General features: G+C 66.0%; 50 protein-coding genes (2 of these 50 cut by a window edge). 26 read left to right on the top strand and 24 right to left on the bottom strand.

Annotated features, from left to right (window positions below; translation table 11 throughout):
* Nucleotides 1-1,361, top strand: partial view of a sacsin N-terminal ATP-binding-like domain-containing protein gene (locus ACQP1T_RS35925; RefSeq protein WP_433757425.1) — the 3' end only. The gene continues 1,591 nt to the left of window position 1, outside the view; 1,361 of the gene's 2,952 nt are visible here — the last part of the coding sequence; its start codon lies beyond the left edge, outside the window; the stop codon is at nucleotides 1,359-1,361.
* A gap of 110 nt (nucleotides 1,362-1,471) precedes the next feature.
* Here the strand turns inward: ACQP1T_RS35925 and ACQP1T_RS35920 are convergent, their stop codons facing one another.
* Nucleotides 1,472-2,086, bottom strand: a complete 615-nt coding sequence (locus ACQP1T_RS35920) for a TetR/AcrR family transcriptional regulator (protein ID WP_433757423.1) — start codon at nucleotides 2,084-2,086, stop codon at nucleotides 1,472-1,474.
* A gap of 78 nt (nucleotides 2,087-2,164) precedes the next feature.
* On the opposite strand from ACQP1T_RS35920, the gene ACQP1T_RS35915 reads away from it, so the two are divergent.
* Nucleotides 2,165-3,589 (top strand): neutral/alkaline non-lysosomal ceramidase N-terminal domain-containing protein, encoded by a 1,425-nt coding sequence (locus ACQP1T_RS35915; protein ID WP_433757422.1) that lies wholly within the window; start codon nucleotides 2,165-2,167, stop codon nucleotides 3,587-3,589.
* A 4-nt stretch (nucleotides 3,590-3,593) separates the two neighbouring features.
* Here the strand turns inward: ACQP1T_RS35915 and ACQP1T_RS35910 are convergent, their stop codons facing one another.
* Complete coding sequence (locus tag ACQP1T_RS35910) at nucleotides 3,594-3,830, bottom strand: DUF2530 domain-containing protein (protein ID WP_433757421.1); 237 nt, start codon at nucleotides 3,828-3,830, stop codon at nucleotides 3,594-3,596.
* 140 nt (nucleotides 3,831-3,970) lie between these two features.
* Between ACQP1T_RS35910 and ACQP1T_RS35905 the strand changes: the two genes are divergently transcribed.
* Nucleotides 3,971-4,408, top strand: a complete 438-nt coding sequence (locus ACQP1T_RS35905; protein ID WP_433757420.1) for a MarR family winged helix-turn-helix transcriptional regulator — start codon at nucleotides 3,971-3,973, stop codon at nucleotides 4,406-4,408.
* 16 nt (nucleotides 4,409-4,424) lie between these two features.
* Here ACQP1T_RS35905 and ACQP1T_RS35900 read toward each other — a convergent pair whose 3' ends face one another.
* The 3 genes from ACQP1T_RS35900 to ACQP1T_RS35890 all read right to left on the bottom strand — a co-directional run bounded on the left by ACQP1T_RS35900 (nucleotide 4,425) and on the right by ACQP1T_RS35890 (nucleotide 6,766).
* On the bottom strand, nucleotides 4,425-4,838 hold the full coding sequence (locus ACQP1T_RS35900; protein ID WP_433757419.1) for a YccF domain-containing protein: 414 nt from the start codon (nucleotides 4,836-4,838) through the stop codon (nucleotides 4,425-4,427).
* 117 nt (nucleotides 4,839-4,955) lie between these two features.
* A complete protein-coding gene (locus ACQP1T_RS35895; RefSeq protein ID WP_433757418.1) occupies nucleotides 4,956-5,366 on the bottom strand; it encodes a nuclear transport factor 2 family protein in 411 nt (136 codons plus the stop codon).
* A gap of 194 nt (nucleotides 5,367-5,560) precedes the next feature.
* A complete protein-coding gene (locus tag ACQP1T_RS35890; protein ID WP_433757417.1) occupies nucleotides 5,561-6,766 on the bottom strand; it encodes a GNAT family N-acetyltransferase in 1,206 nt (401 codons plus the stop codon).
* A 451-nt stretch (nucleotides 6,767-7,217) separates the two neighbouring features.
* Here ACQP1T_RS35890 and ACQP1T_RS35885 point away from each other — a divergent pair, with 451 nt between their 5' ends.
* Both ACQP1T_RS35885 and ACQP1T_RS35880 read left to right on the top strand, forming a co-directional pair.
* A complete protein-coding gene (locus ACQP1T_RS35885) occupies nucleotides 7,218-8,021 on the top strand; it encodes a TrmH family RNA methyltransferase (RefSeq protein WP_433757416.1) in 804 nt (267 codons plus the stop codon).
* A gap of 13 nt (nucleotides 8,022-8,034) precedes the next feature.
* Entirely contained in the window at nucleotides 8,035-8,346 is a 312-nt protein-coding gene (locus tag ACQP1T_RS35880) for a DUF2537 domain-containing protein (protein ID WP_433757415.1), read from the top strand.
* 159 nt (nucleotides 8,347-8,505) lie between these two features.
* On the opposite strand, the gene ACQP1T_RS35875 is transcribed toward ACQP1T_RS35880, so the two are convergent.
* The 3 genes from ACQP1T_RS35875 to serC all read right to left on the bottom strand — a co-directional run bounded on the left by ACQP1T_RS35875 (nucleotide 8,506) and on the right by serC (nucleotide 12,562).
* On the bottom strand, nucleotides 8,506-9,249 hold the full coding sequence (locus tag ACQP1T_RS35875; protein ID WP_433757414.1) for a DUF6928 family protein: 744 nt from the start codon (nucleotides 9,247-9,249) through the stop codon (nucleotides 8,506-8,508).
* A gap of 691 nt (nucleotides 9,250-9,940) precedes the next feature.
* On the bottom strand, nucleotides 9,941-11,068 hold the full coding sequence (gene sepH, locus ACQP1T_RS35870; protein WP_433757413.1) for a septation protein SepH: 1,128 nt from the start codon (nucleotides 11,066-11,068) through the stop codon (nucleotides 9,941-9,943).
* Between the two features lie 369 nt (nucleotides 11,069-11,437).
* Entirely contained in the window at nucleotides 11,438-12,562 is a 1,125-nt protein-coding gene (gene serC / locus ACQP1T_RS35865) for a phosphoserine transaminase (protein WP_433757412.1), read from the bottom strand.
* Nucleotides 12,563-12,689: 127 nt separating this feature from the next.
* Between serC and ACQP1T_RS35860 the strand changes: the two genes are divergently transcribed.
* Entirely contained in the window at nucleotides 12,690-13,271 is a 582-nt protein-coding gene (locus ACQP1T_RS35860) for a hypothetical protein (RefSeq protein ID WP_433757411.1), read from the top strand.
* Between the two features lie 32 nt (nucleotides 13,272-13,303).
* Here ACQP1T_RS35860 and ACQP1T_RS35855 read toward each other — a convergent pair whose 3' ends face one another.
* The 4 genes from ACQP1T_RS35855 to ACQP1T_RS35840 form a co-directional block, all read right to left on the bottom strand.
* On the bottom strand, nucleotides 13,304-13,894 hold the full coding sequence (locus tag ACQP1T_RS35855) for a GTP-binding protein (protein ID WP_433757410.1): 591 nt from the start codon (nucleotides 13,892-13,894) through the stop codon (nucleotides 13,304-13,306).
* Nucleotides 13,891-16,752, bottom strand: a complete 2,862-nt coding sequence (locus ACQP1T_RS35850) for a HAMP domain-containing sensor histidine kinase (protein ID WP_433757409.1) — start codon at nucleotides 16,750-16,752, stop codon at nucleotides 13,891-13,893. Before ACQP1T_RS35850 ends, ACQP1T_RS35855 begins: the two co-directional genes overlap by 4 nt.
* Nucleotides 16,753-16,902: 150 nt before the next feature.
* Nucleotides 16,903-17,763, bottom strand: a complete 861-nt coding sequence (locus ACQP1T_RS35845) for a polysaccharide deacetylase family protein (protein ID WP_433757407.1) — start codon at nucleotides 17,761-17,763, stop codon at nucleotides 16,903-16,905.
* A gap of 514 nt (nucleotides 17,764-18,277) precedes the next feature.
* Nucleotides 18,278-19,426 (bottom strand): citrate synthase 2, encoded by a 1,149-nt coding sequence (locus ACQP1T_RS35840; protein ID WP_433757406.1) that lies wholly within the window; start codon nucleotides 19,424-19,426, stop codon nucleotides 18,278-18,280.
* A 191-nt stretch (nucleotides 19,427-19,617) separates the two neighbouring features.
* On the opposite strand from ACQP1T_RS35840, the gene pdxH reads away from it, so the two are divergent.
* From pdxH to ACQP1T_RS35820, 4 genes are all read left to right on the top strand, one after another.
* Nucleotides 19,618-20,322 (top strand): pyridoxamine 5'-phosphate oxidase, encoded by a 705-nt coding sequence (gene pdxH, locus ACQP1T_RS35835; RefSeq protein ID WP_433762491.1) that lies wholly within the window; start codon nucleotides 19,618-19,620, stop codon nucleotides 20,320-20,322.
* Nucleotides 20,323-20,430: 108 nt separating this feature from the next.
* On the top strand, nucleotides 20,431-21,732 hold the full coding sequence (locus ACQP1T_RS35830; protein ID WP_433757405.1) for an MFS transporter: 1,302 nt from the start codon (nucleotides 20,431-20,433) through the stop codon (nucleotides 21,730-21,732).
* 138 nt (nucleotides 21,733-21,870) lie between these two features.
* Nucleotides 21,871-23,175, top strand: coding sequence for a citrate synthase (locus tag ACQP1T_RS35825; RefSeq protein ID WP_433757404.1), 1,305 nt, complete (start codon nucleotides 21,871-21,873; stop codon nucleotides 23,173-23,175).
* Nucleotides 23,176-23,217: 42 nt separating this feature from the next.
* Nucleotides 23,218-23,580: an FKBP-type peptidyl-prolyl cis-trans isomerase gene (locus tag ACQP1T_RS35820; protein ID WP_433757403.1), complete on the top strand. Its 363-nt coding sequence runs from the start codon at nucleotides 23,218-23,220 to the stop codon at nucleotides 23,578-23,580.
* A gap of 248 nt (nucleotides 23,581-23,828) precedes the next feature.
* Here the strand turns inward: ACQP1T_RS35820 and ACQP1T_RS35815 are convergent, their stop codons facing one another.
* Nucleotides 23,829-24,659: an LppX_LprAFG lipoprotein gene (locus tag ACQP1T_RS35815; protein ID WP_433757402.1), complete on the bottom strand. Its 831-nt coding sequence runs from the start codon at nucleotides 24,657-24,659 to the stop codon at nucleotides 23,829-23,831.
* A gap of 431 nt (nucleotides 24,660-25,090) precedes the next feature.
* Between ACQP1T_RS35815 and ACQP1T_RS35810 the strand changes: the two genes are divergently transcribed.
* From ACQP1T_RS35810 to ACQP1T_RS35795, 4 genes are all read left to right on the top strand, one after another.
* A complete protein-coding gene (locus ACQP1T_RS35810; RefSeq protein ID WP_433757401.1) occupies nucleotides 25,091-26,563 on the top strand; it encodes a cytochrome b5 domain-containing protein in 1,473 nt (490 codons plus the stop codon).
* A gap of 88 nt (nucleotides 26,564-26,651) precedes the next feature.
* Nucleotides 26,652-27,833 carry a type III polyketide synthase gene (locus ACQP1T_RS35805; protein WP_433762490.1) on the top strand — a complete coding sequence of 394 codons (1,182 nt, stop codon included), beginning with the start codon at nucleotides 26,652-26,654 and terminating at the stop codon, nucleotides 27,831-27,833.
* Nucleotides 27,834-27,863: 30 nt separating this feature from the next.
* A complete protein-coding gene (locus tag ACQP1T_RS35800; protein ID WP_433757400.1) occupies nucleotides 27,864-29,696 on the top strand; it encodes an ATP-binding cassette domain-containing protein in 1,833 nt (610 codons plus the stop codon).
* Between the two features lie 63 nt (nucleotides 29,697-29,759).
* Nucleotides 29,760-30,932 carry a hypothetical protein gene (locus ACQP1T_RS35795; RefSeq protein WP_433757399.1) on the top strand — a complete coding sequence of 391 codons (1,173 nt, stop codon included), beginning with the start codon at nucleotides 29,760-29,762 and terminating at the stop codon, nucleotides 30,930-30,932.
* A 163-nt stretch (nucleotides 30,933-31,095) separates the two neighbouring features.
* Here the strand turns inward: ACQP1T_RS35795 and ACQP1T_RS35790 are convergent, their stop codons facing one another.
* From ACQP1T_RS35790 to ACQP1T_RS35775, 4 genes are all read right to left on the bottom strand, one after another.
* Complete coding sequence (locus ACQP1T_RS35790; RefSeq protein ID WP_433757398.1) at nucleotides 31,096-32,451, bottom strand: sensor histidine kinase; 1,356 nt, start codon at nucleotides 32,449-32,451, stop codon at nucleotides 31,096-31,098.
* Nucleotides 32,452-32,462: 11 nt separating this feature from the next.
* Nucleotides 32,463-33,179, bottom strand: coding sequence for a response regulator transcription factor (locus ACQP1T_RS35785; protein WP_433757397.1), 717 nt, complete (start codon nucleotides 33,177-33,179; stop codon nucleotides 32,463-32,465).
* Nucleotides 33,180-33,338: 159 nt separating this feature from the next.
* Nucleotides 33,339-33,725, bottom strand: a complete 387-nt coding sequence (locus tag ACQP1T_RS35780; protein ID WP_433757396.1) for a hemophore-related protein — start codon at nucleotides 33,723-33,725, stop codon at nucleotides 33,339-33,341.
* A gap of 148 nt (nucleotides 33,726-33,873) precedes the next feature.
* Nucleotides 33,874-35,937 (bottom strand): AMP-binding protein, encoded by a 2,064-nt coding sequence (locus ACQP1T_RS35775; RefSeq protein WP_433762489.1) that lies wholly within the window; start codon nucleotides 35,935-35,937, stop codon nucleotides 33,874-33,876.
* Between the two features lie 346 nt (nucleotides 35,938-36,283).
* On the opposite strand from ACQP1T_RS35775, the gene ACQP1T_RS35770 reads away from it, so the two are divergent.
* The 6 genes from ACQP1T_RS35770 to ACQP1T_RS35745 all read left to right on the top strand — a co-directional run bounded on the left by ACQP1T_RS35770 (nucleotide 36,284) and on the right by ACQP1T_RS35745 (nucleotide 44,286).
* Complete coding sequence (locus ACQP1T_RS35770) at nucleotides 36,284-40,366, top strand: ATP-binding protein (RefSeq protein WP_433757395.1); 4,083 nt, start codon at nucleotides 36,284-36,286, stop codon at nucleotides 40,364-40,366.
* A complete protein-coding gene (locus ACQP1T_RS35765) occupies nucleotides 40,363-40,776 on the top strand; it encodes a roadblock/LC7 domain-containing protein (protein ID WP_011207200.1) in 414 nt (137 codons plus the stop codon). The genes ACQP1T_RS35770 and ACQP1T_RS35765 overlap by 4 nt, the downstream gene beginning before the upstream one ends.
* A gap of 7 nt (nucleotides 40,777-40,783) precedes the next feature.
* The gene (locus ACQP1T_RS35760; protein WP_040686485.1) at nucleotides 40,784-41,158 is read left to right on the top strand and encodes a DUF742 domain-containing protein; all 375 of its coding nucleotides are present in this window, start codon (nucleotides 40,784-40,786) and stop codon (nucleotides 41,156-41,158) included.
* Nucleotides 41,139-41,741, top strand: a complete 603-nt coding sequence (locus ACQP1T_RS35755) for a GTP-binding protein (RefSeq protein ID WP_174414979.1) — start codon at nucleotides 41,139-41,141, stop codon at nucleotides 41,739-41,741. The genes ACQP1T_RS35760 and ACQP1T_RS35755 overlap by 20 nt, the downstream gene beginning before the upstream one ends.
* Nucleotides 41,742-41,824: 83 nt before the next feature.
* The gene (locus ACQP1T_RS35750) at nucleotides 41,825-43,339 is read left to right on the top strand and encodes a carboxyl transferase domain-containing protein (RefSeq protein ID WP_433757394.1); all 1,515 of its coding nucleotides are present in this window, start codon (nucleotides 41,825-41,827) and stop codon (nucleotides 43,337-43,339) included.
* 92 nt (nucleotides 43,340-43,431) lie between these two features.
* Nucleotides 43,432-44,286 (top strand): aldo/keto reductase, encoded by an 855-nt coding sequence (locus ACQP1T_RS35745; protein ID WP_433757393.1) that lies wholly within the window; start codon nucleotides 43,432-43,434, stop codon nucleotides 44,284-44,286.
* On the opposite strand, the gene ACQP1T_RS35740 is transcribed toward ACQP1T_RS35745, so the two are convergent.
* A complete protein-coding gene (locus ACQP1T_RS35740) occupies nucleotides 44,283-45,410 on the bottom strand; it encodes an NAD(P)-binding domain-containing protein (protein ID WP_433757392.1) in 1,128 nt (375 codons plus the stop codon). The two genes, ACQP1T_RS35745 and ACQP1T_RS35740, sit on opposite strands and share 4 nt — an antisense overlap.
* Before the next feature lie 90 nt (nucleotides 45,411-45,500).
* On the opposite strand from ACQP1T_RS35740, the gene ACQP1T_RS35735 reads away from it, so the two are divergent.
* From ACQP1T_RS35735 to ACQP1T_RS35715, 5 genes are all read left to right on the top strand, one after another.
* Nucleotides 45,501-46,226 (top strand): enoyl-CoA hydratase, encoded by a 726-nt coding sequence (locus ACQP1T_RS35735; protein WP_433757391.1) that lies wholly within the window; start codon nucleotides 45,501-45,503, stop codon nucleotides 46,224-46,226.
* Complete coding sequence (locus ACQP1T_RS35730) at nucleotides 46,227-47,369, top strand: MBL fold metallo-hydrolase (protein WP_433757390.1); 1,143 nt, start codon at nucleotides 46,227-46,229, stop codon at nucleotides 47,367-47,369.
* 34 nt (nucleotides 47,370-47,403) lie between these two features.
* Nucleotides 47,404-47,691, top strand: coding sequence for an antitoxin (locus tag ACQP1T_RS35725; protein ID WP_433757389.1), 288 nt, complete (start codon nucleotides 47,404-47,406; stop codon nucleotides 47,689-47,691).
* A 49-nt stretch (nucleotides 47,692-47,740) separates the two neighbouring features.
* Nucleotides 47,741-50,050 carry an ATP-dependent DNA ligase gene (locus ACQP1T_RS35720; protein WP_433757388.1) on the top strand — a complete coding sequence of 770 codons (2,310 nt, stop codon included), beginning with the start codon at nucleotides 47,741-47,743 and terminating at the stop codon, nucleotides 50,048-50,050.
* 91 nt (nucleotides 50,051-50,141) lie between these two features.
* Complete coding sequence (locus ACQP1T_RS35715) at nucleotides 50,142-50,321, top strand: antitoxin (RefSeq protein WP_357467083.1); 180 nt, start codon at nucleotides 50,142-50,144, stop codon at nucleotides 50,319-50,321.
* 80 nt (nucleotides 50,322-50,401) lie between these two features.
* Here the strand turns inward: ACQP1T_RS35715 and ACQP1T_RS35710 are convergent, their stop codons facing one another.
* Nucleotides 50,402-51,049, bottom strand: a complete 648-nt coding sequence (locus ACQP1T_RS35710; RefSeq protein WP_433757387.1) for a cysteine hydrolase family protein — start codon at nucleotides 51,047-51,049, stop codon at nucleotides 50,402-50,404.
* 282 nt (nucleotides 51,050-51,331) lie between these two features.
* On the opposite strand from ACQP1T_RS35710, the gene ACQP1T_RS35705 reads away from it, so the two are divergent.
* Entirely contained in the window at nucleotides 51,332-52,570 is a 1,239-nt protein-coding gene (locus ACQP1T_RS35705; protein ID WP_433757386.1) for a lipase family protein, read from the top strand.
* A gap of 66 nt (nucleotides 52,571-52,636) precedes the next feature.
* On the opposite strand, the gene ACQP1T_RS35700 is transcribed toward ACQP1T_RS35705, so the two are convergent.
* The 5 genes from ACQP1T_RS35700 to ACQP1T_RS35680 all read right to left on the bottom strand — a co-directional run.
* The gene (locus ACQP1T_RS35700; RefSeq protein WP_433757385.1) at nucleotides 52,637-53,281 is read right to left on the bottom strand and encodes an ammonium transporter; all 645 of its coding nucleotides are present in this window, start codon (nucleotides 53,279-53,281) and stop codon (nucleotides 52,637-52,639) included.
* Nucleotides 53,282-53,506: 225 nt separating this feature from the next.
* Nucleotides 53,507-54,178, bottom strand: coding sequence for a hypothetical protein (locus tag ACQP1T_RS35695; protein WP_433757384.1), 672 nt, complete (start codon nucleotides 54,176-54,178; stop codon nucleotides 53,507-53,509).
* An 18-nt stretch (nucleotides 54,179-54,196) separates the two neighbouring features.
* The gene (locus tag ACQP1T_RS35690) at nucleotides 54,197-54,934 is read right to left on the bottom strand and encodes an energy-coupling factor transporter transmembrane component T family protein (RefSeq protein ID WP_433757383.1); all 738 of its coding nucleotides are present in this window, start codon (nucleotides 54,932-54,934) and stop codon (nucleotides 54,197-54,199) included.
* On the bottom strand, nucleotides 54,934-57,048 hold the full coding sequence (locus ACQP1T_RS35685) for an ABC transporter ATP-binding protein (protein WP_433757382.1): 2,115 nt from the start codon (nucleotides 57,046-57,048) through the stop codon (nucleotides 54,934-54,936). The genes ACQP1T_RS35690 and ACQP1T_RS35685 overlap by 1 nt, the downstream gene beginning before the upstream one ends.
* Nucleotides 57,049-57,110: 62 nt before the next feature.
* A protein-coding gene (locus ACQP1T_RS35680) for a flavin-containing monooxygenase (protein WP_433757381.1) crosses the window boundary here: on the bottom strand, nucleotides 57,111-57,671 show its final stretch. 906 nt of this gene lie beyond the right edge of the window; the window shows 561 of its 1,467 coding nt (coding positions 907-1,467); its start codon lies beyond the right edge, outside the window; it ends in the stop codon at nucleotides 57,111-57,113.

Here is a 57,671-nt window from a genome sequence, read left to right as displayed (position 1 = left end):
GCCGACTGGTAACCGGCCCGCGCACAGTGGTTTTGGATGATCAGCTCGATGTCGCCATTCCGGTGCACTGGGCGCGTTTGGTGCATCCCGAGGCAGTTCATCCGCTCCTCGCGCGACTCGGTGCGCGTTCGGCCACCGCCGAGGATCTATTGAGCGATCCCGGATTACGCGCTGAACTGCAGGATCAGCCTGGCGATCCGGATACCACCGACGCGGTGCTGCGGCTCGCCGCGCATGCCGATCCGTCGGCACTCCCATCCTGGCTCGGCCTGCTCGAATTACCCGACACGACCGGAGAATTGCTCCCCGCCGACGAATTGCTGCTCCCCGACGCGCCGCTCAGCGCATTACTGGTGCCGGATTCACCGTTCGGCACCGTCGCACCGGATCTAGTGGAACGCCACGGTGTCGAGGCGCTGCGTGCGGTTGGCGTCGGCTGGGATTTCAGCATCGTCGTCGAAACCGATCCCACCGGCCCCGACCATCATCTGGACGATGAGGAGCGCTGGTGGTCGGGCCTGCCCGAGGATCCGCCGGAGCTGGCTGCCGTCCGCGACCTGGATCTCGTCGATGAATCATCCTGGCCAGAGGCGTTGCGGCAGTTGGCATCCAGTCCGCGCACCCGCAAACTGCTCACCGATCCGGACGGCTACACCCCTTGGTGGTTGCGCAGACATGCGCGCGTCGACGGCACCCCCCTCGGCCTGCTCCGCCACCCCGCCGATACCGAATTCGCTGGTCTACTCCCCGAATTCGAGCTGTCCGGCCTGGATTCCGAACTCTTACCCGCGGTCCTGGCAAATCCGAATGCCATTACCCAGGAACTGGCCGCCGCACTATTGGACGCCCTCGCCGACCCATCGAAAACCCCTACACCCGAGATCGTTTCCCGAACCCACGCCCGCCTCGCCGCCGCCGTGGACCACCTCGACCTGACCGAACTCGAACCCCCCGAGCGCGTGCGCGCCCTGTCCTCGGCAGTCGTCGACCCCGCCGATGCCTGGGTACTCGACCAGCCCTGGTTCGGCTTGGCCGTTCCCGCGGATCACCTGGTCGTAGGCGATACCGCCACGGCATCCGCCCTCGCGACCTTGCTCGATCTCCCCATGGTCTCCGACGTGATCACCGCCGAGGTAATAAGCGAGGGCCGGCACACCACATGGTCCGCCGATCCGCTGGGAGTCGTTCTCCGCCAACTGTTCACCCTGCCCGACGAAGGCGACCTGGTCCTCCACGACACCCTCCAGATCCGACTGAACGGCGCCCTGGAAGCCACCATCTCCGTCCCCTGGTGGCACGACAACACAACCACCCACGTCCAAACCCCCCACCCTGAACCCCCTGGGTTCCGGCTGGACTAATGATCACGTGGAAACCATGGCGGCAAACCGCGAGTAGCCACGCCGCCAGTTCCACCTGATCTCGAGCGCTCACGCTTCGAGGGGTGGGATGGGGTGTTCCGTCGAGGTTGCTAGGTCGCGTAGTTGGCGACCATCTCGCTGAGGAGATCCAGTTGGGCGCGGACACTTTCGCTGTCGTTGTCGACCAACCAGCGCAGCACGACACCGTCGATCACATTCAAGGTGAAGCGGCTCAGTGTCGGCACCGGCACGGACCACCGGCAACCGGTGGCGTCGCGGGCATGGTCGAGGATGTCGGCGACGGTGGTGTCGTTGAATGCGTACTGTTCGCGCGCGATCGCGAGTTTCGCGGGAGTCGATTCTCCTTCGCGTAGCGCATATGTCGTGGTTTCGTAGGTGAGCAGTTGTCGTTCCGGTGTGGCTTCAATGTTGAGCCACATCAGTTCTAGTCCGGCGCGCACCAATTTTTGAAGCGCTTCTTTTCCACTTCCGACGTCTTGCCAAACTGTTTCGTTGGCGTCGACAGAATCGCGTAATTCCATCGACAACGCCTTGACCAGCTCGGTCATCAGCGCGTCCTTGTTTTCGAAACAGTAATGCACCACACCGAGCGAAACACCAGCTGCCTGAGCGACATCGCGCGTGGTCACGCCCGCGACGCCCTTTTTCTCGGCAAGGCCGATGGCTGCCTCGATAAGGTGGGCCCGTCGTTCTTCGACGCTCAATCGGGAGGACACCCAAGGGAGTTAAGTCCGCAACACCGCCACAGTCAATTCGCAGGGCCGAAAATCTCGACTGGACGATTGTCCAGTTATGTGGTTCGCTTCAGCACGGGATCGAAGGGAGACGCGTATGTCGGTGTCACGCAGAACGGCGCTGGCCCGAACCGCGGTGGCCTCGGCCGCGTTGCGGCGGCCACGGTGCCAGGTCTGACAGCGGCGCTCGGCGCACCGGCCGCCGAAACAGGTGGCTACCTCATCGGACTCGGACTTTCCGATATCACCGGCCCGGCCGCCGAATGCGGAATGATGGGCTATTCACAGTTCGAGCAGCAGACGGCGGGCATCCATCTGCGCCCGCGTGCTCGTGCATTCATCATCGACAGTGGTGCGCGCCGAATCGTGTTCGCGGTAGCCGAGAACGGCATGATTTTCCAGTCCGTGCATCGCGGCGTCATGCTCGAACTCGCCCGCCGCTTCGGTGATCTGTACACCGAACAGAACGTCGTGCTCACCTCGACGCATTCGCATGCGACCTGTGGCGGCTCCAGCAACGATTACGCGTACAACCTATCGATTCTGGGTTTTCAACAGCAGGTATACGACGCCGAGGTGAACGGCATTGTGGAGGCGATCGCCGCCGCGCATGCCGATCTCGGACCGGGCGCGCTTTCGCTCGGTCGCGCCGAACTACACGACGCGAGCGTCAACCACTCGCGAGTTGCCTTCGAACGCAATCCGGATGTGGATAAACAGCACTTCCCGAATGCCATCGACCCGGCGGTCACGGCGCTGTCATTCGTCAAGGGCGGCAAGCAAGTCGGCGCCATCACCTGGTTCGCCACGCACAACACCTCGATGACCAACCAGAACCGACTGATCAGCGCGGATAACAAGGGCTACGCCTCGTTCTCCTATGAACACACCGAGCATGGCGTTCGCTATCTCGATGGTCCCGCGCAGCAGTACGAGGGCGGCTCGACTCTCTTCGGCCGCTACACATTGTCCGCCTATCAGCAGGAGTTCACCCGTCTGGCAACGGCTTTCGCCGCCCGTCAGCAGGTCCCGCGCGGACCGGCGCCGCGCGACATATCCAACCGGCAGCCGAACTTCCAGCCCGCGCCCGGACCTGATGCCACACCGATAGGCTATGGCTTCGGCGATATCCTGACCCAGCCCGCCGCCTCCTACGCGCCCGGCACCCAGGCAGCCGCCGAATTCGTCTCCGCCCACCCGAAACACAACCCGCGCCGCGACGGCACCTTCCTGGAAGTGCAGCGCCGCAACGCATCCGGCGACTGGGTCCGCGTTGCCAACGAGGGCGAATGGGCCGTCCGGTTCTACTGGAGCAAGCGCGGATTTCCCGAATCCGTAGCCCGCTTCACCTGGGACATCCCCACCGACGCCACCCCCGGCACCTACCGCATGCAACACTTCGCCGACAGCCTGAGCCCCGATGGCACCCTGCACCCCTTCACTGGTACCACCAACGAGTTCGAAGTGAGCTGAGCGGTCAAAGTCCGGTTTGCGCGCCTTTGTCTCCGCGGCGGGCGCCCCGGCGCTGGATCGCGAAGATCGTATAGCCGAGCAGGCCAACGGCCAGACCCATCAGACACACCGGGCGGGCGGATTCCCAGCGGTCGCTGGTCCACACGACGACGGTGGCAATCAGCCAGAGCGTGCTGCCGAGCGCGAGGACCGGCCGTGGATCGGTGAAGCGCGGCGGGATCTGCGGGACATTCTCGGTCACAGCTGCGCCTCGCTGGCGCTCGGCTCCGCTGCGACCAAGGGTGCTGTGTCTTTGGTTCTCTCGCTACGCTCGATCACGATCACAGCGTAGCCGCGGGAACAGGCGGTCACCGGCCAGCGTGTCCCGTATCGTTCTGCTCTGTGACAACGCCATCGGATGTTCGAGCTCTCGCTGGTGAGCTGTCGCTCGCGGTGGTGCGCTTGACGCGACATCTGCGGGGGCGGCGCGCCGACGCGCAGATTTCGCTGACGCAGCTCTCCGCGCTCGCCACCCTGCACCGCGAAGGGGCGATGACGCCGGGCGCGTTGGCCGCCAAGGAGCGCGTGCAGCCACCGTCGATGACGCGCGTGATCGCCTCGCTCAGCGATCTGGAATTGGTGGAGCGCAAACCGCATCCGACCGATGGCCGCCAGATCATCGTCTCGCTCTCGGATGCTGGCCGCGCACTGATCGCCGACGAAGCCAGCGCCCGCGAAGCCTGGATGACCGAACAGCTCTCCACTCTCACCGATGAGCAACTGGTCGTGCTGACCCGCGCCGTCGGCATCATGAAGCAGCTCGTCGACGACTCGGAGTGAACCCGGGCACTGGCCGCTAGCGAGGGGCGTATCGAGCGCCGAATGGTTGGTCGCTGTCTACGATTTCGCGGCCGAGGGGGAACAGGGAGACCGGGATGAGTTTCAGGTTCGCCCAGCCGAACGGGATGCCGATGATCGAGATGAACAGGGGAATACTGGTGAACAGGTGGCCCAGCGCCAGCCACCAACCGGCGACGATGAACCAGATGATGTTGCCGATCATTGAACCGACACCCGCGGAGGGCTTTTCGACCGTGGTGCGTCCGAATGGCCAGAGCACATAGGTCGCGATCCGGAACGAGGCGATGCCCCAGGGAATCGTGATGATCAGAATGCAGCAGATGATGCCCGCGACGATGTAGCCGAGCGCCATCCAGAACCCGACGAATACGAGCCACAGGATATTGAGCACCAGCTGAATCGGCTTCATGAATCAAGCATGCCAGCCCACCTCGCATCCGGACATCACTCCGGAGTACGAGGTGGACTCAGGGATATCCCCGACCAGCGTGCACGCAATCTGGCCACGTCGGCATATACGGCGAGTTCAATCCTTGCGCATCCAGGCGAGCATGATCCGCACCTCGCGTAGCCGCCAGCCCATCGGGGTTCGCGCCACGGTGCCGGCCAGGCGCAGGCCGCCGGTTTGGTGCGGCGGTCGGCCGTCGCGGTAGTAGTACACGAGCGAGTTCGCCGTGGCCACGGCCTGGTCGCCGTCGACGTGCACCAGCAGATCGGTGGTCGTGTGCTGAGTGAGCTCGCCCTCGACCGGGGACTGTCGAATGAAGTCGGCGACCTTGTCGATACCTCGGACTTGGATTCGCGGCGAGTGGACCGCGACATCCTCGGTGAAGACGGTGTCGAGATCCTCAGATCGCACCTCGTCGAGTAGGCGGGCGAAGCGAGTGAACAGGTCGGCGATCTCGATACGGTCGGCGATCAGAGTCTGCGTGGACATGACATCCTCTTTCGTTGGTAGCGCCAATATTGGCACTGCCAACTTTACAAGTATTCGTTGGTTGCGCCAACGAAAGCGGTGGTGTCGTGGATCACAAAGCCGAGTTGGCTGCTCACCGTGGACAGTCGGCGTCCGATCGCTTCGTGCCGCTGCTCTCGTGGTCGCGTTGGATGAGTGCAGGCGGCCGGTCCGGCTCAGAAGAACCAGCCGAGCACCGCATCTCGCTCCGCGCCGAACGCCTCGTCGAGGGCGCGCAATTGCACGGCGTCCTTGGCTTGCAGACGGTTGGCTGCTGCGAAGACTCTGGCCGGGTAAGCCCCGAGATACATCGAGGCCAGGACGTCGATGCCGAGTTCGAAGTCGGGTGGGCGGGTGCTCGGTGTGCATTCGGCGATGCCGTCGCGCACCGTGAGTGCGAAGGTGCCGCCTGCGTTGCGGAACGGATCCTGCACTGCGAGAACGACATCGAGGTCGCGCAGGTATGAGCGAGCCGTCAACGCGGCGGGAACGTCCATGAGCCGCAGCCACAGTCCGTCGTAGCGCGCCGTCGTGCGCACCAGCCGCAGATCGGTGAGCAGATAGGGCAGCGGATCGTTGTCGGTGATCGCCGCCTCCACGTGAGTGCACAGCTCCAACCCGAACAGCGCCCGCCACAACGCGATATGCGCCTCCGGGGTCACCGCGCGCATCTCCTCGACCACTGCGGACTTGCCTTGTTCACGACGGTGATAGCGATACAGCACATAACCGTCCGGGTGCAGGAATGCGAAGAGCTCGGTGCCGCCGTCGCGGAACGCGGGCGAATCACTGAGGTCCATCTGCCAGCGGGCCTCGGGACGCGCCTGCGCACCGGGCACCAGGCGCCGCCATCGGTGGTAGATCGCGCGCACCGCCTCGCCCGCATCGGCCATGGTGCTGAGCACCACGCCACCCGGATCCGGTGTGGACGGCAGGAATTCGACGAACCGCCGATCGATCGAGACCGCGTTCTCCCGAATCGTCGGCCCGTACCCGAACCGGCCGTAGATGGCCCCCTGACTCGCGGTGAAGATGGTCAACGCGAGCCCGGCCGCCTCGGTCCGCCGATGCTGTTCGGTGTAGATGGCCCGCAGAATCCCGCGCCGCCGGTGCGTCGGAGCGACTCCGACCCCGGCGATTCCGCAGGCCTCGACCGTGCGCTCCCCGGGCACGGTCAGCGTCATCCGAGTGGACCTGGCATGTCCGACGACACGTCCGTCATCGATCGCGACGATCGCCTCCTCGGTGGGAAAGACCTGCGCCCGCAACTCCGCGTACTCCGGTTCGCTGCGCATCCCGAACGAGGTGTCGCCGAGCAACTGGATGTCCGCCACGTCGTTCTCGGTGGCCGACCGAATGGTGATGCCGGGTATCAGCGTCATCCCTCGACGATGGCACGCCACCCGACCCGCCCGCACCCGAATTACCGCCGCCACTTCGCACGGATCGACGCTCCGACGGACCGGACCGCAGTTATCCGGTCCGTACACCCCATCGATGACGATGACCAGTGTTCTTACCGAGTTGGACGCCGACAGAGAGCCGGGTGCGGGATGTTTTCGGCCGCGCCGCCGGGGGTGCGAGCGACGAGCCGCGCTCGCCGAGGATCCCGCGCTGGTGATCGCGGTGGTGTCGGCGAAGTTCATTTCGCTCGGCGGCTTTGTCCGCGCAGTCCAGCCGGTACTCGCTTCCAGTTCATGCCGCTGACGACGCGCCCGCAGCCGGAGATGTCGATACGGCAGGTCGTTCTGGTCTCGGAAATCTCGGCGACGGGTGTCTGCCGATGATGGATCCGATTGTGGTCGGGCGGGGTCGGCGCGGCAGGATGATGTCGTGGGTGATGTGATCGATATCGACGATCCCGCTGATCCGCGGGTCGATGACTTTCGCGATCTGAAGTCGGCGGATCGGCGGCCGGATCTGCCGGGGCGCAAGGGGTTGGTGATCGCGGAGGGGGTGGTGGTCGTGCAGCGGATGTTGGGTTCGCGGTTTCGGCCGAGTGCGCTGCTCGGGGTGGAGAAGCGGCGGGTGGAACTCGCGGAGGACCTGGCGCGGATCGACGTGCCGTATTACCGGGCGAGCGCCGAGGTGATGGCGGAGGTGGTCGGGTTCCACCTCAATCGCGGGGTGCTCGCGGTGGCGCGCAGGCCCGCGGAGTTGAGCGTGGACGATGTCATCGAGCGGGCCCGCACGGTCGCGGTGTTGGAGGGCGTAAACGACCACGAGAATCTCGGCTCGATGTTCCGGAATGCGGCCGGACTCGGCGTCGAGGCGATTCTGTTCGGCGATCGGTGCGCCGATCCGCTGTATCGACGTGCGGTGCGGGTGTCTATGGGGCATGTGCTGCGGGTACCGTTCGCGCAACTGCCGAAGTGGCCGGAAGGGCTGGATATGTTGCGGAGCAAGGGATTCCAGATCATCGCGCTCACTCCGAACCCGGCGGCGGCGAATTTGGCGACGGCGATGACCGGGGAACGGGTGGCGCTGCTGCTCGGCGCGGAAGGCCCCGGATTGACCGAGGACGCCATGCGAGCCACCGATATTCGTGCCCGCATCCCGATGGCACCCGGCACCGATTCGCTCAATGTGGCGACCGCGGCCGCCATGGCGTTCTATGAACGAGTGAGGACGTCATGAGGGGGAGGATGTCGTGAGTTACTTCCCGAACGGTGCGTACCGGCCTTACCAGCCGTACCAGGATCCGACCCCGTGGGCAGCCGGCCTCACCGTCGCGACCATGGTCGCGCTGCTGACTGCCGTCGCGGTGTACGCGTTCGGATCGGCACTGGCGGATGTCCATCCGCTGCTCGCGATCCTGGTCAACCTCGTCGCGGTCGGCGGCGCCGCTCCCACAGCCTGGCGCTGGCGCCTCGCCCCGGTGACCCGCTGGGTCATCGGTGGCGGCGCGGCCGGTGTGGTGCTCGGCTGGCTGGTCCTGATCATCGGCGGTCTGTCGAGCTAGCAGACGGCTTCGGTTCGGCGCGGGACCGCGACCGCTATGAGTCCGGGCAGCGCGCGAGTCGGGGTGGCGGCCAGTCAGGCCGGAGCCAGTTGGGTGCTCCTCGTCGATCTGGCGTGGTCTTCGATCTAGCCGGCTAGGTGACACAAAGCATCCACCCGCTCACGAGACGCGATCCTTGCCGCGCAGCCAGTCGAGCAGACCGCGTCGCTGTTTCGTGTCGCCGTTCCGCTGCTCCAGTGGAATCAGATCGGCGGGGTTGGGGGCTTGTCCCTTGGGATAAAGGGTGAATCCGCAGACCGCGATATCGCCTGGCCCCAAGGCGCCTTCGGGAGCCGGGGCACGGTAGTGGAATCCGAGCCATTCGTTATTGGCGGCGTCGGCGAAATCGGGTGGGTCGAAGGGGAGGGTCTGCGGGTCGGGCAGTTCTCCGGCCCGCCAACGCACCGGATGATCACCGGCCCAATACGAACGCTCCCACACCAGCGGAAGGCCCTCGTCTTCCAGGATATTCACCCGCGTCGAGCTGAACGCGCGCCGGAATTCGCCACGCTCCCAATGGGCGAACGCGCCCCAGCCGTGCTGCGCGTCGAACGAGATCAGATAGGTGTGCTCCGAGGCGAGCGGGCGAACCAGCAACTCCGGCAGCGCCGTCGGATGCGCCCGCGCGGCCTGTGCCGAGCACACCACCGTGACTCCGGGATAGCAGCCGATGTACACCTCGTCGGCATCCGGTCCGGCGCAACCGCCCAGCGTGCCGACCATTATCGGCATGACATCGCGGTCCGTGTGCAGCTGTTTCGCCAGTGCGAGCGCGGCTTCGGGATCCGGATCGTGATTCGCGCGGAGTACCGCCAACGGATCCTGTGCGTCGACGTACCAGAGAGACGAAGCCTTGGACAGCATTTCCGGCACCTCCCGATGGTTGCACCAAACAGCTCCGCGAACTTCGAGCAACCCACAGCGCCCTCTAGCAACTCCCGCAACCGTGAACCGCCCGACGTCGACTTATCAAGTCGTCGACACCACCGAAAATCTACCCGCACTGCCGCGCCAACGTCGCACCTTCCGCATTCGAACACGCCAGCACCCCCCAGAAATTCCCAGCAAACAATTAGCTGAGCGATCGGAATCAAGATCAGGTGGAATCCATGGCGGCATCGCCCGAGAAGCCCCACCACCATGTCCACCTGATCTTGATCTGCGGCCGGAGCCGCGCCGGATGCGCTGCGCGCGGAGGGATCGGCCGTTACGGAAGACCCGGCTGCGCATTGTGATTGCGCTGCGTCTTGTGTCTGGGCTCTCGCGCTTGGGCCCTACCTGTTCGACGCAGCCGACGTCCTCGCGTTTTGGACCTACCTGCTCTCGACGCAGCCGACGGCCTAGGCGTTGGGGCTTACCTGTTCTCGACGCAGCCCACGCCCTCGCGTTTGGACCTGCCTGCTCTCGACGCAGCCGACGCCCTAGCACTGGGATCTACCTGTTCGACGCAGCCGACGCCCTAGGCGTTTGGACCTGCCTGTGCTCCCGACGCCCTACAACTCCAGCGCCCCAAGGCCCGCACCCCGCCCCGGAACTCACAGCCCAGGAACGAAACTCAGTGCCCCGAGCTACGCACCCCGAGCAACACGTCCTCCCAGGACGGCATCGGCGCCTTCCCGCGCTTGTTCCGAGCGGCCTTCGCAGGCGCCTTCTTCGCCGCTTCCTCGGATGCGGCAGGCTTAGCGGCAGCAGACTTCGGAGCCTTGGCGGGTGCAGCTGGCGCGGCGGGGGTGGTACCCGCACCGGCCGGTGCGCCACCGGCGGCAGGTGTCGTATTCGTCCCGGCGGTCACCGGAGCGGAACCATTCGCGGCCGGAATGGCATTCGTGCTCGCGGCGGCCGGGATCGCGGCCGCCGCACCACCCGCGTTGACCGGCGTGCTGCTACCACCGGCCGCGACGGAACGCTGCTCGTAGTACTCGTCCAATGTCGGCTGAGTCCGCGCGGCTGGACGCGCCGGTGCCGTCGCGGCCTCGCGCGCCGGACGGCTCTCGGCCGGACGGGTTTCCACCGGCCGGGTCTCTACCGGCGGTTCGGGCGCCGCGGGCGCCTCGATCTCCGCCTGCGGCGGCAGAATGGTGGCGAGCCCGCGTAGGGCACGGCCGAAGTCGGGATCGATCAGATCCGAGGCCGGATCGTCGAGCGGGGAAACCGAGCCGCCGTGCGCGTCGGGCTGGTAGCGCCAATGCGCCGCGATCTCGGAACGGCCGTTCTGCCATTGCAATTGCGCGACCCAGAAGCCCTTTTCGTCCTTCCAGGCATCCCACTCGGCGTTCTCGAGTGTGTGCCCGCGCTCGGTGAACGCGGCGGTGACGATATCGATCAGGGTTTCCACGGCCGGACCGTCGGCGCGCACCGGATGCGCCTTCTGCGCGAGTTCGGCGGCGCGTGCCCGCTCCAGCAGCACCGGATAGGCGAATCGCTCCACGCGACTCAGCGGCATACCGGATTCTTCGGTGACCTGTTCTACGGATGCCCCGGCACGGATACGAGCTTGAATATCGCGGGGACGCATAGTTGCTTCCATCTCGATCTCAATCTGGCCGAATCGGGCAAGGTCTCCGCGTGCGGCGGCTCGAAGCTTGTCGTCGGCGGGCAGCCGGTACTTGGTGCCGGTCTCGGTGTCGATGCACACGATGTGCGTGGAGTCGGGCGTCACCCCGATCACTCGAAGTTCACGCACCGTTACCTCCTTATCGCGTCGGCTCGCGACACCGCCCACTTTCCGAAACAGTAGTGCACTACTGATAATCTCGAGGCAAGACACGCGGGGCGGAAATCTGCGAAAGACCCTCCGCGCCCCGCTAATCTGCTCTATTCGTATCTTCGGCCGCGCGGGCGCGGCGTGTTCGCGGCCCCCCGGTGTCTCGCGGCCGAGCCGTCGAGACTCGCGCCTGCGGCGCATGCGCTTCGACGACTCGGCCGCGAGACGGGCCGCGAACGGTCGCTCGTAAGACTCGCTCCGTGGTGGTCGGTAGTGCGGGTCACTTGCGTCGAGTTCAGTGTTCGCGGCCCGTTGGTTGGGCCATGGTGGTTTGAGCCGAGTGGTTTGTCAGCCGAGTTTTTCGACAACCCAGTCGATGCTACGCGTCAGCTGCGAAACATCCTCGGGGTCGATGGCCGGGAACATGCCGACGCGCAGCTGGTTGCGGCCGAGCTTGCGGTAGGGCTCGGTGTCCACGATTCCATTGGCGCGCAGCACCTTGGCGACGGCGGCCGCATCGACCGAGTCGGCGAAGTCGATGGTGCCGACGACCTGTGAGCGGTGCGCCGGATCCGCGACGTACGGGGTGGCGAAGGAGCTCGACTCGGCCCAGGAGTACAGCCGCGACGAGGAATCCAGCGTCCGCTTGACCGCCCAGTCCAGCCCGCCGTTGCCATTGATCCACTCGATCTGGTCGGCGAACAGCAGCAGGGTGCCCAGGGCGGGAGTGTTGTAGGTCTGGTCCTTGGTGCTGTTGTCGATCGCGATCGGCAGCGAAAGGAAGTCGGGGGTCCAGCGACCCGAGGCCTTGATCTCCTCGACCCGGGCCAGCGCGGCCGGGCTCATCAGCGCGACCCACAGGCCACCGTCGGAGGCGAAGCACTTCTGCGGCGCGAAGTAGTACACATCGGCATCGGTGATGTTGACCGGCAGACCACCCGCACCGGAGGTGGCGTCGATGGCGATCAGCGCGTTCTCCGAACCCGCCGGACGCTGCACCGGGATCGAAACACCGGTGGAGGTTTCGTTGTGCGCCCAGCCGATGAGGTCGGCCGACGGGTCCGAAACCGGTTCGGGCGCACTGCCCGGCTCCGCCGAGACCACGATCGGATCGCCGATGAACGGGTTGCCCTTGGCCACCGCGGCGAACTTCGAGCTGAACTCGCCATTGGTGAGGTGCAGCGAACGCTCGCGGATCAGGCCGAAGGCGGCGGCATCCCAGAACGCCGTGGTGCCGCCGTTACCGAGCACCACTTCGTAGTCGGCGGGCAGTGCGAAAAGTTCACGCAGGCCGCTGCGCACGCGCGCGACCACATCCTTGACCGGCTTCTGCCGGTGACTGGTTCCGAATACCGAGGCGCCGACGGAGACCAGAGACTGCAACTGCTCCGGGCGCACCTTGGAGGGGCCACAGCCGAACCGTCCGTCGGCGGGCTTGAGATCGTCGGGAATAGTCGGGAACTCAGCGGTCATGGCCAACAGGGTAGACGGTGGTAACGCTGTGACTCTGACCACACTCCAGCTAACGTTGTCGCCCATGAACCTTGCGTCGGCTAACACGGGGTGGCGAGCGCGTAGCAGGGGGCCGCGGAACTTCGGATTGCGCGCGGGGGCGCTATCGGATTCGCAGCGGCGCGAATTGCTCATTCACGGCGTGATGGGCTCGGCGACCATCCTCGGTGTGCGGCCGCGACGCAGCGAACCCGGACACGTTTTCTGGGTTCGAGTGCAGGTAGAAGGCGTGCTGCCATACGAAACCCGGGTGCGGCAGCGGATGCGGCCCGACGACCTGGAGTGGATGCAGGCCGGTGATGTGGTCGGCTGCCGGGTCGATCCGGGCGATCGCGACCGCCTGGTGCTCTACGTGCCCGATATCGCCGAGACCGGCCGGGCGAGCATTTCGAAGATCCTCGCCGACGGCCGCCGTGCCGATGCCACGGTGCTCGCCGCCGCACCGGTCGCCGCCGACTACGCCGGTCGCGATGACCCGGTACTGCGCCTGGACCTCGAACTGCGTGCCTGGGACGAGGCGAAACCGTGGCGGGTGCGCCTGATCCAACCGGTACCGCTGGCCGCGATCGGCCTCGTCGATCTGGGTCAGCACCTCGAGGTGGCCTTCTTCACAGTCGACCGCGGCGAATCCGTCGCGGTCGACTGGCTCGCCTCCCTCGGCGACGACTAGCGAGGCGGCTCGATGCTCGAGCCGCCATGTCGCTAACTCTTGGCTTTCACCCGGGCCAGCGCATGTCCGGTGAGCGCGATCAGCGCGGTCTTGGCGGATTCTCGATCCCGCGCGTCGATCATCATCACCGGAACATCGTCGGATAGCGAGAGGGCATCGCGGATGGCCTCCTCGGGAAACTTGGGGGCGCCTTCGAATTCGTTGACCGCGACCAGGAACGGTAGGCCGAGTTCCTCGAAATAGTCGACCGCCGCGAAACTTTCGTCCACTCGACGAGTGTCGACCAGCAGGATCGCCCCGATCGCGCCGAGGCTGAGGTCGTCCCACATGAACCAGAACCGGTGCTGGCCAGGGGTGCCGAACAGGTACAGCACCAGATCGTCGTTCAGGGTGATCCGGCCGAAATCCATGGCCACCGTGGTGGTGGTCTTATCCGGGACCGCCGAGGTGTCGTCGATTTCGGAGCTCAGATCCGTCATCAGCGCTTCGGTTTTCAGCGGAACGATATCCGAAACCGCGCCGACCAGCGTGGTCTTGCCGACCCCCATCTCGCCGGCTATCACGATTTTCGCCGAGACCGCGCGGGACGTGGTCTCGGGTGGTGCTTGTTCAGGTGCGGTCATCGAACATCCTCGGCTGCAAGGGGTTTCAACTTACCAGTGGCTCTTCCGTCACGTACCCCCCGCTGATACCGGTTCAATCCTGTGCGGATCGCTTCCGGGTCGCGGCGCGTGCTCGCCGCAGATTCCGTTGCCGCCGACCCCGACTCGGCCCCACCCGGCACCAACTGATTCCCTGGATCTCGTTTCGGTAGCCCGGACGTTGTCCTTTCCGTGATCGTGGCATCCGCCGCCCGCTGCGCCGCGGACCAGCCTTCATCCGCCGCCGAATGCCAATTGGTCAAAACCGGTAGCTCCCCTGTAGTCGGATCAGCCAACCACGCCGACATCATGCCCGCGAAAATCGGCGTCGCCGCTTCCCCCTTGGTGGGCTGCGCGGATCCGTCCGACGTGGATTCGACGGACTCCGCCGAATCCACGTCCTCGGATTGGAAGAACGAGGTCGTCTTGGTCACCCGCTCCTGCGGACCGGTCGGGGGACCCGAATCGGCCACGCTAGCGGAAGGGGGAGGCGCGCTAGCTGCCGCGGTGGTGCTGGACGGCTTCGTGGCAGCCCCGCCCGCTTTGCGACGTCCCTTGCGGTTGACTCCCGGAACCCGTTTCGGCAGACCATAACTGGTGATCACCGGCGGCGCCGCGGGGGCGTCGGGCTCCGGTTCCGCAGGCTTGGGTGCTGCCGACGGCGGGGCACCGATCCGCCGCGCCGCAGGTTCGGCCTTGGTAGCAGGCGTGACCGCCTTGGTCGCGCCCTTGGCAATCCCCACGCCCGCCTCGGCAACACCCGCGCCCGCCGCCGCCGTCGCCTTGGTACCGAGCGTGTCCCGATGCACCGGAATCACCGGCTTCAGCGTCGCCGGATCATCCGAATCCTGCGACGGCACCTCGATCAGTGCGGGCGGAATGTGCAGGCTCGCGGTGATTCCCGGACTGAGCGCACGATCGTGCGTCCGGCGCAGCCGAACCGTGATGCCGTGTCGCTCGGCGAGTTTGCCGACCACGAACATGCCCATCTGCCGCGTCGTCGCGACGGTGACCGCGGTCGGCGTCGCCAACCGCTGGTTGATCTCGTTCAGTTCGTTCGCCATGATGCCGATGCCCTCATCGACGACCTCGATGAGCAGGCCGCCCTCGGAGGTCCGGCTGTAGGCGAAGGTGACATCGCTATCGGGCGGTGAGGCCCGCAGCGCGTTCTCCAGCATCTCGGCGATCAGATGCACCACATCGGTGGCCGCGATGCCCGCGACCCAACCGTCCGGTGTGGCACCGGATTTGACCCGCTGATAGTCCTCGACCTCGGAAACCGCGGCGCGCAGGATATCGCGCACCTCGACCGGTCCGGACCGATCGTGCCGCGACCGCGTTCCGGCCAGCACCAGCAAATTGGCGCTATTGCGCCGCATACGCGCGGCCAGGTGGTCGAGTCGGAAGAGGTGGCCGAGCCGCTCGGGATCCTTCTCCTCGAATTCCAGCGCCTCGATCATGCTGAGCTGGCGATCCACCAGCGTCTGGTTGCGCCGGGCCATGGTCTCGAACATGTCGTTGACCTGATCGCGCAGCAGTTGCTGCTGTGCGGCGAGTTTGAGTGCCTGGGTGTGCAAACCGTCCACGGTGCGGGCGATTTCGCCGATCTCCTCACCGGTGTGCACCGGCACCGGTTTCACCTCGATGTCCTCGAGTTGAGCGCCGCGCATGATCCGCTCGACCTCGCTCGGCAGATCCTTCTCGGCGAGTTCGTTGGCGCCTGCCCGCAGCCTGCGTAGTGGCTGCAGCAGCGAGTGCGCCACCCACAGTGCGAGCGCGAGTGCCGCGATTACGGTCCCGAGGACGACCAGGGAGGCCTGTACGGCCGCGGAACGGGCCTCGGCGACCTTGTCGTCGACATCGCGGATGACGCCCTGCACGATCTGGCGGGTCAATCCGGTGAAGACATCGCGGGATTCGATGGCCAGCCGCCGCAACTCCACCAGGTCGACGACGTGCGTGCGCATCGCGACCTCGATCATGTCCTTGAGCACGGCGTTATTCGGCTGCACCACCCGATCGAGGTCGGGCTTGGCCGCGGGCATTACCCGTTCGATGGCATCGCCCATGGCCAGGATGCGCCCCTGCGCGGTATGGAAATTCTCGGCCTGAGACGGCTGTTGGATCGCCGTCATGGCCGCCATCAGCCAGTTGAAGCCCTCGACCTTGCCGGCCAGCACATCGGAGAGCTGTGCCTTCGCGGCCACGACCGAGGCGATGCCGATCGGGGTGAGCAATTTGTCCACGGTGCCGATGGCATCGGCGACGATCGCGTTGTTGAGCTCCACGGCCTTCACCGGATCGCCGCCGCCCTTACCTCCGGAGCGGATGACTTCGCTGGTCGCGGTCATCTGCCGCAGCGCCCTGGCGACTGTCGCATCGATGCCCTTGCGGCCCGCGCGCAGCGTGGCTTCGGTGATAGCCGTTGACAATTCGACCAGGTCCTGGTCGGTGGTGGTGCCGTAGACCTGCCCACCGGCGACGGTCGAGGCCGCCGATTCGAGTGCGGTGATCGCCGGAATATCGGAGATGCGGTCGGCCGCACTGTCGTATTCGGAGTAATCACGGAAGAAGACCGTCAGGCGCAGACCACCGAGCAGAATGGCCGCGGCCAGCGGAAGTGCAACGGCCGCGCCGACTTTCCAGCGGACTCGCCATTGCTCGAGATTCCGCCATCGAGTGTGCGCGAAGATTCCCTGCGCCACCCTACATACCGCCTTCCGCTCGGATCGCGCCGATCCGGTCACCTCGCGCTGGCGAAATGCCCGGTGCACGGCCGCAATCCGTCTCACCTTTGTTTTTTCGAGCGACCGGCAGGCGGTCGGCTGACGTCGGGACACCGGTCAGCACCGGTACCATACTGGCTCGCCGCCGAGGGTTGCGCGTTATTGGCGCGATCCCAGGGGCGTGCACGCCATACCGTAATAATTGCACCCCGCGGCTCACCGGCACGATGGCGTGCCGAGCCCGACTACGGGTGGCAACGATACTCAGAGATGGACAAAGGTGAACCCCGCAGATCGCAGCGCGGACAGCGCCGCCGTCATCCCGGCGGCCGTTCCGGAATTCGGCCGGTGCATATGCGCCAGCGAGATCGCACCGGGCGCGGCGGCTTTCATCGCATTCTGTACCTGCGCGGCGCTCGCGGTGGCGCCGTAGTCGGCATTGATGCTGAAACCGACCGGCCGCTCACCCAATTCGTTGACGATCGCGACCGCGACATCGTCGTAGTGTGCGGTACCCGCACGGAAAAACCGCGGCGGTTTGCCGAGCAGCGTCGTCAGCCGCTGGTGATTGGCCCAGACCTCGTCGACGGCCTCCTGCGGCGAGCCGGTGCCCGGGATTTCGTAGGCGGCCCGGCCGGTCACCGAGAGCGGTTTATGTGCCACACCATGATTGGCCAGCTCGAACAGCGGATTGGCGGCCAATTGGGCGGCGCGGCCGGGATTCGCATCGATCCAGCGTTTATTGAGGAAGAGCGTGGCCGGAATCTGCTGGGAGATGAGCAGATTCAGCAACGTCTCATCGATATCGTTATTGCCGGGCCCGCCGCACGCGTCGAAGGTGACCGCCATCTGTTTTCCGGTCGCCGCGAAAGTGCTGGTGATGCCGTCCATCGCCATGCCCCACCTGGTCGGCTGCGCACCCGCGTGTCGTGCGGCCACCGCCACGGGGGAGCTCGCCGCGGGCGCCTGCGGCACCGGGGATCTCGGAATGGCCTGCACGTCAACGGCATTCGCGGCGGTGGTCGTTCTCGATTGCGCGCCGGTCGTATTGCCCTTATCGGTACTGCAACCAGCGACGAAAGCCGCAGCCGCGGCACCGAATCCGATCAGCCGCCGCCGCGACACATTCCTATCCAGCATTCCCCGTTAACTCTCTCTCACAGCGTCCCCCGAGATGCTACGCGGAATGTCGACAGCGAGTTTGCTCACTCACGCAACAGCCACGGAGCGAGTCTTACGAGCGACGTCTCGCGGCCGAATGGCCGAAGAGCACGCGCTATCGGCGCAGGACTCGACTGTCCGGTGCGTGTGCATCAAGTGCAGTGCCGATCGATCGGCTATCCGCAACCCCGACGGAGCGAGTCTTACGAGCGACCCGTTCGCGGCCCGTCTCGTGTCCGAGTCGTCGAAGCGCATGCGCCGTAGTGCGCGTGCCTCGCCCATCCAGCAGGCGTGCACTAGGTGCTGAGCGTCCCGCCGTCACCGACCACCACGGAGCGAGTCTTACGAGCGACCCGTTCGCGGCCCGTCTCGTGTCCGAGTCGTCGAAGCGCATGCGCCGCAGGCGCGAGTCTCGACGGCTCGGACACGAGACACCAGGGGCCGCGAACACGCCGCGGCCACGCGGCCAACAACACAGCTACACGTGCGCGACGGCGGACCAGCCGGTGACGTCCTGCGGCTGGCGCGGGGCGGGGCCGGTGTAGATGGCGGCCGGGCGGACCAGCTTGCCCAGCTGCTTCTGCTCCAGGATGTGGGCACACCAACCGGCGGTGCGGCCACAGGTGAACATCGCGGGCATCATGTGCGCGGGGACCTCGGCGAAGTCCAGGATGACCGCCGCCCAGAATTCGACATTGGTCTCGATGGCGCGGTCCGGACGACGCTCGCGCAGTTCGGCGAGCGCGGCCTGCTCCAGCGCGGCGGCGACCTCGAAGCGCGGGGCGTTCAGGCGCTGCGCGGTCGCGCGCAGTACCCGGGCGCGCGGGTCCTCGGCCCGGTAGACCCGGTGGCCGAACCCCATCAGCTTTTCTTTGCGGTCCAGGATGCCCTTGACCAAAGCGCGTGCGTCACCGGACTTTTCGACGGCCTCGATCATCGGAAGCACGCGCGCGGGCGCGCCGCCGTGCAGCGGACCCGACATCGCGCCGATCGCGCCGGACAGCGCCGCGGCGACATCGGCGCCGGTCGAGGCGATCACCCGGGCGGTGAAGGTGGAGGCGTTCATGCCGTGCTCGGCCGCGGAAACCCAGTAGGCGTCGATGGCCTCGGTGTGCCGCGGATCCGGATCGCCCTTCCAGCGGGTCATGAACCGCTCGGTCACCGTGGTGCACTCGTCGATCTTCTTCTGCGGCACGGCGGGCTGGTAGATGCCGCGTGCGGACTGCGCGACATAGGACAGCGCCATCACCGAGGCGCGCGCCAGATTCTCCCTGGCGGTCTCGTCATCGATATCGAGCAGCGGTTGGTAGCCCCAGATCGGGGCGAGCATGGCGAGTCCGGCCTGCACGTCGACGCGCACGTCACCGGTGTGCACCGGCAGCGGGAACGGCTCGGCGGGCGGCAGGCCGCGACCGAATTCGCCGTCTACCAGTAGTGCCCATACGTCGCCGAAGGTCACCCGCGAGCCGACCAGGTCCTGGATGTCGACGCCGCGATAGCGCAGCGCGCCGCCGTCCTTATCGGGTTCGGCGATATCGGTGGTGAATGCCACCACGCCTTCCAGACCGCTGACGAAATCAGGGGGTACGGCGGTTTGCCCGCTGGGCACCGCATGGCTGGTAGTCATTCTGTGACTCTCCCTTGCACTTCGGTTCGTTCCTCAGCGACTGTTTGCGGGTCGCTGGAAAAGGCCTGTTCTCGTCGATGAGGGGTGTGGCTCGCCGAGCACATGCCGATCAACAAAACCTTAGCTCCCTGCTACCGCGGAGTAACGTCTGGCCCATGCGTGACCTGGACAATTCATCTCTCGGTCAGGAAATGGCCGCAAACGATCGGGTTCTTTTCCCGGCGACCGATTTGGCCGCCATGCGAGTCGACTACGGCGGCATGCCATTCGGCAGCGGTGAGGACACCGATCTGGACGAAACCTGGCTGGCGGGCGGCTGGGAGCCGCTGCTTCGGCATTGGATCGAACAGGCCACCGCGGTCGGCATCGCCGAGCCGAATGCCATGGTGGTCGCGACCGTCGCACTCACCGAGTCCGGGCCGCGTCCGGTCGCAAGGACCGTGCTGTGTAAAGGCCTCTCACCGGAAGGTGTGACTTTTTACACGAATTACGACTCGGCCAAGGGCAACCAACTGGCGGGCGTGCCATTCGCCGCCGCGACATTCGTCTGGCCAGCATTGGGCCGACAGATTCACGTGCGCGGGCCGGTCGAGTTGGTTTCCGCCGAGACGACCGCCGTCTACTGGCGCTCCCGGCCGCGCGATTCGCAGTTGAGCGCGTGGGCCTCGCGCCAATCCCGGACGATCGCCTCGCGCGCCGAACTCGATCGCACGCTGGCCGAGACCACCGCACGCTTCGCCGATGTGGACGAGATTCCGGTGCCGCCGCACTGGGGCGGTTATCTGATCCGTCCCGACGAGGTGGAGTTCTGGCAGGGTCGCCGGGGTCGGCTGCACAATCGGATCCGGGTGCGGATCAGCGGCGACACCATGAGGGTCGACCGACTACAACCCTAGAAGCCCACCCGTCACCCGATCACCAACCCTGATCGAATCGCTCCGCGATCCTGAATCGTCAAACCCCGACATTGTTGGGCTACTGACCGACTCATTACGCTTCGGTCGGTGAAACTGCTCGCCGACACCACCCCGCTGCGCTATCCCGAGTTCCGACGGTTGTGGACCAGCAACATCGTCACCGTCATCGGTTCGCAGTTGGCCGTGGTGGCCGTCCCGCAGCAGATATTCCAGATCACCGGCAGCTCCGGCTATGTCGGCCTGGCCGGTCTGTTCGGCCTGGTCCCGCTGATCGTGTTCGGTCTGTGGGGCGGTGCGCTGGCCGATGTGATGGACCGGCGCAAGCTCATGCTCATCACCAACTGCGGTACCGGTGTGACCGCACTCGCGTTCTGGGTGCAGGCCGCGGTCGGACTCGACAACGTCTGGATCGTGCTCGGACTTTTCGCCGTGCAGCAGGCGCTTTTCGCGGTGAATCAGCCGACCCGCAGCGCCGCCATCCCGAGGCTGCTGCCCACTGAACATCTGGCGGCGGCCAGTGCGCTCAGCATGACCGTGCAGCAGACCGGTGCCATTGCCGGACCGGTGCTCGCGGGCGTGCTGATTCCGGTGGTCGGCCTGTCCACCCTGTATCTGATCGACGCGATCGCGCTGCTCGCCACCATTTGGGCGGTGTGGCGGCTGCCCGCCATCCCGCCGACCGGAACGGCGCGCAAGGCCGGATTCCGCACTGTCCTGGACGGTTTCGCCTATCTGGCGACCCAGCGCATCCTGCTCGCCTCTTTCGTTGTCGACGTGATCGCCATGGTCTTCGGCATGCCGCGCGCCCTCTACCCGCAGATCGCGCACGAGACCTTCGGTGATCCGGCGGGCGGCGGCGTCGCGCTCGGTTTGCTGTTCGCTTCGATCTCGGTCGGCGCGGTGCTCGGCGGAGTGTTCTCCGGTTGGATCTCGCACGTGCGACGCCAGGGTCTCGCGGTGGTGGTCTGCATCGCGCTCTGGGGAGTGGCCATGGTCGGCTTCGGCATCGCCGTCGGCTGGACCGGTCACGGCCTCGGCATCGGGCCGGGACTGTGGATCGCGTTGGCCTGCTCGGCCTTCGGCGGCGCGGTCGATATGGTTTCGGCCGCGCTGCGCATCGCGATGCTGCAGGCCGTCACCACCGACGAGATGCGCGGCCGCCTGCAAGGAGTGTTCATCGTGATCGTCGCTGGTGGCCCGCGCATCGGTGATGTTGCCCACGGTTTTGCCGCAGCGGCCCTGGGTACCGCGGTTGCCGCGGCGGGCGGCGGCGTGCTGGTCGTTGTCGGGGTGTCGCTGGCTGCGCTCGTGTTCCCGGCCTTCGTGCGCTATCGCGTCGCCAGGTCGCACTCGGTTCCGGTGTCGGACAGCGCGACAAACCTCACCTGACACGAAGTTGTTTGTGAGGTCGGCCGGTGGGCACCCTCGTTCTCGGGCCGCGCGAGTAGCGACTAGCGTCTACGTGAGAGCACCGCCGTGCCGACCGCACCCCGATGCCGACGGTCCTAGCCTGAGAGGGATCCTTCCGTGCCCGAAAAAGACCACATCAACGACGCCAAGCCGGTTCTGAGCTACCCCGGCGGCGAATATGCCATGACGATCGCCCAAGCCAAAGAGGGCAATGACGGCATCGACCTCGGCAAAATGCTGGCCAGCACCGGGTATGTGACCTACGACCCTGGCTTCATGAACACCGCGCCGACCAAGTCGGCGATCACCTACATCGACGGCGAAGCGGGCATCCTGCGCTACCGCGGCTACCCGATCGACCAGCTCGCCGAGTCCTCGACCTTCATCGAGGTCAGCTACCTGCTGATCTACGGCGAGCTGCCGAGCCAGGCGCAGCTGGACGAGTTCACCGACCGGATCCGCCGCCACACCCTGCTGCACGAGGACCTCAAGCGGTTCTTCGACGGCTTCCCGCGCAACGCGCACCCGATGCCGGTGCTGTCCTCCGCCGTGAACGCGCTTTCGGCGTACTACCAGGACTCGCTGGATCCGAAGGACCCCGAACAGGTCGAGCTGTCGACCATCCGACTACTGGCGAAGCTGCCCACCATCGCGGCCTACTCGTACAAGAAGTCGGTCGGCCAGCCGTTCCTCTACCCGGACAACTCGCTGAGCCTGGTGGAGAACTTCCTGCGGATGACCTTCGGCTTCCCGGCCGAACCCTACGAGGTCGACCCGGAGATCGCCGCCGCACTCGACATGCTGCTGATCCTGCACGCCGACCACGAGCAGAACTGCTCCACCTCGACCGTGCGCCTGGTCGGTTCCTCCGACGCCAACCTGTTCACCTCCGTCTCCGGCGGCATCAACGCGCTGTGGGGCCCGCTGCACGGCGGCGCCAACCAGGCCGTGCTGGAGATGCTGGACGGCATCAAGGCCGAGGGCGGCAACGTCAAGGAATTCATCCGCAAGGTCAAGAACAAGGAAGACGGCGTGAAGCTCATGGGCTTCGGACACCGCGTCTACCGCAACTACGACCCGCGCGCCTCGATCGCCAAGAAGCATGCCGACGCGATTCTGTCCAAGCTCGGCGGCGACGACGAATTGTTCGATATCGCAAAGTCTCTGGAAGAGGCCGCGCTCACCGACGAGTACTTCATCTCGCGTCAGCTGTACCCGAACGTCGACTTCTACACCGGTGTCATCTACAAGGCCATGGGCTTCCCGACCCGCATGTTCACCGTGCTGTTCGCGATGGGCCGACTGCCGGGCTGGATCGCGCACTGGCGGGAAATGCACAGTGAGCCTTTGAAGATCGGCCGTCCGCGCCAGATCTACACCGGTTACGGTCACCGCGATTACCACGACATCGCTGGCCGTTGATTTCTGTCCGCAACATCATCACCTATCAGAGGGGATAGCCGAATGACCAAGCCGGAGATCGAATTCCAGGCGGGCCCAGCGCCCACCGAGCTGGTTATCAAGGACATCGTCGAGGGCGAGGGCGCCGAGGCTGTGCCCGGCGGCACCGTCGAGGTGCACTATGTCGGCGTGGAATTCGACTCCGGCGAGGAATTCGACTCCTCTTGGAACCGTGGCGAATCCATCACCTTCCCGCTGCGCGGCCTGATCCAGGGCTGGCAGGACGGCATCCCCGGCATGAAAGTCGGCGGCCGCCGCCAGCTGACCATCCCGCCGCAGCTCGCCTACGGCCCCGCCGGTTCCGGCCACAAGCTCTCGGGAAAGACCCTGGTCTTCGTGATCGACCTCCTCAGCGTCGTCAACTGACCCCACCCCGACCGCGGCCCGTGCCCCCAGTGGGCACGGGCCGCGGTCGTTTCAGTCGGCCGAGAATGTATCGGTGGCGGAAACGTCGAGAGTGCCCCTCCACCAATGCATTCTCGTCCGGGCATGATTAGCGGCGGTGTGGGACTTTCGCGCAGAGTACCGCCGGAAACGCGAAAACCGGTCCGGGGGTGCGGATGACGGGTGCTGCCACCGTCACGCGTTCCCGGACCGGTTCGCGGTTGTGTGTCTTACTTCGGCGGTGCGGTGACCTTGACCGGCTTACCCCACGCCGACAGCGTCACCTTGATGGTGCCCGGATCCCGCTTGACCACAGCCTGAACCAGGTTCGGGCCGTTGCCGGGCGAGGCGGCCGTGGACGGCAGGGCCGATGCCCCACCCGACGGCGGGGCGACATCCGCGATCCACAGGGTAATCGGGAAGGTGCCCGCCGGGTCACCGGACTTGGGCACGATGGGGTCGATGACCGTGGAGTCGATGGTTCCGGTCACCTTCACGGTGTCGGTGCCGTCGACCTTCTCCCGGCCCTCCACCTTCGGATTCTGCACCTGAGCGATCAGGTTGGCCAGGCCCTTGTCCTTGTCGAGGATGACGCCCGGGTCGTAGATCTGTTCCGCCGGACCGATTTTGGCGTAGGCGGAGGAGCTACCGGTCTGCGCGTACATTTCCTTGTCGACGACCAGGAACTTGGCCTGGATGAAGTCGGCCTCCGGCTTGGTCCGGACCTTCGCCTCGCCGATCGCCTGACCGGCGCCCTGCGGCTGGTTGGTCACATCGGCCGAGACGCTCTCCACCGGGAGGGTGGTGAGGTTGTCCACCTTCAGATTCAGGTGCACGGCCTGCAGGGTCTGGGTGGTCCGTGCGGACTCCTGCACGATCTGCGCGGCATCGGGCAGCTGACCCGAAGGCGGCGCGGACGATGTGGTCTTCGAGTCGGAGCTGGAGTCGCAGCCTGTCACCAGTGCAGCGAACATCGACGCCGCGACCACGGCGGGCACGAGACCCGTTCGGCGAAGTCGGATTCGGTGCGAGGTGCGTGCTCGCGCTGTCAGATCACTCAATGTTCTGCCCCCAGAAGAGTGCGAGGTCGGGTAGGACCGGGTGGTTAACGGGGACAGCTGGTGCTGCCGCCCGGTGTGGTGCAGCATTTCGCCCGCCAGATTAGCCTGTCCCACACGCCAACTCGACCCGGCAGTGGGAAGGCGACCTCTACCGAATCGCGCATGCTACGCAGGCTGACGTTACCCTTGGTTCGGTCTTCTCGCAGAGATCGGGGGGAATCCGACGCGAAAGTTACCGGGTTAAGGGATTGTTTAGTGAGATGTAAGGCGCTGGAAGCACGATGCTGTCACGAAGGTTCAGGCAGTGTGTGTGACTTCGGGGGGACATCCGGTTCGCCGGATGAAGCGCCCCCGCGCCTGTCCGCGATACACGCCATAACCCCGGGGCCGATAACGGCCACCGAACCGCGGATCAGACACGGAGGAATGCGATGACGAACAGCCAGCCAGAAGCGGAGGAGCGGGACTTCCGTAGACCGCCCGGCCCGCCTCCTGGCGGTGGCCCGCAACTCTCGAATGTGTGGGTTTACAACGGAAAAGCCTACGATCTGAGCGACTGGATCTCCAAACATCCCGGCGGCGAGTTCTTCATCGGGCGAACGAAAAATCGCGATATCACCTCCATCATCGGCTCCTATCACCGCGATCCCGAGCGAATCGGACGAATGCTCGAACGGTATGCGTTGGGGCGCAACGCATTACCCGAAGATATTCATCCGAAGGCCAACGCGCCCGACTTCCTCTTCAAAGAGGGTTTCGACAGTTGGCAGGACACCCCGAAGTACCGATTCGACAATAAAGACGATCTGCTGCACAAGGTCAAGGCGCGGCTGAAAGAACCTGAGCTGGCCGCGCGACTGCGCCGCATGGACACGATCTTCAACATCGTGGTCGCGGTGTTGGCGGTCGCGTACTTCGCGGTGCAGGGTCTGCGCCTGTTCGAGCGCAGCTGGATGCCGCTGCCCGTCTTCGTCGTCCTGATGGTGCTGCTGCGCAGCTCGCTGGCCGGGTTCGGCCACTACGCGATCCATCGCGCGCAAAAGGGCATGAACAAGATCTATACGAACACCTTCGATTTCAATTACGTCGCACTGGCTTTCGTCACCGCGGATGGGCACGCGCTGCTGCACCACCCGCATACCCAGAGTGAAGTCGATATCAAGAAGAACGTCTTCACCATGATGATGCGGGTGCCCCGGTTGTATCGGGTGCCGATTCACACCCTGCACAAATTCGGGCACACGGTGACCGGCATGACCATTCGACTCCTCGATGTCTGCCGCCTCACCCGCAAAGTCGGCATCAAAGATATGTACGGCACCTGGGGTGGTGCGCTGCCGCACTTCATCGGTTCGTTCGGGGTGCGCGCGCTATTGCTCGGCGAGTTGGTGGTCTTCACGCTGGCGGGCGACTTCTGGGCCTGGGCACTGCAATTCGTGGTGACGCTGTGGATCAGTACCTTCCTGGTCGTCGCGAGCCATGATTTCGAGGTGGAGGCCGAGGAACTGCCCGCCGCCGATACCGAGGACTGGGCCGTCAATCAGGTGGAGCAGGCCTACGACCTGAAGGTGCTCGGAAATCGTTATATCGACTGCTTTCTCGCGGCCGGTCTGAGTTCGCACCGGGTCCATCACGTCCTGCCGTTCCAGCGCAGCGGTTTCGCCAATATCGCCACCGAGGACGTATTGCGCGAGGAGTCCGCGAAATTCGGTGTCGAGTGGCTTCCGGCGAAGAGTTTCTTCACCGACCGGTTCCCGAAACTCTGCCGCACCTACCTTTTGTCGCCCTCGCGCGAAGCCGAGGAACGGAATTGGGGCTTCATCCGCGAGCACTGCTCGCCCGGGGCACTGAAAACCTGTGCGGTCTACACCGTGCAGGGGTTCACCGGAATCGGCACGGTCTGAGCCGTTTCCGCAGATCGACCGATCGAACCGCTGGTCTTCTGCGGTGCCGATCACCATTTTTCACAGGAACGGGGAGAATTTCGTGTCAATCACTATCGATGAGGGAACGTCGGCGGCTCGTCAGGGGGACGAGCACGGCCACGGCCTCGTGCAGCACGGGCTGCCGCCCGCGCCGCCGACCACGGTCGGGGTGATCGAGAGCATCGCGACCGGTGCGCCGAGTCAGCTCGTCGACCAGGCAGGCGCCGCCGATCGGGTGGCCGAGCTGTTCACCGATCCGCAGCAGCGGGCGCGGATTTCGCGGATCTACCAGAAGACGAAGATCGACAGCCGCCGCCTGGTCGTCGATCCGCTCGATCCCGAATTCCTGCGGTTCGGCCGGGAACGCGGCACGATCCGGGACCGGATGAATCTGTTCTACCGCCATGCTGTGCCGCTGGCCGTAGATGTCGCGGGCCGTGCCCTCGCCGGTATCGACGACGCGGCGACCGAGATCGGCTTGCTGGTCTTCGTGACCAGCACCGGTTTCATCGCGCCGGGGGTGGATGTCGCGGTCGTGAAGCAGCTCGGCCTGTCGCCGTCGGTCGGGCGGGTCGTGGTGAACTTCATGGGCTGCGCGGCCGCGATGAACGGCATCCGGACCGCCGTGGATTATGTTCGGGCGCATCCGGATAAGAAGGCCATGGTCGTCTGCATCGAGCTGAGTTCGGTGAACGCCGTCTTCGATGACAACATCAACGATGTGATCATCCACAGCCTGTTCGGCGACGGCTGCGGTGCGGTGGTCATCGGCGCCGGTCAGGTCCAGCAGCCGCTGGCCCCGGGCAAGGTGGTGATCCGGGACAGCTTCAGCCAGCTCTTCGACGGCGCCGAGGACGGCATCGTGCTCGGTGTCAATCAGAACGGCATCACCTGCGAGCTGTCGGAGAATCTGCCCCAGTACATCTACACCGGGGTCGATCCCGTGGTGACCGAAGTCTTGCGGCGCAATGGATTGCAGAAGTCCGATGTCGATCTGTGGGCAATCCACCCGGGTGGGCCGAAGATCATCGAAGAGTCTGTGCATTCACTCGGGATCGCACCGGAGCGGGCGGCGCTGAGCTGGGATGTGCTGGGCAGGTTCGGCAATATGCTGAGCGTGTCGCTGATTTTCGTGTTGGAACAAATGATTCGGCAGGAAACCGCGAAGCCGATCTCGACCGGTGTGGCGTTCTCTTTCGCCCCGGGGGTCACCCTCGAAGGCATGATCTTCGACATCATTCGCCGGTAGTAGGCACCGGCCTCAGGGAGCGCAGCAACCATGCAACTCATCCGATTCCTCATCTCGATCTCCTGGATGCGGATCGCGGCCGTCATTGCCGCGGGCCTCATCTGCGGTGCGGCCAATACCTTCCTGGTGACACTCATCAGGGGTGTGGTGTCACCGGAACCGCATCCGCACGTCGATATCCAGAGCTTCGCCCTCACGGGGCTGGTCATTCTGGTCAGCGGCGTGGTGTCGCAGGTGCTGTTGATTCGCCTTGCCCAAGAGGCGATCTACCGGCTGCGGGCGGATCTGAGTTCCGGGATCGTTTCGGCGCCGCTCGAACATCTGGAACGGCTCGGCATGCACCGCCTGATGGCCACGCTGACCGAGGATGTGCGCTCGCTCTCGCAGGCGGTGACCGCAATTCCGAGCATCTGCATCGACGTGGCCACCATCGTCGGTTGCTTCGTTTTCCTGTTGGTGGTGTCGGGTCCGCTGTTCGCGGTGACCGTGGCGGGCACCTTGCTCGGGATCGGCTGTGTAGAGCTGATTCTTAAGCGGGTGCGCAATATCTACCGCGAAGCGCGGGAGAACGAGGACGCGCTGTTGCGCTCCTACCAGGCTGTGACGCTCGGCATCAAAGAGCTGAAGCTGCACCGGGGGCGCCGCCGCGATTTCATGCAGCGGCATCTGCTCGGTTCGGCCGCGACGCTGCGTGCGCAGAATGTCGCTGCCGGATCCAAATTCTCGGTGGCACAGGGATTCGGGCAGGCGCTGCAGCTGGGCACCATGGCGCTGATCCTGTTCGTACTGGTCGCGCCGCTCGATCTGTCGCGCGATGTGATGGTCGGGTACGTCCTGGTGACGACGTTCCTGGCGATGCCGATGCAGAACTTCATGCACCGCATCCCGGATCTGCTGCGCGGTGATGTGGCGCTGGCGAAGATCCGCGGGATGAATCTGTCCATGGCGACCATGCACGACGAGGAGCGGCTGCCGTTCACGGATCGTCCCGCCGTAGACGCGGCGCGGCTGGAGCTGACGAATGTCACCTACAGCTACCGGATGGAGCCGCCACCGCCGTTCCCGCCTGGTCCGGGCGGGCCCGGTCCCCGTGGGCCGAGAGGTGGCGCGCATCCGCCCGGTCGGGGTCCACGTCCCGGCGGACCGCTACCGGATGTCAACGGCCATCGTTTCGTCGACCACAGCGGACACGACAATCGGCCGATGCCGCTGGGCCCCCCGCCGGAGGCGAGCAGTGACGATTCGGGATTCCGGCTCGGCCCACTCGATCTGGTCTTCGAGCCTGGGCAGATCACCTTCGTCGTCGGCGGTAACGGCAGCGGCAAATCCACACTGGCCAAGCTGATCACGGGACTGTATGTGCCGCAGACCGGCACGCTGTCGCTCAATGGCGAGCCGATCGACCACGAGAATATCGAGTGGTACCGGCAGAACTCCTCGGCGATCTTCACCGACTTCCACCTGTTCGAGGAGTACCTGGGCTTCGATCGGCCCGGCCTCGACGGTGAGGTGCGCCGCTATCTCGAGCAGTTGCAGATCGCGCACAAGGTGACAGTGCAGGACGGACGGTTGTCCACCATCGATCTGTCGCAGGGCCAACGTAAACGGCTCGCGCTGTTGACCGCCCTGCTCGAGGACCGGCAGATCTACGTCTTCGACGAGTGGGCCGCCGACCAGGAGCCCAAGTTCCGCGACGTCTTCTATCAGGAAATCCTCACCGAGCTCAAACAACGCGGGAAGACCGTCATCGTGATCACCCACGACGATCGCTACTTCCACCACGCGGACCAGCTGGTCAAGCTCGATTTCGGCCGGGTGGTCGAGGCGAGGACCGAAGAGCGCACCGGCGCCGAACTGGCCTGATCAGCTGCGGCCCTTATCGAACTCTCAGAGTTCGGCCAATTCGGAGTTCTAGGGTCGGCAGATGTGGCTGGAAATCGCGCCCGCTGGGCCTTGCTCGTCGTTGCCGTTGTCATTGCCGGGGCGCTCGGTGGCGCTGTCACCGCTTGCTCGAGATCATCCAGCTCACCCGGCGGTATCGCATTGGTGAATGCCGATGCCGGGCCGACGGGTTCGCGCATCGCGCAGGGCCTGCAGCAGGACGGCGGCGGTTACGAGTGGACCATCGGCAAGCCGGGTGAACTCGATACGGACGACTACGCGGCGGTGATCACCCTGCCCGCCGATCTGACCGAATCCATGGGCACACTGGCGAGCGCGCAGCCGAAACGGGCCAGAGTGACAGTGGACACGCATAAGGGCGCCGACGCGAATGCGGTGAACGGCGCGGTGAATACGGTGACGCACCGGGTCGGCGCGGCCGGTGTCGAGGCGGCCCTGGCCGCGGTCGCGCAGGCGCGTACCCAGATGACCTCGGTGCAGTTCACCGCCCAACTGCTCAATGCCGGGGTGAGTGCCGCGGCTGCCGGTGCCGATCAGTTCCGCTCCGGCGCGGATCAGCTGCTCGGCTTCCTGACCTACGCCAAAGAGGGCTCGGCACAACTGACTTCGGCCATCGCACTGCTGAACTCGACCGTCTCCGGTGCCGCCGCACAGGCGAATCAACTTGCCTCGGCATTGGATTCGACCGGTGTCACGATCGGACAGGTGCAGCAGACCGCGAATACGGTGAGCGGCGGTCTGGATCAGATCCTGCCGCTGATGCGGGGGCTGCCTTTCGCCGGCGATCCCCAGGTCGCCGACATCATCGCGAAGCTCGAAGGGCTGCGAAATGTGTCGGGCCAGGCCGGATCACAGCTGAACAATCTGGGCGAACTCGTCGGCAGCGCGGTCGATCCGAGCACCGACCTCGGCACACTCTTGCGCACCGTGGTGGACCGATTGACCGGTGCCAGTGCGCAATTGGCCGAGGGCGCGAAACTCGCCGAGGGCCTGCCGCAATTGGCCGATCAGGGCGGTGCTCAATTGGTCAGCGCCATAAGCCAACTCACCAGCGGCGTCACGCAACTTCAGCAGATCGTGACCAACCTCGGCACCCAGACCGATAAGGCCGTCGCCGCACTGCCGCAGCGCAGCAGCACCCAGCAGTCGGCGCTGGCACTTGCGCTCACCGACCCGGTCGAGGTGGTCCGCAACTGACAAAGCCCGCGTCCTCTGATGCAGGGCACGCCGTGGTGATGACGATTGTTGCGGTTGCCCGATCTGACGGTGCGACCCGCTGACCGACGGCCCATGCCGGAGAAGCAACCGCGGTCCGTTGCCTGAAATGATGGGAACCGTAGGCAGCAGCGGCTCTTTCGGGTCAGGCGGTCCGACGTTCCGGAAGGTCGAGGACCAGGCGCACGCCGCCGAGCGGACTGTCATCGAAATAGGCTCGGCCGCCGTGTAATTGCGCCTGTTGGGCGACCAGGGCGAGGCCGAGGCCGGAGCCGCCCTTGCTGGCTTGGCTACCGCGGAAGAAGCGTTCGAAGACGGCGCTGCGTTCGTCGTCGGGAATGCCGCGGCCGTTGTCGTCGACGGTTATCAGTATGTGGCCGTTGGGGATTCGGTGAGCGGAGACGACGGCCTCGGTGGCGCGGCCGTGTTTGACGGAGTTGGCCAAGGCGTTGTCGACGGCCAAGCGCAGTCCGGCGGGGAGGCCGCGGGTGATCAGTTCGGCGTCGGTGTCGATGCGGACGGTCACGCCGGGGAAGTGGCGCATGGCGTCGTGCGCGGCTTGGTCGCACAGGTCGCCGACGTCGGTGTCGACGTGATCGCGTTCGTGGGTGAGGTCGCCCGAGGCGAGACGTTCCAGTGCGGCCAAGGTTGTTTCGACACGGCCCTGGCTGCGTTGCAGGTCGGCGAGGATTTCGGCGCGTTGGGCCTCGTCCAGGTCGAGGGTGCGCAGCACCTCGAGGTCGGTGCGCATGGCGGTGAGGGGAGTACGCAGTTCGTGGGCGGAGACGGCCGCGAAATCGCGTGCGGTCTCCAAGGCGGCGGCGGTTTCGGTTTGTGCCTGATCCACCCTTTGCAGCAGGGTGTTCACGGCTTCGGCGAGTTTTTCCGCCTCCCGAACCCCGGAACCGTCAACCGGTGGCTGTGAATTGTCCGGATCTCGATAGCCGCTGCGCGTACCGACCTGTCGGGTCAGATCGACGATCGGGCGCACGGCCCGGCCCGCGAGCAACCAGCCGAGTGCGGCGGCGGTGGCGATCGCCAGTCCGGCTCCGGCGAGTACCCAGCGCTGCTGCTCGGCGGTTGTGCGCGCCGCCTCGGTGGATGGAATGCCGAGGGAGACAACACGTCCAGCGGGTTGGTTCTCGGTGGTCGTGAGCACGCGGAACGGAGTGCCGTTCACAGTGACGGTATGCGATCCGATCGGCTGTTCGGGTAGACGGATCGGTGTGCTCGCCACGATCGTGTTGTTGTCGCGGACCGTCACCGCCATGTCGTAGGTCGGACCGACCAGTCCCAGCACCCCGACGGCCAGTACCGAATCGATGAGCACCAATCGCGACGCGATGGTCAACTGCTGATCGGTCTGGGCCAGGTTGTTGCGCTCGATGGCCCGTGAGGAGAGCACGCCGATGATCGTGACGATGATGATCGCGCCGACCGCGGCCGCACCGGCCACCCGGGTGCGCAGGGAGAATGTGCGCCGCCGCCGTTTCCTGGGCAACTGCGGCCGACTCACCTGGGTGCTCGCAGCACGAATCCGACGCCGCGGACCGTGTGCAGCAGCCGCGGCGTGCCCTCCACCTCCAGCTTGCGCCGCAGGTAGCCGACGAAGACATCGACCACATTGGTGTCGGCGGCGAAGTCGTAGCCCCATACCAATTCCAGTAGCCGCTCGCGGCTCAGCACCACGCCCGCATTGCGGGCCAGGGTGGACAGCAGCTCGAATTCGCGCTTGGTGAGCTCGATTTCGCGGCCGTTGAGCAGCGCGCGGTATCCGGCGACATCGACCTGCAGCGGGCCGACCGTGATCGCGCCCGGTGCGGCGGTGGCCGGTGCGTCCGAGCGGCGGCGCAGCAGCGCCTTGATCCGGGCCACCAATTCGGCCAGGACGAACGGTTTGGTCAGGTAGTCGTCGGCGCCGGACTCCAGTCCGGAGATCCGGTCGTCGACCGAGGCGCGGGCGCTGAGCACACAGATCGGAACTTCATTGCCCAGCGCCCGAAGCGCCGTCACCACGCCCGCGCCGTCGAGCACCGGCATATTCATATCCAGCACCACGGCGTCGGGCGCTTGCTCGGTCACGCTGCGCAATGCCTCGGCGCCGTCGCGGGCGACCCGCACCTGGAATCCGGACAGGCGCAGGCCGCGCTCGACCGACGCGAGCACGTCCTCGTCATCGTCGACGACAAGGACGGTCGGGTTCGCGCTCCGATCGGTCACATCACTCATTGTGCGCTCCTCCGCCTCCCCGACTCTTTAGGCGCCAGACTCAGTCGCGGTAACTGTGACGTTGGCGGGCGGCGGTAGGGCTGTGGGGCAAGTCAGCCCGTCCCCGATGAGTTACCCATGTTCTTGCGAGACCAGTTGACCGGTCGGCACCCCGTGGTGTCAGTAGCTGTGGCAGGTTTCGGCCACGGTGCGGATGGTTTCGGCCAGGCTGGACGTGCGCGGGTCGTTTTCGGCGTCCTGCGCGGCTTTCGGGTTCTCGTTGATGGCGGCCTGGAGTTCGGCACGGCGCTGTTCGACCGGCTGGTCGAACTTGCGCTGCAGTTCGGCCTTCTGGGTCGGGTTCGCGTCGAGCATGGCCGCCAACTGCGGGGCCTTGGCGTGCAGCGCCGCGTCGACCTGGGCGAAAGAGCAGTCGGAATTCAGCAGCGGCCCGGCCAGTGTCATCGGATCCGCGGCCGCGATGGCCGGGGAGAGCAGCACGGCCACACTGGCCATACCGCCCGCGGCGAGAGCGGCGGCGGCCGGGCGACTGCGGAAGAGCTTCATGGTGTGCCTCCATATTTTCGAGGGGTGCTGCTGCTTCGAAAGGTGCTGTGGATCCAGCGACCTAGACGCTATTGCCCCGCACTGGCACAGGTGTGAACTATTCCTGAGGATTCCATAAGGGGTGAAACGAAATGCGATCGCAAAGTTATCAGGGCACGATCGGATCGCCGTTGGGCGCAACGACTTCCGGGCCCGGCTCCTGCGGGCGGCTGGCCCGGATCTGTACCTCCAGCGCGGCGAGCACCGAGGGATCTTCGATGGTGGAGGGCACCTCGTAGGTATCGCCCGCGGTGATCTGCCGGATCGTCTTGCGCAGGATCTTGCCCGACCTGGTTTTGGGCAGTGCGGTGACGACAACGGCGTCGTGCAGTGTGGCGATCGCGCCGATCTGCTCGCGCACCCGGGCGATCAGTTCGTCGCGCAGGCGGTCGGGATCGATCTCGACGCCGGACTTGAGCACCACATAGGCGATCGGCCGCTGGCCCTTGAGTTCATCGGGTAGGCCGATCACCGCGCATTCGGCGACGGACTCGTGTCCGGCGATGGCGGCCTCGATGCTGCCCGCCGACAGCCGGTGCCCGGCCATATTGATCACATCATCGCTACGGCCGAGCACGTAGAGGTAGCCGTCGTCATCGAAATATCCGGAGTCGCCGGTGAGGTAGTGGCCGGGAAACGCCGACATATAGGAGCGTTGGAAGCGGTCTTCGTCGCGCCATAGGCCGGTTAGTGTGCCCGGCGGTAGTGGTAGGCCGATGACGATATTGCCCTCGGTGCCAGGTGCGACCGGATTGCCCTCGGCATCGAGCACCCGCAGCCGGTAACCGGGCACCGGTACCGACGCCGAACCCGCCTTGATCGGAAGTTGCTGTAGGCCGAGCAGATTCGCGCAGATCGGCCAGCCGGTCTCGGTCTGCCACCAGTGGTCAACTACGGGGCAGTCGGGTCGATCGGCGAGCAGCGTTTCGTTGGCCCACTCGTAGGTGGCCGGATCCAGGCGCTCACCGGCGCAGAACAATGCGCGTAGCGAGGACAGGTCGTGGCGGTGCGCGAGCGCGGCGTCCGGATCGGCCTTGCGGATGGCGCGCAGCGCGGTCGGCGCGGTGAACAGAACCCGCACGTTGTGCTCGGCGACCACCCGCCAGAACGCGCCAGCATCCGGCGTGCCGACCGGTTTGCCTTCGTAGAGCAGTGTTGTCGCGCCGACGAGCAGCGGCGCGTAGACGATGTACGAATGTCCGACGACCCAGCCGACATCCGAGGCGGCCCACATCACCTGGCCGGGCCCGACATCGTAGATATTGCGCATGGACCAGGACAGGGCGACCGCGTGTCCGCCGTTGTCGCGGACCACGCCCTTGGGCTTACCGGTGGTGCCGGAGGTGTAGAGGATATAGAGCGGATCGGTCGCGGCGACCGGGACCGGATCGGCGGGTCGGGCATCGCGGACGGCGTCTTCCCAATCCAGCCATTGCGCCGCGACGGTCTGGGTGGAACTCGGCAGTGATTCGGTCGCGGCCTGCGGCGCGGGGAAGTGGATGGTCGGAAATTGCGACCGCTGTTTGACGATCACGTGCCGTGGCGCGCTCGTCTCGGCGAGGTCGAGTGCCTGCAACACGATCGGCGGATACTCGATCGTCCGGCCCGGCTCGAGGCCGCCCGAGGCAGTGACAATCAACACAGGTTCGGCATCATCGATGCGGGCGGCGAGCTCGGGTGCGGCGAAGCCGCCGAAGACCACCGAATGCACCGCGCCGATGCGGGCGCAGGCCAGCATGGCGATCACCGCCTCGGGGATCATCGGCAGGTAGATGACCACTCGGTCGCCCGTGCCGACACCCAAACGCAGCATCGCTCCGGCGAACTCGGCGACCTCGGCGAGTAGTTCGGCGTAGGTGAAAACACCACTGGTGCCGGTCATAGCGGAGTCGTATATTAGGGCGGGCTGATCGGCCCGGCTCGCCTCGTCCGGAGTGTCGCCGCCGTGCACATGCCGGTCGAGGGCGTTGAAGGAGGTATTGAGGCGAGCGTCCGGAAACCATCTGGCCATCGAGCGAGCCGTGGTGTCGACGATGTGGGTCGGCGGGGTCACCCAATCGATCGCCTCGGCCGCCTCGGCCCAGAACTCGGCGGGATCGATCAAGCTGGTCTGATAGACCGGCCGGTACGCCTGATTCTCAGGCCCACCCGTCGCCCGACCACCACCCCCCAGGGAATCGCTGCGCGATGCTGTACCCAAACTCGTGACTCCCTAGCCTCGCCTCTATGCCCGCCTCGATAGATCAGCACGATTGTGGCAGACTTCACGCGACGCCCGGGTGGGTGCCGCGACCTTTGGTTTTGCCAGCTATCGGCAGGTCAAAGCCCGTAGCTATACTCAACGTCACCCAAGCTGTTATTGATCCGTTAGAATCTGATGTCACTTATTTGGGCCGTCGTAGACGCAATTTCTCGGCCAGCCGCAGTTCCTCGGCCAGCTCTGCCTGTCGAGCCAGCATGCGATTGTCTAGGTTCGCTGATGGCACGTGGTTGGGGCCAGTTTGGAAAGTGAGTGGGAGATGCGTGACGCCGCAAGGTCCGGCAGCAAACGCTGGGCGCTCGGCAACTGGGACCTGCGCTGGAAGGTTACGGCGGTCCTGGCCGTTCCGCTGGCAGTCGCGGTTGGGCTCGGCGTGTCCAGGATTACCACCGAGTTCGCCGAGGCGAACCGACTGGACGCCGCCGCCAAGAACATCGAGACGATTCCTGCCGTCACCGCGCTGAGTGCGCAGACGGCGACGACCGCCGGTTCGCAGATGATTTCGATCATGCCGAACGTATCGATCGTGTCGGACAAGAACCTGGCCGACCTCGACAAGGTCATCGCCGATGCCGAGGCATCGGCGGGCAAGCTCGACGGTGTGGCCGGCGCTCGTGCGTCGCTGGACAACATGGTCACCCAGGCCAAGGCGGTGCGCGCCCAGGGCAAGAACGTCTCGACGCAGACCCCTGCCGAAGTCATCGGGACGATCGACAGGGTCCGCAACGACAGTGTGCACATCGTGGAGTCCACGGTCGGCCAGGTCAGTGATCAGGCCATCGAACAGGCGAAGCTGCGGCTGGTCGACTCGTTGAACACCCGTTACGCGCTGGTCGCTGAGGTCGCCGCATTCCCCGAGGTGCTGCGCGGTTCGGCGGCGGGCGTGCAGAGCGCGATCACCGCGGCCAATACCGAGCGGGCGATGCTCAACGTGCTCGCCCACCGCTTTCCCGAGGGCGATACCGCGATCGCCGATCTGCGGGCCGGTATCGATAACCGGATCTCACTGCTCACCAGCCCGGAGGCGCAGGCGGGCAAGATCCCGGTCGGTGATCTGAAGAACTCGCTCACCGGCAGCCTCGATGTCTACGAGCGCGTGGTCACCAAGTCCACCAAGGACATCGACTCGGCGATGAGTTCGCTGGTGTCCAAGGCCAACACCGGCGCGTGGACCTACACCGCGGTCGTCATCGCGACCATTCTCGCCGCGCTGTTGCTCGCGGTGTTCGTCGCGCGCTCGATGATCGTGCCGCTGCACCGGCTGCGCCTTGCCGCGCTGCGCGTGGCCGAGAGCGATCTGCCGCACGAGGTCGCCCAGCTGCGTAACGGCGCGGCCCCTGAAGATGTGCCGCTGGAGCCGATGCCGATCCGCAGCCACGAGGAAATCGGCCAGCTGGCTCGCGCCGTCGACGATATCCACGGCCAGGCGCTGCGTTTGGCCAGTGACCAGGCGCAGATGCGTGCCCAGGTCAACGATATGTTCGAAACCCTGGCCCGGCGCTCGAAGTCACTCGTCGACCACCAGCTCAGCCTGATCGAGGCGATGGAGTACGACGAGAAGGATCCACGCCTGCTGGAAAACCTGTTCCGGCTGGACCATCTCGCGGCTCGCATGCGCCGTAACGGTGACAACCTGCTGATCCTCGCCGGTACCCGGCAGCGGCGCAGCAAGTCCGCGCCGGTCGAGATCGCGGACGTGCTGCGTGCGGCGATCTCCGAGGTCGAGGACTACGAACGCGTGAAGCTCGGTGCGACACCGCGTGGTTCGCTGGTCGAGCCCGCCGCCTCGGATATGGCGCACCTGTTCGCCGAGCTACTGGACAACGCGCTCCGCGCGTCGCCGCCGGAGACCGACGTGAAGTTCACCTTCGCGCAGGGACACGACCAGGGCATGCTCATCGAGGTCGCGGACCGCGGCATCGGTATGCCGCCCAGCGAAATGGCCGATATCAACCGACGGCTCGAGCAGACCGCCGAGCCGGGGCCGGATACCGCGCGACACATGGGTCTTTTCGTGGTCGGCCGGTTGGCCGAACGCCACGGACTCACCGTGCGCCTGCGCCCGACCTTCGATACCGCACGCGATCCCGGCGTCACGGTCACCGTGCACGTTCCGATGAGTCTGATCGTGCTCGGACAGGGCCAGACCACCGCGATGCCACAGGCGGCGACACCGCAGGTCGCCGCGCCCGCTCCGCAGCGGCCGTCCGCAGCGGCCGCGATGCAGACGCGCGCGATCACCCGGACGCCGGGTGGCAATGTGATGGTCACGGTCGATCCCGGTGTGAGCGGACCGATTCCGACCAGCAGTCCGGCACCGGCCGCGGGCAGCGGTCCGATTCCGACGGCGGGTGGGTTGCCGCAGCGTTCGCCGGGCTCCACCATGTCCTCGGGAGCATCGGGGCTGCGTCAGGAACCGGCGCAACCGAATCCGACTCTGCGCCCATCGGCCGGACCGGCGCCGAGCTCGCCGCAGCGCGGCAAGCTAGCCGCGGCGAATCTGCCCAGGCGCAGTGTCACGCCGGGCGGTCCGCCGCCGCCGAGTCGGCCGGGCGCTGAGCCGACGGTTTCCGGTGGCGGTCTGCCGCCGCGGAATCTGAACTCCGGTGGGCTGCCGCAGCGTCAGCAGGGCAGCAATGGCGCGCCGCAGCCGGAAGGCGGTCAGCCCGGTGGTGGCCTGCCGCAGCGTCAGCCGGGTAGCAATGGTGCGCCGCAGCGTGAGGGTGCGGGCGGTCTGCCGCAGCGTGCGTCGGGGCTGAACGGTCTGCCGCAGCGCGAACCGGGTGCCGGTGGTGTGCCGCCGCGCGATACCGGTTCGAGCCTGCCGCAGCGTGACGCGTCGGGTGGGCTGCCGCAGCGTGAGAGCTCGGGTGGTCTGCCGCAACGGGATTCGGCCGCCGGTGGGCTGCCGCAGCGGGAGCCCGGCGCGACCCCCGGTCTGCCGCAGCGTCAGTCGCCTGCCAGCGGCTTGCCGCAGCGGGAAACGTCGAGTGGTCTGCCGCAGCGTGAGAGTGGTTTGCCGCAGCGTGATGCTTTGGGCGGTCTGCCACAACGTGAGAGCACTGGCGGTCTGCCACAACGTGAGAGCACGGGCGGTTTGCCGCAGCGCGAGAGCACCGGTGGTCTGCCGAAGCGTGATCCGTTGCGTGATCCGTTGGAGAGCTTGACGCAGCGGGAGGCCCCGGGTGGTCTACCCCAGCGTGAGAGTTCCGGTGGTCTGCCGCAACGCGAGAGCACTGGTGGATTGCCGCAGCGTAAGAACGCCGCTGGTCTGCCGCAACGGGATTCGGCATCGAATGGCCTGCCGCAGCGGGAGTCCGGTCTGACCGGTATTCCGCCGCGGGACACCGGTTCGGGCTTGCCGCAGCGGGATTCCGCTTCCGGTGGGCTGCCGCAGCGTGATGCTTCGGGCGGTTTGCCGCAGCGTGAGAGCACGGGCGGTCTGCCGCAGCGTGAGAGCGCCAGTGGTCTGCCGCAGCGTGATGCTTTGGGCGGTTTGCCGCAGCGGGAAAGCACTGGTGGTCTGCCACAGCGGGATCCGGCCTCACATGGTCTGCCGCAGCGGGAGTCCGGTGCCACCGGCCTGCCGCAGCGTCAGTCGCCCGCGAATGGTTTGCCGCCTCGTGAGACCCCGAACGGCCTACCGCAGCGTCAGTCGGGTTCGCAGCCGCCCAGCGGTCTGCACCACCAGCGCGACGGGCTGCTACCTTCTCGCGACAGCCTGCCGCAGCGCGAGGCTGGTCCGACCGGTCTGCCCCAGCGCGATCCGGGAGCGACCGTACTGCCGCGCAAGGAAGTTCCGCCGGGTGTCGGCCTGCCGCGACGCGATCGCGGTGCGGCCCAGCCCGCGGCCAGCGGTGAGACACCAGCGGTTTCCGAGAGCGGTGCGACGACCGCACCGCGCGACCCGGGACGGCACAGCTTCAAGCCCGATCCGGAGAAGGCGGCGTCGTTCTTCCAGACCAGGTTGCAGCCCGCGGTCGATTCCGATTCGGTCATGGGTGGGACGCCGATCTTCGCCGAAATGATGTCGGCGTGGCTCTCGGATCCGAATTCGGACCGGTCCCAGGTGGCGGCCTCCTTCGAATCACCGGGCGACGAGGGCTGGCAGGCCGCGCGCCGCGCCAGCGAGGCCCAGGCCGAAACAAAGACGGCCGCCGGGTTGCCTCAACGCAATCCGGGCGGGAGGCTGGTCCCCGGCGGTGTCACCGGCAACGCCGATCGCGCGCCGCGTCGCGATCCAGAAACGATCAGGTCCAGCTTGAGTCGTCACCAGCAGGGCGTCCGGGATGGCCGCGCAATGAAGGCAATGAACCTAACCGGAGATAAAGGAGACCGATGAACCCCGATCTAGGTGGTACGAATCGTCAGCTGGATTGGCTGGTTTCGAACTTCGCCAACGAGGTTCCTGGCGTAGCTCATGCCGTCCTGGTCTCGGCTGACGGCCTACTCATGGCGGCGAGCGCGCAGCTGCCAGTGGACCGTGCCGAACAGCTCTCGGCAGTTACCGCCGGACTGGCCAGCCTCTCGGTAGGCGTCTCGAATCTATTCGAGGGCGGCACCGTGCTGCAGTCGGTAGTCGAGATGGAGCACGGCTACCTGCTACTCATGGCAGTCGGCGACGGCTCGTATCTCGCGGTGCTGACCAATACTTCCTGCGATATCGGCCAGGTGGGCTACGAAATGGCCCTGTTGGTCGAGCGTGTTGGCCAGACGGTGCAGGCCACGCCACGCGTCACGATGGGTTCCTGATGGTGGGATGGACATAGACGATCACCGCATGGGGAGCGCCGAGCCGAGTCTCGTTCGCCCGTACTCCTTGACTGCGGGCCGTACCAGGCCCGCGGTCGAGTTGGCGTTGGAGGCGCTTGTCGCATCGCATCCGGTCGCCCTGGAGCGGCAGTTCGAACTGACCAACATCGAGACGTCCATCGTGGAGTTGTGCAGAGAATCGCCGTCCGTTGCTGAAGTGGCAGCGCGTTTGGGTATACCCATCGGGGTGGCCCGCGTGCTCGTGGCCGACCTCATCGAGGCCGGGCATGTGCGAGTTTCGGCGACTTTGAAAGACGATTCCAGCGACGATGAACGTCGCGAGCTGATCGAAAGGGTTCTCAGTGGACTCCGGCGTATTTGATTCGACGGCACAGGTCGATACCCGCACCAGCAAACCGACTTCGGCAAAGATCGTGGTCGCTGGCGGCTTCGGTGTCGGTAAGACCACGTTGGTGGGTGCCGTCTCGGAGATCGTTCCGCTGCGCACCGAGGCGTTGGTGACCAATGCCAGTACCGGAATCGACAATTTGACCGGTATTCCGATGAAGTCGACCACCACGGTGGCGATGGACTTCGGCCGGATCAGTCTCGCCGACGATCTGGTGCTGTACCTGTTCGGTACGCCGGGCCAGTACCGCTTCTGGTTCATGTGGGACGACCTGATCCGCGGCGCCATCGGCGCTGTGGTGCTCGTCGACACCCGCAGACTCGAGGACAGCTTCGCGGCCGTCGACTACTTCGAGGCGCGCAATCTACCGTTCCTGGTTGCGCTCAACGAATTCGACGACGCGCCGCGGTATCCGATCGAGGACATCCGTCAGGCCCTCGCGGTGCCCGCGGATGTGCCGATCCTGTCCATCGACGCCCGCCGTCGCGAACCGGCCAAGCAGGCGTTGGTCTCGCTCACCGAGTACGCCCTACGCAAGGTCATGCAGGGCTACTGAGCGTTCGCGCCTGCCGCGTCGACCGCCGAATCGAGTTGCTGAGCTTACTCACCCCGCCGATTGCCATCCCCTAGGCTCGCTCGGTGAGGATTTCGGCGCGGGAGTTGCTCGGGCAACTGCTCGACGCGGACTCGTACATCAGCTGGGACCGGCCACCGGTGACGGTGGCCGCGTCCCCGCGATACCGCGAGGATCTGCGCAAGGCGGAGCTGGCGGCTGGCACAGATGAAGCGGTGCTGACCGGCGAAGGTCTGCTGCGTGGTCGACGCGTGGCCGTAATCGCCTGCGAGTTCGAATTTCTGGCGGGTTCGATCGGGGTGGCCGCGGCCGAGCGCATTGTCTCGGCGGTCGAGCGCGCCACCGAACTCGGCCTGCCGCTGGTCGCTTCGCCGACCTCCGGTGGTACCAGAATGCAGGAGGGCACAGTCGCTTTCGTGCAGATGGTGAAGATCGCGAGCGCGGTGGCGGTGCACAAATCGGCCGGGCATCCGTATCTGGTCTATCTGCGTAATCCCACGATGGGTGGCGTCTTCGCGTCCTGGGGTTCGCTGGGGCACATCACCTTCGCCGAACCCGGCGCGCTCATCGGCTTTCTCGGACCGCGCGTCTATAAAGCGTTGTACGGCAGCGATTTTCCGGAAGGTGTGCAGGTCGCGGAGAATCTGTACCGCAACGGTGTGATCGACGGCGTGCTGCCCGTTTCGGTGTTCCGCCGCATCGCGCATCGTGCGTTGAGCGTGCTCAGTGGCGTGCCGGATCCTGTTGCGGGGGAACCTGGTTGGGCCGAGCCGGTACGTGGGACCGGGAAAGCGGGCTCGGACGTTCCGGCATGGGAATCGGTCCAGATCTCACGCCGCCGGGGTCGGCCCGGCATCCGTGACCTGTTGCGCCATGTGACGCAACGGGTTCCGCTCAGCGGCACCGGTCAGGGCGAATCCGATCGCACCATGGTCCATGCGCTGGCCCGCTTTCGCGGACAGCCGTGCATTGTGTTCGGCCACGACCGCGCGGGTCAGCAGGGTGAACACACCATGGGACCCGCCGCATTGCGCGAGGCCAGGCGCAGTATGGCGCTGGCCGAGGAATTGCGGCTGCCGCTGGTGCTGGTGATCGATACGGTCGGTGCGGCCCTGTCGAAGGAGGCCGAAGAGCGTGGGCTCGCTCCCGAAATCGCCCGCTGCATAGCCGATCTGGTCACCCTGGATACCCCGACAGTCTCGGTCCTGCTCGGTCAGGGCACCGGTGGCGGCGCATTGGCGCTGCTGCCCGCCGACCGCGTCCTGGCTGCCACGCACGGCTGGCTCGCGCCGCTGCCGCCCGAAGGGGCGAGTGCCATCGTCTACCGCGATACCGACCATGCGCCCCAACTGGCCGACGCACAGGGCATCCGCGCCACCGACCTGCTCGCCGACGGTGTCGTCGACCGCATCGTCCCGGAATTTCCGGATGCCGCCGACGAACCGGTCGATTTCGCCCGCCGCATGGTCGCCGCCATCGCCGAAGAGCTCACCGGGCTGCGCGCCCGTCCGATCGACGAAATTCGGGCCGCCCGCCATATCCGCTATCGCCGCCTCGGCCAGCCCTCAGGACCCCGGTAACCAGCACAAACCCGATCCCGTCGGAAAAACCGGTGGTCAACACACCACGGGTTCTCGTTGACGACTCGGCGCGGCACTTCTACGGTCGGAATGTGACCTTCAGAAGCGAGACCAGCGCCATTCCCCCGATCGTGCTGAACGACGGGAACGTGATCCCGCAGCTCGGCTTCGGTGTGTTCCAAGTACCGCCGGAGGACGTCCAGCCGGTCGTGACCGCCGCGCTGGAGGCGGGCTATCGCAGCATCGATACCGCCGCCATCTACGGCAATGAGGAGGGCACCGGCCGTGCCATCCGGGAATCCGGCCTGCCACGTGACGAGGTCTATGTCACCACCAAGCTGTGGAATTCCGACCAGGGCTACGACGCCACGCTGCGCGCCTTCGATGCCAGCATGGCTCGGCTCGGACTGGACTACCTCGATCTCTATCTCATCCACTGGCCGGTGGCGCAGGCCGATCGCTTCGTCGAGACGTTCAAGGCCTTCCAGACGCTGAAGGCGCAGGGCCGGGTGCGTTCGATCGGTGTGTCGAATTTCACCGTGCCCGATCTGGAGCGGATCATCGGTGAGACCGGCGAGATCCCGGCCGTCAACCAGATCGAACTGCATCCTCGGCTGGCGCAGCATGAGCTGCGCGCGTTCCACGATGCGAATGCCATTGCCACCGAGGCGTGGAGTCCGCTGGGCCAGGGCACGCTGCTCGACGAGCACACCATCGTCGCCATTGCCGACGAGGTCGGCCGCACTCCGGCCCAGGTGATCATCCGCTGGCACCTGCAGCAGGGGATTGTCGTCATCCCGAAGTCGGTCACCCCGGCGCGCATCGCCGCCAACTTCGACGTCTTCGGTTTCGAACTCACCCCTGACCAGATGGCGGCCATCAGCGGGCTCGACAAGGACGCCCGCATCGGCCCCGATCCGACCACATTCACCGCTGGGCTCGTCTAACGCAGGCCGAGATAGGCCGTCAGCTCCTGGGCGGCGGCGCGTCCGGCTCGGTTCGCACCGATGGTGCTCGCGGATGGGCCGTAGCCGATCAGGTGGATGCGCGGGTCGACGGCTACCTGGGTGGCGAGGCGACCGGTCATGGTGATGCCGCCGCCCGGACCGCGCAGCCGTAGCGGGGCCAAATGGTCGAGGGCACTGCGGAATCCGGTCGCCCACAGGATCACATCGGCATGCTGGAACGAACCGTCGGCCCAGCGCACGCCATCGGGTTCGATGCTCGCGAACATCGGATGTCGCTGCAGCGCGCCACGTGCCTGGGCGGCGCGCAAACGATCGTCGAGCCGCAATCCGGTGACCGAAACCACCGAACCCGGCGGCAGGCCGTGGCGCACGCGGTCCTCCACGATGGCGACGGCCGCGCGGCCGTCCTCCTCGGCGAACGGTGCGTCGCGGAATACCGGTTCGCGTCGTGTCACCCAGGTAGTGGTGGTGACCTGTGCGATCTCATCGAGCAACTGAACCGCCGACACTCCGCCGCCGACGACAACGACATGTTTGTCGATGAATTCGTCGGCTATGCGGTAGTCGTGTGTGTGCAACTGGCGTCCGGCGAAGGTCTCCGCACCCGGATAGTGCGGAATGAAGGGATGCTCCCAAGTGCCGGTGCCGTTGATCAGGCCGCGCACCCGGATCGTGCCCGCGGAATCGGTCTCGACATTGAGTGTCGTGCCCCGGCCCGCCGTGAGATCCGGCCCTGCGGCGCAAGGGGTTCCGTCGGTATTGCGGTCGCAGACCACGGTCACCGAGACCGGTCTGCGCACCCGCAGATCGAATCGCTTCTCGTACAACTCGTAATAGCGCGGCACCGCGGTGGCCGCGGGCACGGCGTCGGAATCGGGTGGCAGTGTCTCGGTGAACGACATGCCAGGCAGGTCGTGTACCCGGTTGACGGTGGTCAGGGTGAGCGATGGCCACCGAAACTGCCAGGCCCCACCGGGTCCCGGTGCGTGATCGACGATGAGGAAGTCCCGTTCCGGGCGCAATCCGAGGCGCTGCAGGTGGTAGCCGGCCGACAGTCCGGCCTGACCAGCACCGATCACCAGGATGGGGAAGTCTGTCGGCACAAACCGAGATCGTATCGGCTTGGTCGGTATGTTCGGCTACCTGTGGCAGAGTTGATGTAACCACTCGAACCGGTCAGTTGGGGAGGATGCATGCTCGACGTTAGCCGCGATGGCGATGTCGTCACTATCGAACTACAGCGCGAGGAGCGGCGTAACGCGCTGAACATCGAACTCGTCACTCGGCTCCGCGAGGCGGTGTTGACCGCGGCCGAGGACGCCAGGGTGATCGTGCTCACCGGTCGGGGATCCCTCTTCAGCGCGGGCGCGGACCTGACCGGGGTCTACTCGGAGGAATTCCTGGCGGCCCTGCCCGACATGCTGCACACCATCGAATCCGTACCGGTGCCGGTGATCGCGGCGATCAATGGCGGCGCGCTCGGCGCGGGCGTGCAGATCGCGCTGGCCGCGGATCTGCGGGTCATGGAACCAGACTCCTATATCGCGATCCCGGCCGCGAAGCTCGGCATCAGCGTCGACCGCTGGACGGTGCGGCGGTTGGTATCGCTGATCGGTGGCGGCCCGGCCCGGACCGTTCTGCTCGGCGCGGAACCGGTATCGGCCACCGATGCCTACAGCTTCGGCTTCGCCAACCGACTCGGCACCCTGGCCGATGCGCAGGCGTGGGCCAAATCAATCGCCCAACTGGCTCCGCTCTCGCTGCGGCATATGAAGTTGGAGTTCAACGATGACGGCACCCGGGATCCGGAGACCACCCAGCAGCGTGCGGCGCTGGAGGCGGCGTGGACCAGTCACGACGCCCGAGAGGGGCGGCTGGCCAGGGAAGAAAAGCGCGCGGCGAAATTCCTGGGGCGATAAATGAATCCGAAGAAGATACTCGGCATTGCCGCCGGTGCACTCGGCGTCACCTGGGTGGTACGCGCGGTCTGGGACATCCCGTCGGCGATCGGCGCCTCCATCAATGCGATTCAGCCCTACGCGACCGGTGCGGTGAGCTATCGCGATCGCCAATTCCACAACACCGAGCCGAGTAGCCAGTTCGTCTCGGGTGCCGCTCCCTCCCTGTTGTTTTCGGTGCTGACCCGGCGTAATGCCGGTCGACCGCGCACCGCGGTTCCGTTGGCGACCCCCGAAGTGCCGACCGAGGCCGCCGATCTCGCGGTCACGTGGTACGGGCACGCCTCGGCGCTCATCGAGGTCGACGGGTACCGGATTCTCACCGATCCGGTTTGGAGCGAACGAGTTTCGCCGTCCGCCATGGTCGGCCCGGCCCGGCTGCATCCTGTGCCGACGCCGCTGTCGGAGCTGCCGCCGGTGGACGCGGTGCTGATCTCGCACGATCACTACGACCATCTGGACAAGGCGACGATCCGTCAGCTGGTGGTCGGACAGGCCGCGCCATTCCTGGTGCCGATCGGCATCGGCGCACATCTGCGGCATTGGGGCGTGCCCGAGCATCGGATCGTCGAATTGGATTGGGGCGGTTCGGTTTCCCTCGCTGCGCTCGGCCGCGAGCGCGATGGCACGGATCTGGTGCTCACCTGTACCGAGGCGCGACACTTCTCCGGACGCGGCTTGGTGCGCAACACCACGCTGTGGGCGTCCTGGTCCATCATCGGCCCGACCCGGCGGGTCTACTTCGGCGGTGATACCGGATACACCAAGGCTTTCGCCGAGGCCGGTGCCGCACTCGGACCGTTCGATCTGACATTGCTGCCGATCGGTGCCTATGACGAGGCCTGGCCGGATGTGCATATGAATCCGGAGGAGGCGGTTCGGGCACATGCCGATCTCAGCGTCGGCGATCCCGGACACGGACTGCTGGTGCCCATCCACTGGGCGACCTTCAACCTGGCCTTCCACGGATGGTCGGAGCCGGTGCGCCGGATGGTCGAGGCGGCGCGTGCGGCCGGTACCGCGGTGGCGGTGCCGATGCCCGGCCAACGCATCGACCCCAATGACCTGCCGAGCCGGGATTCCTGGTGGGAGGATATTGGGTGAATACCTAGGTTCGTCGACAGGAAGGAATGCAGGCATGAGTCTCGTGGACACCCTGAAAGGCCTGGTCGGCAAGGGTAAGGAAACGGCGGCCAAGAACGCCGACAAAATCAACGAAGCGGTCGACAAGGCCGGCGGGTTCATCGACGAGAAGACCGGCCACAAATACTCCGACAAGATCGGCAAGGTGCAGGAGGCCGCCAAGAAGGCGGTCCCGACGGACCAGTCCACACCGAAGCCGCCCGCGCCGAAGGAGGAGCCGCCCGTGCCGCCCGCTCCCAAACCCGCCCCCGAGCCCGAAGAGCCGGGGCAGCCGCAGCCTTGATCTGTGGCGGGGACCGATATCTGTCGGTCCTCGCCCCTAAACTTCATTTATGGTGACCCGCCGGGAATTCGGTGGCAGCCCGGGCCGGCCGGGCATCGAGGTTGAGCTGAGCAACCTCGACAAGGTGCTGTATCCGGCAACCGGAACCACCAAGGGCGAGGTCATCGCCTACTATTCGGCCATCGCGCCCGCGATGCTTCCGCATATCGCCGGGCGACCGGTCACCCGGAAGCGCTGGCCGAACGGTGTCGACGAATCATCCTTCTTCGAAAAGAATCTCGCCGAGCACGCACCGTCGTGGCTGGAGCGCCACACCATCGAACATTCCGGCCGTAAGGTCGTCTATCCGGTCATCGATTCCGAGGCCGGGCTGGCCTGGATCGGCCAGCAGGCGTCGCTGGAAGTCCATGTGCCGCAATGGCGTTTCGACGGCGACAAGGTCGGCTACGCGACCCGGTTGGTCTTCGATCTGGATCCGGGGCCGGGTGCGGGATTGGCCGAATGCGCGCGGGTCGCGCTTGCGGTACGTGAGATGGTCGAGGGCATCGGGCTGCATGCCTTCCCGGTTACCAGCGGTAGCAAGGGAATTCACATCTACGTGCCGCTGGATCGGGAGTTGAGTCCGGGCGGTGCGTCCACCGTGGCCAAGCAGGTGGCGACGAATCTGGAAAAGCTGCACCCGGATCTGGTCACCGCGACGATGGCGAAGTCGGCGCGCGGCGGAAAGGTCTTCCTGGACTGGAGTCAGAACAATCCGGCCAAGACCACCATCGCACCGTATTCGCTGCGCGGGCGAACCGAGCCGAATGTCGCCGCACCGCGTACCTGGGCCGAGTTGGAGAGCCGGAAGAAGCTGCGGCACTTGCGCTTCGACGAGGTGCTGGCGCGCTGGCGCGATGACGGTGATCTGCTCGCCGAATTGGATCCGCCGAGTTCGAACAGTGATGCGCTGACGAAATACCGATCCATGCGCGATGCCTCGGCGACGCCGGAACCGGTGCCTTCCGAAACCCCGACCCCCGGGGCGAATAATCGGTTCGTCGTCCAGGAACACCATGCGCGGCGCCTGCATTGGGATGTGCGGCTCGAACGCGACGGTGTGCTGGTGTCGTGGGCCGTGCCCAAGGGGCCGCCGACCTCGTCGGATCAGAACCGGCTCGCCGTGCACACCGAGGATCATCCGTTGGAGTACTTGGACTTCCACGGCGCCATCCCGAAGGGACAGTACGGCGCGGGGGAGATGACGATCTGGGATTCCGGCACCTACGACACCGAGAAATGGCGCGAGGACGAGGTCATCGTCACCTTCCACGGCAAGCGACTGCGCGGGCGGTACGCGATGATTCGCACCAATGGCACCCAGTGGCTGATGCATCTCATGCGCGATCAGAATCCGGCCGAGGCGGGCGAGGACCGGGTCTCCAGTGGTCCGGTCGGACCCGAAGCCGCGTTCATCGTGCCGAGACCGGCTGGGCCCGCGCCGTTTCCGCGTGGCCTGCAACCGATGCTCGCCACACACGGTGAGGTGGCCGATCTCGATGACGTCGAGTGGTGCTTCGAAACCAAATGGGACGGCTTCCGGCTGATCGCCGAAATCAATTCCGGGACACTGACGCTGCGCAGCCGGGCGGGCAATGTGGTGACAAAGCGCTATCCGGGTATGGCGGTGCTGGCCGAGGAGTTGGCCGGACACAATGTGGTGCTGGATGGCGAGGCCGTGGTGTTCGACGATCATGGCGTCGCCAATGTCGGTCTGCTGCAGGCCGATGCGGCGCGCGCGGTGTTCGTCGCCTTCGATGTGCTGTATCTGGACGGGACTTCCCTTATCCGCAAACGGTATTCGGATCGGCGGCGGGTGCTGGAAGCGATCGCGGCCAACGCACCGTCGCTGCGGGTGCCGCCGCGACTGGACGGCACCGGCGCCGAAGCGCTGCGCTACAGCCAGGAAGAGGGCCTGGAGGGTGTGGTCGCCAAGCGCAAGGATTCGGTATATCTGCCAGGTAAGCGCGGACATTCGTGGGTCAAGCAGCGCAATTGGTGCACCCAACGGGTGCTGATCGGTGGCTGGCGGCGCAGTGACGCCCGCAACTTCAAATCACTGCTGGTCGGCATTCCGCACGAGGGCAGGCTGTATTACGTGGGTCGGGTCGGCACCGGGTTCAGCGAGCCGGTCATGCGGGATCTGGCCCGAAAGCTGGGCAAGTTGGAACGCAAAACCACGCCGTTCGACAACGACCTCACCGCTGAGGAGCGCGAGGACGCGGTGTGGGTGACCCCGAAGCTCGGCGGCACCGTGCGCTTCATGAACTGGACCGAGACCGGCCGCCTCTGGCATCCGGCCTGGCTCGGCGAGATGTGACGGCGGTCGCTGATGGTTTGCCGGGTCATCGGGGAGTTCGCTGGGTATCGTTTGTTCGCGGTTGTGTCGGCTCGAAAACGAGGAGTGCACGGTGGATTTCAAGAACCTGGCGAATAAGGCGCTGGACCTGGCCCAGCAGAATGCGGACAAGGTGGATACCGCCATCGATAAGGTGGGCGATCTCGTCGACAAGCAGACCGACGGCAAGTTCGCCAGCCAGGTCGACGCCGCGCAGGATGCCGCCAAGAAGGCCGTCCACAAGGACAGCTGAATCGCCGACCCTTTCGAGCGACCTGCAAGCAGTCGCTACGGAAGGGCGGACCGGGGGTACCCGATCCGCCATGTCCGCGGTCAGTTGTGTTCGCGGGCGAGCAGCGGAATGATGGTCTCGCTGTCGGTGACCATCGCGTGCCCCTGGAATTCGAAATCGTCGTAGGCGCGCGCCATTGCCTGCTTATCGCGGCCGCCGACGGCATCGCTGACGATTACCGGCACGAAGCCGAGATCGGTCGAATGGGTGACCGTCGGCGCGATGCCGATCTCCAGTGCGACACCCGTGATCGCGTATGCGCCGATGCCGAGATCGCGCAGCACCGCGGCCAAGGGCGTGCCCTCGAATGCCGACATCGAGGTCTTGTCGAAGATCACCTCATCGGCCGTCGGCCGCAGCTCCGGCACCAGCTCGAAGGCCGGGGTGTCGCGCTGCAGAATGAATTTCACGTCATCGACATTGTCGACCTGCTGCCAGCTCATGGCCATTCGCAGCGCGAAGGTGCCACTGAGGCGGCGCGGCAGGAAGAAATGCCGCAGGAAGATGATCGGATAACCGCCGCGCCGTGCCGCTTCCACCACCCGCGCCACCCGTTCGATGATCTCCGGCCCGTCCGGTAATTGGGAGAGCACACCGACCTGCATGTCGTAGACGATCACCGCCATGCGGTGCGGCGCACACACATCGGCGAGTTCTTCGGGAATGTCCAGTCCGTTGCCATGCCGCATGGTCAGCTCACTCCTGTTCGGGGTACCGATCACGTTCGGGGTACGGCCCGACGGTGATTCGGTTGCGCGATAGCCACTTTCGAAGCGCACCGAGGCCCGCCTCGCCCCAACTGTAACCATGCCGGAAATCGGACACGCACGGCGTCGCCGATGACCGCACGTGACCATTGCTGGGCCTGTGATCAGGCAGTACGGTGGTGGCATTCGAGGCCGGGCGAAGTCGGCGCCGACGCGTCCCCGGCGCACTGTGCGTCGCGCCGCGTCGGAACACTGGAGGCCCCGATGAAAATTTTGTCTGCACCATTCGTCGGCGGTAACCGGAGATCCGGTGCGATATCGTTCCTTATCGTTCTCGCGGTCGTGGCGTTCGCATTCGTGCCCGTTGCCCGAGCTGTGCCGCCGCCCGATCAGGATCCGTTCTACGCGGCATCGGTCGATCTGGGTGCGCAGCCCGACGGCGCCGTACTGCGGACCCGCTCGATCGCTTTGTACGGTCTGCCGCTTCCGGTTTCGGGCTGGCAGGTGCAATACCGGACCAACGCCGGAGATGGTTCGCCGATCGCGGGCATGGCCACCGTGCTGGTGCCTCCCCAACCGTGGTTCGGTCCTGGCCAGCGACCGCTGCTGGCGTATCAGATCGCCGAGGACAGCCTCGCCACCCGGTGTGCGCCCTCATACGCGCTGCGCGGCGGCTGGGATCTCGGCGGCGCGAATAGCTATATCGACACACCGTTCATCGCCGAGGCGCTGCGCCGCGGCTGGGCGGTGGTGGCCAGCGATTACGAGGGGCCGGACTCTCGATTCCTGGACGGCGTCAGCTCCGGCCGTGCGGTGCTCGACGGCATCCGAGCCGCTCGGGCGCTCGCACCGGACGCGGTCGGTCCGGCGAGCCCCATTGGGGCGTGGGGCTATTCGGGCGGTGCCTTCGCTACGCTGTGGGCGGCGCAGCTACAACCGGCGTACGCGCCAGATATCCAGTTCGCCGGAATCACCTCGGGTGGGGTGCCCGCCGATTGGACGGCCATGGCCCATGGTGTCGATGGCACGGTGCAGGCGGGGCTGGCACTGCTCGTATTGATCGCGATAGCTAAGAACGAGCCGAATTCCGGTGTGCCGGAACTGCTCAACGAGCGCGGTCGCATGGCCCTCGCCGAGGACGGCGCGGCCTGTGGTCCGGATCTGGTCTTCAAATACTTCAATGCGCATATGGATGACTTCGCGGCGGTGCCGGATGTGTTGTCTCATCCGGTATTTCGGGCCGCGACCGACCGTCAGGAGCTGGGCGGCAGTGCGCCCGTCATGCCGATGTACCTGTACCACAGCACGACTGACGATGTGATCCCGGTCGCGGGTTTCACCGATCTGGTCGGGCGGTACTGCGCGCAGGGTGCCGATCTCACGTCCGTGCATTCGCCGCTGCCCGGACACAATGTGACAGCCATCGGTGAGGCGCCCGGTGCGATGGGCTTCCTCGCCGACCGCTTCGCGGGTGTCCCGGTTCTCCCCGGCTGCCACGGGTAACAACCGAAAGGGGCGGCGCGCTCGGAGGATTCGTTGCGCGCCGCGTTCGGAGTGCTGTTCGCGGTCCTACTTGACCGGAGCGTCCGTCCATTTGGTGGTGCCGGGCGGGGCGGACAGGGTGTTGAGCAGATCGATGCCCGCGATGATCAGTGTCGGTCCGCCGACGACGAGGGTGCCGATGATGCCGCCGATACCCGCGCCAGCGAGGACGCTGGCGATGACGGTTGGTCCGCCGACGATGCCGGTGAGCCCGACCAGGGCGCCGATCACCGTACCGATAAACCCGCCGATGGCGGTGGCAATGCCGAACTGGGACAGGAAGTTATCCTGCGCGCGCAGATTCTCCCGCGGCGACGCGACGGGCGTGGCCGCCTGCCGCGCCGTCGAGTAGTCCTTGACCGCGGTCAACTCCAGCACCCGGCCCGCGTCGCGGATCTCGTGCGGCATGGCGAACTCCAGACCGTCCTGCCGGAACGACAGCGGCAGCGTGACGATCGTATTGCCCGCGATGTCCTTGACATCCACGGTATTCGCGGACATCTGGAAGGACCCGTTGGTCAGTGTGGTGACGATCTTGTCGCCCACCAGTTTTGCCTCGTACCCGATGTCGGGGACGGGCGCGGCATCCGGCTGCGCATAGGAGGTGCCCGCGCCGACCGCGACAGCGGCGACGATCGGCACGGCTGCCGCGGTGATCTTGCGGAGAATCATTCCGGTGGTCCAATCTTCATCAGGTTTGCAAGCCGTAGCAACGCTCCGCACGCGAAAAATCCTCCCCCCGACGCTGTGCAGAGCCACGATGTGATCTAGAGAACGCACTTCGAGGACACCGTACCGCGTGCAAAAGGTTTAGAGGAATGCTTTTCGGGGTATTCAGAATTGCTTACATGATGAATCTTGTTATAGCTCTTCGCTATTCAGCCAGGCGCTCGGCCGCTACATGACATTGATGGCGCGGGCGATCACCAAGATCACCAAGACCAACGAGATCGCCGATTGCAGCATCATCGTCGCCTTCGCCCACCGCGACATCGGCATCACATCGGTCGGGCTGAACGCGGTCGCGTTGGTGAACGCCAGATACAGATAGTCGAGGAACTGTGGCTCCCAATCGGGTTCGGCCAGGTCCGGGCTCTGCATCTGCACGAAAAGGAAGTCCGGCAACGGCTTTCGCGCGTGCGCGCGCGCCGCAGGTCCGCCGCGATCGAACTCCCAGTACCAGAGTCCGAACACCACCACATTGGTCAACCAGACCGCACCGCCGGAGAGAAGTAGTTCCACAGGCTTGGTGAGGGTCCCATCGATCAGCTGGAACACCAGTCGAGCCGCCGAACCGGCCGTGGCGACACTCAATAGTCCTGTCAGCAGCAGGCTGCCGTTGCGCAGCCAGCGCTCTTCCCGGTTGAGCCGGAACGGATTCGCCACCACCAGCACACCGAGCAACAGGACTTCGAGCACGGGCAGCACCAGCCAGGCGGGCTGCTGTCGCAGTTCCCGCGGCGCGACCTGCAACACCACGATCACCAGCACCGCGAGCGTCGCGGCCCACCGCGATTCACCCTCCGTCTTGCGTTGCCAGGCGGGCACCTCGTCGTCTTGGTCCGGCACAGGGGCCAGTATCGCCGATCAGGTCAGCAGATCCAGGACGACCGCGCCGAGGCAGACCGCGATGACAATCGTCAGCGCGATCGCGTCATTGCGTCCGGGGGCGCTCGGGCGGGCGGTGAGCTGGCCGGTGCCGCCGCGCGCGGTTATGGCCTCGCCCAGTTCGGTTGCCCGGCGGCTGGATACCGCCATGGCGGCGGTGAGGATATCGACCAGCGGATTATCGGCGGCGCGATTGAGGAGGCCGTCCTTCGGGCGCAGTCGGCGGGCCGCGCGCAGCACCCGGATTTCCTCCATCAGCAGTGGCAGTCCGCGCAGCGTCAGCGCGATGACCACGGCCCATTCGTCCACGGGCACGCGGAATCTGCGCAGGGGGGAACCGAGTTTGGCCAGCGCGGGGGCGATATCGCCCATCGGGGTTGTCCAGGCGATCAGGAATGAGGAGGCCAGCAGGATCAGACCGAAGACGGTGACATTGGTGTAGCGCAGCACGGCCTCGCTGCCCACCGGCACATTGAGCAGGGCGCCGACGCCGATCGCCGCCCAGAACCACCACGGCAGGCGCGGCAGTGTGCTCAGCGGCAGTCGGGCCGCCACCCCGATCGCGATCACGAATACCGCCATCAAACCGAGTACCGGCCAGGACGGCAGGAACATCAGCAGCACACTGATCAGGAATGCTCCGATGATCTTGGTTCCGGCCCAGAGACTGTGCACCGGACTGGAAACCGGCACTTGGCGAAACAGCACGGCGCTCATTATCGACCTCCGTTCCCGAGTCGCCAGGCCGGATCGCCGGGGCGCGCTTCGGGCATCGCCGAACGCGAATCCGGCTGGTGGACGGGCACATTTGCGGTATCGCGGATCGGATCGGTCGCCAGTATGCGTCCGGCCTCGAGGTTGACGGTTCGATCGCAGACCGCAGCCATATCGTGCACGTCATGTGAGATGACGATCAGGGTGAGTCCGGAATCACGCAGGCGGGCAAGCAGTTCCACGATTTCGGCGCGGCCGTGCGGGTCCAGTCCGGCCAGCGGCTCGTCGAGCACGACGACCGGCGCGTGGCTGGCCACTATCGCCGCGAGCACCACACGTTTGGCCTGGCCGCCGCTGAGTTGTTCGATGGAGCGCGCGGCGAGCGCGCGATCCAGCCCCACCGCGTCGAGTGCGCGTCCGACGGCGCCGGATCCGGTGGCTCGTCCGCCCCAGTCCGCGATTTCGTCGCCGACCGTCTGTTTCTGCAGTTGCAGGCGGGAGTGCTGGAACGCCAATTCCACCCGGCCGATCTGCTTCGCGATCGGCTTACCGCCCAATTCGCAACGGCCGGAACTGGGTTCGATCAACCCGGCCATGATCCAGGCCAGCGTCGACTTCCCGGAACCATTGCCGCCCACCACGAGTAGCGCCTCGCCGCGTCGAACGGTCAGATCGACGCCGTGTAAAGCCGCTGCGGCCCACGGTGTTCCGTGGTTATAGGTGTGGCGAACGTCGCTCAGCTGCAGGATGGTTTCGCCCATCGGTCGCCGCCGAACCTCGCCGCCCGGTTGCGGCCACGCGGGCAGCCGCTCGACGGTCCGGCCACCGGCCAGATGCACCACCCGGTCGGCGGCGGCCGCATCGGCCTCGTGATGGGTGACCAGCACCACCGCCATCGGATGACGTTTGGGCAGTTCGGCCAGGAGTGCGACCAGATCGCGGCGACCGTCCGGATCGATCATCGAGGTGGCCTCGTCGGCAATGAGCAGCGCTGGTCGGCGGGCCAGAGCGGCCGCAACCGCGAGCCGCTGCTGCTGACCGCCCGAGAGGGTCGCGGTCTCGCGATCGCCCATACCATCCAAGCCGACCTCGCGCAGCAGGCCATCGATATCGACGGCGGCGGCGAGTTCGGTGGACAGACCCCACACCACATCGTCGGCAACGAGCACGCCGAGCGTCTGACTCTCCGGCCGCTGCAGCACCAGCGCGGTGCCGCCCAGGTGGCCGAGGCCTGCCGCGCCGGGACGGTCCACACTGCCGGTGGTCGGCGGCAGTCCGGCGAGCAGTCGGGTCAGTGTCGATTTGCCGGATCCGTTGTGGCCGACGATGGCCACGAATTCGCCGACATTCACAGTCAAATCGATGCCGGACAGCGCATCCACCGCCGCGTCCGGATAGCGGAAGCCGACCTCGCGCAGTCGCACCGGCAGTGGGGCGATGGGCCGGGCATCGGGTGGTGCGTCGAGCCGATCCTGACTGGGCAGCCAGGCCAGTCGGTCGAGGACCGAGCCGAGTACGTACCAGGAGAACACCGCCGTCGCGACGATGCCGACCAGCACACCACCGCCGATCAGCAGCCACCACCAACGGACCGCGGCATCGGCGGCATCGGCGACGCCGCGCCCGAGCGGTTCCAGCTGGGGCTGGCGCGCCGCCGTCCGCTCCAAGCCCTCCGCGGTGCTGCGGATGGTGTTGAACAGCAGATCCCGGGACCGGGACAGTACGAACAGCGAGCCGACGGCGAAGGCCGCGAAGCCGAGACCGGCGATTACCGATAATCCGAGCACCGCGGGCAAGCCGCCACGACGTCGTTTGACGGTGCCGATAATGCCCGCGATGGTGGCCGAGCTGAGGATGCCGAATGCGGGCACCAGGCCCGCCGCGACGAAGCAGACCAGCACGGCCGAACCGGTCGCGGTGATCAGGGCGCGCAACCGATATCGGTGCGCGATCATGGCCAGCGGCACCGCGGCGACCAGTTGCAGCGCCGCGGCGAACGGTATCAGCGCACCGACGGTGACCAGGCCGACGGTCGCGCCGCCGAGCACCGCCCCCACCGCCAATTCGATCGGGCGCAGTGGTCCGCGCTCGGTGGGGCGGGCGGGCAGATCACTCACAGGTCAAGTCTGCCAGGATCCTGTGCACAGTTCGTGTGGTCTTTCTGTGGAGACCGTGAGCGTCAGGCGACCCGGGTGAGCTGGTAATCGGCGGCGTTCAGCTTGCGCACGCGACGGCGATAGGCGAGCTGCGGACCTGGCCAGTTATTCGTGATCCGGCCCGACGCGGTGCGGTACCAGCTGGAACAGAAGTTCCACGGTGTGCGCGCGAGACGTTGCTGGACCGCGGTATTGAATCGCGCCTCCGCCTCGGGACGCACCTCGAGCACGTGGCCGGGACGTTCGGCGAGCAGCTGGACGGCCTGGCGGATATAGCGGGCTTGCGATTCGATCATGTAGATGATCGAGCCGACGCCGAGATTGGTATTCGGTCCGTAGACGAGGAACAGATTCGGGAAGTCGGGCACGGTAATGCCGTAGTAGGCGTGCGCGCCGCCCTGCCAGGCGTCGGAGAGCTTGCGGCCCGCGCGGCCGTAGATATTCATGGGCCAGAGGAATTCGGTGCCCTTGAACCCGGTGCCGTAGATGATCACCTCGGCTTCGTGCACCGTGCCGTCGGCGGTGCGCACGCCATTCGGCACGATGTCGGTAATGGCGGTGGTCTCGACCCGCACATTCGGTTC

Source organism: Nocardia sp. CA-135398, assembly GCF_050955845.1.
Taxonomy (GTDB): domain Bacteria; phylum Actinomycetota; class Actinomycetes; order Mycobacteriales; family Mycobacteriaceae; genus Nocardia.
The sequence above is the reverse complement of the archived record's forward strand: the minus strand, read 5'-3'. Positions and strand labels throughout refer to the sequence as shown.

Bases quoted from the DNA above. Each gene is read 5' to 3' on its own strand.
- ACQP1T_RS35800 (WP_433757400.1), top strand. From the start codon at position 27,864: ATGCAACTCATCCGATTCCTCATCTCGATCTCCTGGATGCGGATCGCG.
- ACQP1T_RS35690 (WP_433757383.1), bottom strand. From the start codon at position 54,934: ATGAGCGCCGTGCTGTTTCGCCAAGTGCCGGTTTCCAGTCCGGTGCAC.
- ACQP1T_RS35895 (WP_433757418.1), bottom strand. From the start codon at position 5,366: ATGTCCACGCAGACTCTGATCGCCGACCGTATCGAGATCGCCGACCTG.
- ACQP1T_RS35855 (WP_433757410.1), bottom strand. From the start codon at position 13,894: ATGACCGCACCTGAACAAGCACCACCCGAGACCACGTCCCGCGCGGTC.
- ACQP1T_RS35810 (WP_433757401.1), top strand. From the start codon at position 25,091: ATGACGAACAGCCAGCCAGAAGCGGAGGAGCGGGACTTCCGTAGACCG.
- ACQP1T_RS35780 (WP_433757396.1), bottom strand. From the start codon at position 33,725: ATGAAGCTCTTCCGCAGTCGCCCGGCCGCCGCCGCTCTCGCCGCGGGC.
- pdxH (WP_433762491.1), top strand. From the start codon at position 19,618: ATGGCCGCAAACGATCGGGTTCTTTTCCCGGCGACCGATTTGGCCGCC.
- ACQP1T_RS35890 (WP_433757417.1), bottom strand. From the start codon at position 6,766: ATGACGCTGATACCCGGCATCACCATTCGGTCGGCCACCGAGAACGAC.
- ACQP1T_RS35785 (WP_433757397.1), bottom strand. From the start codon at position 33,179: ATGAGTGATGTGACCGATCGGAGCGCGAACCCGACCGTCCTTGTCGTC.
- ACQP1T_RS35710 (WP_433757387.1), bottom strand. From the start codon at position 51,049: ATGCGGCATGGCAACGGACTGGACATTCCCGAAGAACTCGCCGATGTG.
- ACQP1T_RS35875 (WP_433757414.1), bottom strand. From the start codon at position 9,249: ATGCTGTCCAAGGCTTCGTCTCTCTGGTACGTCGACGCACAGGATCCG.
- ACQP1T_RS35705 (WP_433757386.1), top strand. From the start codon at position 51,332: ATGAAAATTTTGTCTGCACCATTCGTCGGCGGTAACCGGAGATCCGGT.
- ACQP1T_RS35700 (WP_433757385.1), bottom strand. From the start codon at position 53,281: ATGATTCTCCGCAAGATCACCGCGGCAGCCGTGCCGATCGTCGCCGCT.
- ACQP1T_RS35770 (WP_433757395.1), top strand. From the start codon at position 36,284: ATGCGTGACGCCGCAAGGTCCGGCAGCAAACGCTGGGCGCTCGGCAAC.
- ACQP1T_RS35735 (WP_433757391.1), top strand. From the start codon at position 45,501: ATGCTCGACGTTAGCCGCGATGGCGATGTCGTCACTATCGAACTACAG.
- ACQP1T_RS35760 (WP_040686485.1), top strand. From the start codon at position 40,784: ATGGACATAGACGATCACCGCATGGGGAGCGCCGAGCCGAGTCTCGTT.
- ACQP1T_RS35725 (WP_433757389.1), top strand. From the start codon at position 47,404: ATGAGTCTCGTGGACACCCTGAAAGGCCTGGTCGGCAAGGGTAAGGAA.
- serC (WP_433757412.1), bottom strand. From the start codon at position 12,562: ATGACCGCTGAGTTCCCGACTATTCCCGACGATCTCAAGCCCGCCGAC.
- ACQP1T_RS35820 (WP_433757403.1), top strand. From the start codon at position 23,218: ATGACCAAGCCGGAGATCGAATTCCAGGCGGGCCCAGCGCCCACCGAG.
- ACQP1T_RS35730 (WP_433757390.1), top strand. From the start codon at position 46,227: ATGAATCCGAAGAAGATACTCGGCATTGCCGCCGGTGCACTCGGCGTC.
- ACQP1T_RS35900 (WP_433757419.1), bottom strand. From the start codon at position 4,838: ATGAAGCCGATTCAGCTGGTGCTCAATATCCTGTGGCTCGTATTCGTC.
- ACQP1T_RS35720 (WP_433757388.1), top strand. From the start codon at position 47,741: ATGGTGACCCGCCGGGAATTCGGTGGCAGCCCGGGCCGGCCGGGCATC.
- ACQP1T_RS35840 (WP_433757406.1), bottom strand. From the start codon at position 19,426: ATGACTACCAGCCATGCGGTGCCCAGCGGGCAAACCGCCGTACCCCCT.
- ACQP1T_RS35765 (WP_011207200.1), top strand. From the start codon at position 40,363: ATGAACCCCGATCTAGGTGGTACGAATCGTCAGCTGGATTGGCTGGTT.